Origin of the sequence: Pseudomonas sp. CJQ_9, from assembly GCF_043106615.1 — a bacterium.
In the GTDB taxonomy this organism is placed as follows: Bacteria; Pseudomonadota; Gammaproteobacteria; order Pseudomonadales; family Pseudomonadaceae; genus Aquipseudomonas; species Aquipseudomonas juntendi.
Map to the genome: position 1 here is coordinate 1 of NZ_JBICMS010000054.1, position 57117 is coordinate 57117.

Below are 57117 nucleotides of genomic sequence, written 5' to 3' on the forward strand. Positions count from 1 at the left end.
CTCATTTACTGTCAAGCGTTTATTTTGAAGTTTTTTGCGAGAAACTCGTTTAGCTTCAAACACTTGACTCGCTGCGATCTCTCGTAGCGGGAGGCGAATCATACAGCGTTTAGAAGCGCTGTCAACCATCATCTCAACCGCTTTCGATCATTTGATCGTAGCCCTTACAGCGCTTTCCGAATCGGTTAACTCATTGAATCTCAAGGAGTTTGTCGTTCCGTTGTCGCTGGAAGTGGGGCGCATTATAAGGGGATTCGAGAGGGCGTCAACCTTTAATTTCAAGAAACCCCTAAAAAGCAAAACGGGGAGGCCTTCCGCCCTCCCCGCTCCCCTCACCCCTTACAAACTTGGGAACGCAAACTGCGATGCTTCATGGCTGGCCCGCTGCGGCCACCGCTGGGTGATCGCCTTGCGTCGGGTATAGAAGCGCACCCCGTCCGGCCCGTACGCATGCAGGTCACCGAACAACGAACGTTTCCAGCCACCAAAGCTGTGATACGCCACCGGCACCGGCAGCGGCACGTTGACACCCACCATGCCCACTTCGATCTCGTCGCAGAACAAACGCGCGGCCTCACCGTCACGGGTAAAGATGCACGTGCCGTTGCCATATTCATGTTCGTTGATCAGTTGCATGGCCTGTTCAAGGCTGTTGACCCGCACGACGCACAGTACCGGCCCGAAAATCTCTTCTTTATAGATACGCATCTCTGGCGTGACCTTGTCGAACAAGGTACCGCCCACAAAGTAGCCATCTTCATTCCCGGCCACTCGGAAGCCACGGCCATCCACCACCAGCTCGGCACCCGCGGCAACGCCTTCATCGATGTAGCCCACCACCTTGTCACGCGCAGCGGCAGTGACCAGTGGCCCCATGTCCAGACCACACGAGGTGCCTGCACCAATCTTCAAGGCTTTGATCTGCGGTTGCAGCTTGGCGATCAGCGCATCAGCCACCTGGTCACCCACGCACACCGCCACCGAAATGGCCATGCAGCGTTCGCCACACGAACCGTAGGCCGCCCCCATCAAGGCGCTGACCGCGTTATCCAGGTCGGCGTCCGGCATCAGTACCGCGTGGTTCTTGGCACCGCCCAGGGCTTGCACGCGCTTGCCGCGCTTGGTGCCCTCGGCATAGATGTACTCGGCAATCGGCGTAGACCCAACAAAGCTGAGCGCTTTCACTTCCGGTGCTTCGATCAACGCATCCACCGCTTCCTTGTCACCGTGCACCACGTTGAGGATGCCCTTCGGCAGACCGGCCTCCAGTAGCAATTGGGCGATGAACAGGGTGGAGCTAGGGTCACGCTCGGACGGCTTGAGGATGAAGGCGTTACCACAGGCAATGGCCAGCGGGTACATCCACAGCGGCACCATGGCCGGGAAGTTGAACGGCGTGATACCGGCAACCACACCCAACGGCTGGAAATCAGACCAGGCATCGATGTTCGGGCCCACGTTGCGGCTGTACTCGCCTTTGAGCACCTCAGGCGCGGCGCAGGCGAACTCGACGTTCTCGATACCACGCTTCAGTTCGCCAGCGGCGTCTTCCAGCGTCTTGCCATGCTCTTCGCTGATCATTTGCGAAATGCGCGCTTCATTCTGCTCCAGCAGTTGCTTGAAGCGGAACATCACCTGAGCCCGCTTGGCCGGTGGCGTATTGCGCCAGGCCGGGAACGCCGCCTTGGCCGAGTCGATCGCTTCCTGCACGGTCGCGCGGCTGGCCAGCTCGACTTTGCGCACGGCCTGGCCGGTGGATGGGTTGAAGACATCGGCGGTGCGCTCACCCTTGGTAACCAGCTCGCCATGAATCAGGTGCTGAACAATGCTCATGCAAAACTCCAGATGAAGAAGGTAGAGGCCGGCGCGCGCTTGCGCACGCGCCGCGCAGCAAAATCAGAAAGATCAGTCGATCAGGTTCAGGGTTTCGCCGACAGCGTCGAACAGACGGTCCAGTTCATGCGGCTGGGTGTTGAAGGTTGGGCCGAACTGCAAGGTGTCGCCACCAAAGCGTACATAGAAGCCCGCGCGCCACAGTTTCATCGCCGCTTCGTAAGGGCGAACAATGGCATCACCGTCACGGGCGGCGATCTGGATCGCGCCAGCCAGGCCATAGTTACGGATATCGACGACGTTCTTGGTGCCCTTCACGCCATGCAGCAGCTTTTCGAAGTGCGGCGCCAGCTCGGCCGATGCCTGCACCAGGTTTTCCTTCTGCAGCAGGTCCAACGCAGCGATACCCGCGGCACAGGCCACCGGGTGGGCCGAGTAGGTATAACCGTGCGGGAACTCCACGGCGTACTCTGGCGTTGGCTGGTCCATGAAGGTTTGGTAGATCTCGCTGCTGGCAATCACCGCGCCCATTGGAATGGCGCCGTTGGTCACCTGCTTGGCGATGCACATCAGGTCCGGGGTTACGCCAAAGGCCTGCGAGCCGGTCATGGCGCCCATGCGGCCGAAGCCGGTAATCACTTCGTCGAAGATCAGCAGAATGTTGTGCTGGGTGCAGATTTCACGCAGGCGCTTGAGGTAGCCCTTCGGCGGCGGCAGCACACCGGCGGAACCGGCCATGGGCTCGACGATCACCGCAGCGATATTGGACGCGTCGTGCAGCTCGATCAGTTTGAGCATTTCTTCGGCAAGGGCGATGCCACCCTCTTCGGGCATGCCTTTGGAGAACGCGTTCACCGGCAATACGGTATGAGGCAGATGGTCGACATCCAGCAGTTGGCCGAACATCTTGCGGTTGCCATTCACCCCACCGAGGCTGGTGCCGGCGATGTTCACCCCGTGGTAGCCACGGGCACGGCCGATGATCTTGGTCTTGGTCGCCTGGCCTTTCAGGCGCCAGTAAGCCCGCACCATCTTCAGCGCCGTGTCGGCGCACTCGGAGCCCGAGTTGGTATAGAAGACGTGGTTCAGGTTACCTGGCACCAGGTCGGCGATCTTTTCCGCCAGCTGGAACGACAATGGGTGGCCGAACTGGAACGCCGGGGAGTAATCGAGCGTGCCCAACTGGCGGGTTACTGCGTCGGTGATTTCCTTGCGGGTGTGCCCGGCGCCGCAGGTCCAAAGGCCGGAAAGCGCGTCAAAGATCCTGCGCCCCTGGTCATCGACCAGGTGGTTGCCATCGGCCGCCACGATCAGGCGGGGGTCGCGCTGGAAGTTGCGGTTGGCCGTGTACGGCATCCAGTGGGCGTCAAGCTTGAGCTGGCTGGCGATACCCACGGGGGCGGTCTCAGGCATGTTCATCGGCGGTTCCTCGAAAGACGATCAGGCAACGATGGATGTGGTTGCAGCTAAGTTGGCACGCGGATAGAGTCTGAAAAAGCCTACATTTCTAATCTTCACACAGGCCGCTACTAAACTAATGAGCCGACGCCCCGATCCACTTGCGCAGGTCAGCGACTTCGACATCCGCCTGCTGAAGATCTACCGCAGCGTAGTCGAATGCGGTGGTTTTTCGGCCGCCGAGAACGTGCTGGGCATCGGCCGCTCGGCCATCAGCCAGCAAATGAACGACCTTGAGCAACGCCTGGGGCTGCGCTTGTGCCAGCGTGGCCGCGCCGGTTTCTCGCTGACCGAGGAAGGCCGCGAGGTCTACCATTCGGCCTTGCAACTGCTCAGCGCGCTGGAAAGTTTCCGTACCGAGGTCAACGGCCTGCACCAGCATCTGCGCGGCGAGCTGAACATCGGCCTGACCGATAACCTGGTCACCCTGCCGCACATGCGCATCACCCATGCCCTGGCCGAACTAAAAGACCGTGGCCCCGATGTGCGCATCCAGATCCGCATGATCGCGCCCAGCCAGGTCGAACACGGCGTGCTCGACGGCAGCCTGCATGTAGGCGTGGTGCCACAGACCAGCCCGCTTTCGGGCCTGGAATATCAACCGTTGTACAGCGAGCGTTCTTTGCTGTACTGCGCGGTCGGTCACCCACTGTTCTATGCCGACGACCAGCAGATCGACGACGAGCGCCTCAACAGCCAGGAAGCCATCACCCCCACATTCCGCCTGCCGGCCGAAATCCAGGCGCATTACCAGGCGCTGCACTGCACGGCCAGTGCTTCGGACCGTGAGGGCATGGCGTTTCTCATCCTTACCGGGCGCTACATTGGTTACCTGCCCGACCACTACGCCACGTTCTGGGTCCAGCAGGGCCGCTTGCGTGCACTCAAACCGCGCGAGCGCTTCTACGACCTGAGCCTGAGCTGGGTGACACGCAAAGGCCGGCGACCCAATTTGGTCCTGGAAAGCTTTCTCGACAGCCTGGCTGCGACACGCTGATGCCTGTCTCTGCCGCAAACGCTTGTCACCTTGGCACAGGCAGGTAATCTTGTCCGACAGCCGCAGCCACTGACCCGTACGGAATCGTCCATGACCCTAGAAGTCCCTGCGCATCGCCTATCCGCCTCGGGCAAGCCCGCGGGCCGCATCCGCCAGAAGAACGAACAGGCCATTATCCAGGCCGCCGAAGACGAGTTTGCCCGCCATGGCTTCAAGGGCACCAGCATGAACACCATTGCGCTGAAAGCAGGCTTGCCAAAGGCCAACCTGCATTATTACTTCACCAACAAGCTGGGCCTCTACATTGCCGTGCTCAGCAACATCATCGAGCTGTGGGACAGCACCTTCAATGCCCTGAGCGTCGAGGACGACCCCGGTGCAGCACTGAGCCAGTACATTCGCACCAAGATGGAGTTCTCGCGGCGCAACCCCCAGGCATCGCGTATTTTCGCCATGGAAGTGATCAGCGGCGGCACCTGCCTGACCGAGTACTTCAGTGCCGACTACCGCGAATGGTTCCGTGGCCGCGCCGCCGTGTTCGAGGCGTGGATGGATGCCGGCAAGATGGACCGGGTAGACCCTGTGCATCTGATATTCCTGCTATGGGGCAGCACCCAGCACTATGCCGATTTCGCCACCCAGATCTGCCAGGTTACCGGCCGTAGCCGCCTGACCAAGCAAGACATTGAAGAAGCAAGCAACAATCTTATCCACATCATTCTCAAGGGCTGCGGCATCAAGCCGGCTGCCTGACCGACATTTATGCCCTCTACCCTGCTCGACCTCTGCGAATACCGCGAGGAAATCCGTAAAAGCCGCTTCATCACCCTGGCCGGGCCGATCACCAGTGCCGCCGAAGCGATGAGTTTCATCGAACGCCATAGCGACCTGGCCGCCACCCATAACTGCTGGGCCTGGAAGCTCGGCGCGCAGTACCGCAGCAGCGACGACGGCGAGCCCGGTGGCACTGCCGGGCGGCCCATCCTGGCCGCGATCGAGGCGCAGGACTGCGATCAGGTCGTGGTACTGGTGATTCGCTGGTACGGCGGTATCCAGCTGGGTACGGGCGGCCTGGCCAGGGCCTACGGTGGGGGCGCCAACAAATGCCTGCAACAGGCCCCCAAGCGGCTGCTGGTGCAGCGCAGCGAGTTCGCCTGCAGTTGCAGCTTCAGCGAATTGGCACTGGTAAAACTGCGCCTGGCCGAGGTCGATGGGCTGGTGCTCGACGAGCAGTTCACAGCCAACGGCGTGGACCTGTTAATCGCTCTGGGTGATGTCCACCTCGCGGCGTTGCAGCAGCAACTGGCCGACATTAGCCGCGGGCGTATACTGCTGCAAACGCGCTGAAACTGCCCACAACTGCTGTGGGCCTGCCTGTGGATAAGCTTGGGGAATTATGCTGCAAGGCAGAACAGGCAAGGCTTGTAGCGCTTCGATCATTATTTGATCGGCACTGCCGGCAGGCTCAAGGCACTGAATAAATTCAGGTTATCCCCAGCGTCAAGCCTACCCCCTCTGCAGCGTCAGCCCGCGTTTCACACAATAACTGTGGAGCAGCCTGTGGATAACCCGTGCGCCAACGTGCAAAGCCCCCAGCGGCAAGGGGTTTACAGCCGCTGCACATTTTTTGACCATCCGATTCTGGCAGAGCCTCTAAACTGCCACCTCCATCCAGCAAAACCAACAAGGAGCGCCCCATGGCTGACGCAAAAAACGCACTTATCATCGGCGCCTCGCGCGGGCTCGGCCTGGGCTTGGTGCAACGCTTGCAGGAAGACGGCTGGACCGTCACCGCCACCGTCCGCAACCTTCAGCAGCCCGGAGCCCTGGCAGCTGTGCCTGGCGTGCACATCGAGCAACTGGAAATGAACGACACAGCCCAGCTCGATGGCCTGCAACAACGCCTGCAAGGCCAGGTATTCGACCTGGTGTTCGTCAACGCCGGGGTCATGGGCCCACTGCCGCAAGACCTGGAAAGCGTGCACAAAGACGCCATCGGCGACCTGTTCATGACCAATGCCGTGGCCCCGATTCGCGTCGCCCGCCGCCTGGTCGGCCAAGTTCGCAACGGCAGTGGCGTGCTGGCCTTCATGAGTTCGGTCCTGGGCAGCGTCACTGTCCCCGACGGCGGAGAACTCTGCTTGTACAAAGCCAGCAAGGCGGCGTTGAACTCGATGATCAACAGCTTCGTCGTCGAACAACAACGCCCCGACCTGTGCGTTCTGGCCATGCACCCTGGCTGGGTGAAGACTGACATGGGTGGCGAACACGCAGAGATCGACGTGCTCACCAGCACCCGCGGCATGCTTGAACAAATCAAGGCGCAAAGCGGTAGGGGCGGCCTGCGCTTCATCAACTACAAAGGCGAAACCCTGACCTGGTGATTCATCAGGTCGCAGCCCGGCCGGGCGCAATACCCGGCCAGCCCCTGTAGAATGCCGGCAACCGTACCTGATTGAGACATGCCCTTATGTATGACTGGTTGAACGCCCTGCCCAAGGCGGAACTGCACCTGCACCTTGAAGGCTCGCTGGAGCCTGAGCTGCTGTTCGCCCTGGCCGAGCGCAACAAGATCGCCCTGCCTTGGGCCGATGTGGAAACCCTGCGCGGGGCCTATGCCTTCAACAATCTCCAGGAGTTCCTGGATCTGTATTACCAGGGCGCCGATGTATTGCGCACCGAGCAGGACTTCTATGACCTGACCTGGGCCTACCTGCAGCGCTGCAAGGCGCAGAACGTGATCCATACCGAGCCGTTCTACGACCCGCAAACCCACACCGACCGGGGTATCCCCTTTGAAGTGGTGCTCAACGGGATCAACCAGGCGCTCAAGGATGGCCGCGAGCAGTTGGGCATCAGCAGTGGCCTTATCCTGAGCTTCCTGCGCCACCTGAGCGAAGAGGAGGCACAAAAGACCCTCGACCAGGCGCTGCCCTTCCGCGATGCGTTCATTGCCGTTGGCCTGGACAGCTCGGAAATGGGCCACCCGCCCAGCAAGTTCCAGCGCGTATTCGACCGCGCGCGTAGCGAGGGCCTGGTTGCCGTCGCCCACGCTGGCGAAGAAGGCCCGCCCGAGTACATCTGGGAGGCGCTGGACCTGCTGCAGGTCAAGCGAATCGACCACGGCGTACGCGCCATCGAAGATGAGCGGCTGATGCAGCGCATCATCGACGAACAGATCCCGCTGACCGTGTGCCCGCTTTCCAATACCAAGCTCTGCGTGTTCGACCACATGAGCCAGCACAACATCCTCGACATGCTCGAGCGTGGCGTGAAGGTCACCGTGAACTCGGACGACCCGGCGTATTTCGGCGGCTACGTCACGGAGAACTTCCACGCCCTGCACACTCACTTGGGCATGAGCGAAGACCAGGCCCGCCGCCTGGCCCAGAACAGCCTGGACGCCAGGCTCGTCTGACGCGCGGCTCAACCCACCTGCAAGGTGGCTACGCGGGCTATGCGATTGATCTGCTGGATGCCCAGCGCCGAGATATGCAATGCCCGCGTGTCCTCGGCCTCGCGCATCCAGCCAGATTGCAGGAACAGCCGGAACAAGGCCTGACCCAACACGCCCCCCAGGTGCGGCGCCTGGTCGTTCCACTCGGTGCAGCGGCAGATCACGCAGCCACGCTGGTGGTGCGGCGCCAAGGCATCGATGTACACCCCTACCAGGGCCAACTGCGCCCGCCCTTCATCACTGACCATCAACAGGCGGCCACTGCCTTCCAGCCAGCCCGCGACCACCATGCGGTGGTATAGCTCACTGGCCAGTTCGCCCCCCAGGTGATCCCCACAGCGACGCGCCCGGCGCAGCGACATGGGCAGCGGTGACACCGGCGCCTTGGCCCGCTCCCCCCTGGCGCTCTCAAGTTGCACGCTGGCCAGCGCCTCTACCGCCGCCCCGACCTGCGGGGTGGCCAGGCGAAAATAGCGTTTGCGGCCACGGGCCTCATGCCTCAGCAGCCCAGCCGATGACAGTAACGACAAGTGCGCGCAAGCCGACGACGAGGTCAGGCCGGTCATCATCGCAAGCTCGTTGGCCAGGCGCGGCGTGCCGTCGATCAATGCCCACAACATGGCACTGCGCTTGGGGTCGGCCATCAGGCTGGCGATCTGGCTGATACTGCTGACTGCGTTCATGTCCCTGTAACTCCCTGCAAGTTCACTGTGTGGATGCGATGGCCAACCCTGGCAGGGAAGCACCTCTCGCTGGCACTGGCCTGGATCGCCAGTATAAGCCGCAGAAATGCTCAATCTGGCAGCCCCACAACGCCCAGTCCCCGTCGAAAAGCCACTGGGTATACCTACCCATTGCAAGTCGGGAACAGGACCGATGCGACCGGCGAAAACCCTGCGCCTAGGCATTTCGGCCGGTTGCGGCAGGCGCTCGTAAACTCAGCAGGAAAAAAACCCTCGGCACGTTCGGACGCAGCCGACAGCCAGGTACTACAAGTAGCGCAAACTAAAGCGAACGTTTCCCCGGACTCGCAGGCATTGCGGCGCAACCGGCAAACACCCAATCAGGTGCCGCCAGTCAGGACACCGGCCCGGCGCATGGCAGACGAGAGCAGTAGCGCTAAACTGATGCCGCTCCCTTCTGGAGGTAAGCCGCGATGAAAATTGTCGTCAGCGCTTCGCGCCGAAACCCCGCCTGCCCCTGGCAGGTCCAGCTCGATCAGCATGTGGTCGGTTTTCGCAGCGAGGCCGAGGCAAGGGCCTTTGTCGCCACGCTGGAAACCCGCCTGCGCGCGCCGCACCCGCTCAAGCGCGAACCCTGGCCTGCAAACGGCGGGTCAGTAGCGCGGCACTGACTGCCAACACCCCGCAAAGGCAGATCACCAGCGCCATCGGCACGGCACTGCCATCGTGCAGCAGCCCAACCAGGGCCGCTGCGCCCGCCGCCACACTGAACTGGACACAGCCCATCAGCGCCGAGGCACTGCCGGCACGCGCGCCCTGGCCGCTCATGGCGCAAGCCGAGGCATTGGGGATGATGCAACCGAGGCTGGCAATGCAGATGAACAACGGCACCAGCAGCGGCCACAACGCGGTCGGCCGCCACGCCGCCACCGCGAGCAGCGCCAGCCCGGCCCCCAGGTACAACCACACGGCACGGGCCAGCAGGAAGGCCGGCCCACGCTTGGCCAGCAAGCGGGCGTTCACCTGCGCCACCAGGATAAAGCCCGCTGCGTTGGCACCAAACAGCCAACCATAGTGCTCGGCTGGCACGCCATACAGTTTGATGAACACGAAAGGTGAGCCGGCGATGTAGGCGAACATGCCGGCAATGGCGATACCGCCCGTCACCGCATGGCCGAGGAACACCCGGTCTGCCAGCAGGCGCAGGTACTGGCGCAAAGCGCCGGACAAGGGCTGGCGCGGCATGTGCTCAGGCATGCTCTCCGGCAACCCGAGGCTTACCGCCAACAGGCAAGCGGCACTGAACAGGCTCAGGGTAAGGAAAATCGATTGCCAACCGGCCACATTCACCAACACCCCACCCAGCATCGGCGCCAGGATCGGTGCCAGGCCCATGACCAGCATCAACTGCGAGAACACTTTGGCCGAGGCGACCGGGTCGCACTTGTCGCTGACGATGGCCCGCGACAGCACCATGCCCGCACAACCGCCAAGGGCCTGGACGAAGCGTGCCAGCACCAGGGTGTCGAGGTCGGGGGCATAGGCACAGGCCAGTGACGCCAGGGTGAATACGGTCACGCCGAACATCAGCGGCTTGCGCCGGCCAAAACGGTCAGCCACCGGCCCGTAAGCCAGCTGGCCGATGGACAGGCCAAGGAAATAGGCGGCCAATGTGGCCTGAACGTGTTTTTCGTCGGTGGCGAACGCCTGCGCCATGGCCGGGAAGGCAGGCAGGTAGAAGTCGATCGCCAAGGGCCCGAACGCACTGAGTGCGCCCAGGATGAGCACCATTCGCAGGTTCATCAGGAATCCATAGCAGGCTAAGCAAGTAGAGGATTCTACCTGCTGTCGCCCCTAGGAATGTGAAAACATTTGCAACAACACCAGGCCCTGTCACGATGGGCCGCACAGTCCGCGCCTCACCCCCCAGCCCGGGTCGACAGCTGTCACCCCACCTCAGCCTGATACCCCTCATCGCGGATGGCCGCCAGAATATGCTCCTGCAACACCGCACTCTGCACCCGCACCTGCTTGGCCGCCAGGTCGACTTCTACCTTGGCGGCCGCATCCAGCTGCTGCACTGCCCGCGTCACGGCCTTCACACAATGGCCACAGGTCATGCCTTGTACATTGAACACTTGCATAGGGTTGCCTCCTTCAGGTTTTCCACGAGTTTCAAGCTTGCCATCAGGGCAAGGTCAAGTGCCGTGTGGAACAGCTGGGGTGGAAATCCGCACGCGCGTCGGCCAAGCTGCGCCTTTGACGATCAGCCAAGCAGGAGATTTTTCATGTTCAGGGCAGCATTGGGCGTCGTCGGGTTGGTCAGCGCACTGGCTGTGGTGCCACCGGCCAGCGCAGAGGACAACTCGGCCTACAGCGTACTGATCATTTCCCGGGAGCGCCTGGAAGTGGCTACCAGCTGTGAAATCGGGGTGTACCTCAATGATCAGCTTTCCGGGCGGGTGTTTCAGGAGCAATCCACCTCGTTCAACCTGCCGCCTGGCCCGGTCGATGTGCGCCTGCGCCTGTTGCCTGGGCAAACCCCGGGTTGCGCGCCAGGCATCGAGGACCAACGCAGCACACGTTTGAACCTGCAGGCGGGCCAGATCAACAAATATCGCATCACCATGGGTCATTATGGGCTGGAATTGACGCGCGCCGACCTAGGCTATTGACCTTCCCCGCATGGCAAGGTTGATGCTGCAGCCCTGCCCAAGGAGGAGAGCCATGCCCGCATCCACCACCTATGACCTGCCGATCTCCGGCATGACCTGCGCCAGCTGTGCTGGCCGGGTCGAGCGCGCATTGCGCAAGGTCAGCGGCGCTGAACACGTCAGCGTCAACCTCACCACTGAAAAAGCCCGTGTCCAGGCCCCGGCCGACCGCCTGCCAGCCTTGGTCGATGCGGTACGCGAAGCCGGCTACGGCGTGCCCACGCGCACGCTGGAACTGCAGATCGGCGGCATGACCTGCGCCAGTTGCGTGGGCCGCGTGGAGCGGGCCCTTGGCAAAGTGCCCGGGGTGGAGCGGGTGAGTGTCAACCTGGCCAATGAACGTGCCCACCTTGAAGTGCTGGCCGCCCTCGACGACAACCTGCTGATCGAAACGGTACACAAGGCCGGCTACAGCGCCAGCGTGCCGCAAGCCGCCATAGACGAGCAGGCCACCGCCCAGCGCCGCCTGCGTAACGAACGCCTGGCAGTGGCTGCAGCATTGCTGCTGGCGCTGCCATTGGTGCTGCCCATGCTGGTGCAGCCATTCGGCCTGCACTGGATGCTGCCCGCCTGGGCGCAATTCCTGCTGGCCACCCCTGTGCAGTTCATTCTCGGCGCCCGCTTTTATATCGCCGCCTGGAAAGCCGTGCGTGCCGGCGCCGGCAACATGGACCTGCTGGTTGCCCTGGGGACCAGCGCCGGTTACGGCCTTAGCCTCTACGAATGGGCCCAGGCCCCCGCCGGCATGGCCCCGCACCTGTACTTCGAGGCCTCGGCGGTGGTGATCGCCCTGGTGCTGCTGGGCAAGTACCTGGAAAGCCGTGCCAAACGCCAGACTGCCAGCGCCATTCGCGCGCTCGAGGCACTGCGCCCGGAGCGCGCAGTGCGCGTGGTTGGCGACCGGGAAGAAGATGTGGCGATCGCCCAGCTGCGTCTGGGCGACCTGGTGCTGGTCAAGCCCGGCGAGCGCTTTCCGGTCGATGGCGTGGTCGAGGATGGCAGCAGCCATGCCGATGAAGCCCTGATCAGCGGCGAGAGCCTGCCAGTGCCCAAACAACCCGGCGACAGCGTCACCGGTGGCGCCATCAATGGCGAAGGCCGGCTGCTGGTACGCACCGAAGCCCTGGGCACCGAGACCGTGCTGGCGCGCATTATCCGCCTGGTGGAAGACGCGCAGGCCGCCAAGGCGCCGATCCAGAAGCTGGTCGACCGGGTCAGCCAGGTATTCGTCCCCGCCGTGCTGGTACTGGCGCTGCTGACCCTGCTCGGCTGGTGGCTGGCTGGCGCGGCGCTGGAAACCGCCCTGATCAATGCCGTGGCAGTGCTGGTCATCGCCTGCCCTTGCGCCCTTGGCCTGGCCACACCGGCAGCGATCATGGCCGGCACCGGCGTCGCCGCCCGCCACGGCATCCTCATCAAGGATGCCGAGGCGCTGGAGCGCGCGCATGCGGTGAACCGTGTGGTGTTCGACAAGACCGGTACCCTGACCTCGGGCAGCCCGCGGGTAGTCCACAGCCAGGCACTGGTCGGCGACAGCGCCAGCCTGCATCGCCTGGCCGGCGCCCTGCAACGGGGCAGTGAACACCCGTTGGCCAAGGCGGTGCTGCAGGCCTGCACCGAGCAAGGCCTGCAGGTACCCAGCGTCAGCGACAGCCAGTCGCTCACCGGGCGCGGCATTGCCGGGCGTGTCGAGGACCGTGAGCTGGCACTGGGCAACCGCCGCTTGCTTGATGAAAGCGGGCTGCAGCCCGGCGGCCTGGCCGACCAGGCACGCGCCTGGGAAGCCGAGGGGCGTACCCTGTCGTGGCTGATCGAACGCGGTCAGCAAGCACAGGTGCTGGGCCTGTTCGCCTTTGGTGACAGCCTCAAGCCCGGCGCCGCCGAGGCCATCGACACCCTGCATGCGCAGCACATCAGCAGCCATCTGCTGACTGGCGATAACCGGGGTAGCGCCAAGGTGGTCGCCGAAGCCTTGGGCATCGACGATGTGCACGCCGAAGTGCTGCCGGCCGACAAGGCCGCGACTGTGGCGGCCCTCAAGCAGGCTGGCGTGGTCGCCATGGTCGGCGACGGCATAAACGACGCGCCGGCGTTGGCCGCCGCCGACATCGGCATCGCCATGGGGGGGGGCACCGACGTGGCGATGCAGGCAGCCGGCATCACCTTGATGCGCGGCGACCCGCGCCTGGTGCCCGCTGCGCTGGAAATCAGCCGCAAGACCTACGCCAAGATCCGCCAGAACCTGTTCTGGGCATTCATCTACAACCTGATCGGTATCCCGCTGGCTGCACTGGGCTACCTCAACCCGGTACTGGCGGGCGCCGCCATGGCCTTGTCCAGCGTCAGCGTGGTCAGCAACGCGCTGTGGCTGAAGGCCTGGAAACCCGCCCGCGCCCCCCAGGAGGCAAAATGAACATTGGCCAGGCCGCCCGCCGTAGTGGGCTCAGCACCAAGATGATCCGTTATTACGAATCCATCGGCCTGCTCAAGCCGGCCACGCGCAGCGACAATGGCTACCGCCTGTACCGGGACGAGGACTTGCACAGCCTGGCGTTCATCAAGCGCTCACGCGACCTGGGGTTTTCCCTGGAAGAAGTGGGCAAGCTGCTGACGCTGTGGCAAGACCGCCAGCGGGCCAGCGCCGATGTGAAGGCATTGGCGATGCAGCATATCGATGAACTGAACCGGCGCATCGAGGAACTGGTCAGCCTGCGCAACACACTTGGCGAGCTGGCATCGCACTGCCAGGGGGATGACCGCCCGGACTGCCCGATCCTCAGCGACCTGGCCAATGGCACCGCTGGCAACTGCTGCCGCTGACGTTTGGTATGCCAAAAGCGTCCTTCCACGACCGAATAGTCACCAATCACGACTTTATCCAATAAATACGGGCGCTTCGGCTACATAAAACCCGGTTGCTGCCGATGCACTGGTTACCTGCCTCGTGTGTCGACTACAACAATTCCGGGAGCGTCGATGAGCATCAAACAGAAACTGACCTGGGCATTCGCGGTCATCGCCGGTTTGCCCATCGTGCTGGTGGCCACCCTGGTGGTCCTTAACCTGCGTGGCGAAGCCCGCGATGGATTCCTTGACGGCAGTAGCCGGGAAATCCGCCAGGTCAGCAACGCGATGAACATCTTCTTCCAGGGCATCAACCAGAACGTCGAGTACCTGGCCGCGCAACCGATGGTGGCCGCCACAGGCAGCAACCTGAACAAGTTCCTGAGTGCCAACCCGTCCTACGAGCTGGGCGATCAGGACAAGCAAGTGCTGGACTTCTTCACCCGCCTGGCAGATTCGCACCCCAACTATGCCTACGTGTCCTACGGCGTCAATGACGGCGGTTACGTCGGCTGGCCAGCAGGGCAGAAGTTCGTCAACTACGACCCACGCACACGGCCGTGGTACCAGTTGGCCATGGCCAACCCTGGCAAGACCGTGCGCACCGGCGCCTATTACTGGGCCGCCGATGACGCGGTGCTCATCAGTACCGTGCGCACGGTAGCCAACCAGTTGGGCAACCCCGGCGGTGTGGTCAACATCGACGTTTCGCTCAAAGGCCTGACCGAGATCGTCAAGCAGATCAAGCTGGGCGAGAGCGGCTACCTGATGCTGGTGGAAAGCAACGGCAACGTGATGGTCGACCCGCGCGACGCCGGCCACAACTTCAAGCAACTGGCCAGTTTTGGCGACGGCTATGCCGAGTTGGCCCAGGCCGGCAAGGGCCTGGCCGAAGTGGAGCTCAATGGTGTGCGCTACATGGCCAACGTCTACCCCGACGAGCGCCTGGGCTGGACCTTCATCGGCCTGATCGAGCAAGGCGAAGTGATGCAGACCACCACCCGCCTGACTTGGCTCATCGGTGTGGTCGCCTTGGTCCTGGCCACCCTGTTCGCCGTGGTCGGCGCCGCCTTCGCCAAACTGATCGTGCGCCCGATCAACAGCGTCACCAATGGGCTGGAAGACATTGCCCAGGGCGAGGGCGACCTGACCCGCAGCCTGGAAATTCGCGGCCGCGACGAAACCGCTCAGCTGGCCAACTGGTTCAACCAGTTCCTCGGTGCCATTCGTAGCCTGATCCAGCACATCGGTGCGGCAGCCAGCCAGATCCTCAGCACTTCGCACAGCTCGACCCAGGTTTCCAGCAACATGGCCGAAGCTGCAGGCCGCCAGCGCGAGGCCGTGGACATGGTGTCCACCGCCTTCCACGAAATGGTTGCCACCGCCAACGAAGTGGCGCGCTCGTGCAGCCAGGCGGCCCAGTCTGCGGACAGCGGCCAGCAACAGGCCCGTGAAGGTCAGCAGCAGATCGATGCGGCGGTAAACAGCGTCGACCGCCTGAGCCAGGAAATCGAGCAGTCGGCGCAGTCGATCCAGCAACTGGAGCGTGACAGCAACGCCATCCAGTCGATCCTCGGCACCATTCGCTCGATTGCCGAGCAGACCAACCTGCTGGCCCTGAACGCCGCCATCGAGGCCGCGCGGGCCGGCGAGCAAGGCCGTGGCTTTGCCGTGGTGGCCGATGAAGTGCGGGCGCTGGCCAAGCGCACGGCCGACTCCACTGCAGAAATCGATGGCTTGCTGGGCAACCTAGCCAGCCGCACCTCCGAGGTGGCTGCGCAGATGCATGCCAGCCTGGAAGTATCGCAGCAATCGGTCAGCCGTATCGGCCTGGCCCGCGACAGCTTCGGGCAGATCCGCGAGTCGGTAGACGTGATCCGTGACATGAACACGCAGATTGCAACCGCAGCCGAGGAACAGCACCAGGTAGCCGAAGATATCAACCGCCACATCAGCCAGATTCATGGGGATGCGCAGTTGGTGGCCGAGCTGGCCCAGGCAGCACGCCAGGATTCGGAAAGCCTGGCCGGGTTGTCCAATGAACTGGACGTACTGGTGCGCAGGTTCCGCACCTGATCAGGCGCCGGTGAATGCCGCTCCGTACCGGGGCGGCTTCAGCTACACATAGGCCAGCACCGGTAACCCCTGGTCAAAGCCTCAACTCCCCCGGCGTTGCCCCAAACAGCTGCTTGAACGCCGCAATGTACGCGGATGTGGAATCATACCCACAACCCAGCGCCGCCTCGGTCACGCTCTCCCCCGCCTCCAGCAACGCCAGCGACGACAGCAAGCGCATGCGCTGGCGCCAGTTGCGAAAGCTCAAGCCGGTTTCACGCTGGAACAGGCGCATCAGCGTTTTTTCGGAACACCCCAGTTGCCGCGCCCATTGCTGCAAGGTCTGCGCCTGGTCGGGTGCTGCAATCAAGCCATTGCACAGCGCCAGCAAACCCGGGTGGCGCGGCAACGGCAAGGAAAAGCCGACTTCCGGCAGGGTTCGTAACTGGTCGAGCAGCACCGCCACCAGCCGCGCCTGCGCACTGTCGCCCTCTGGGTAATCGGCTGGGTACAGGCAGAACTGCTTGATCAACTCACGCGCCAGCGGCGTCACCTCCAGTACCCGACACTGCGGGGCAGCCCAGGGGCAGGCGTCCCGGCGCACATACAGGCTGCGCATCTCGGCCTGCATCGAGGTCACCACCGCATGCTCGGCGTCAGCCGGGATCCACACCCCCCACTGCGGTGGCGCAAAGTAGCTCCCTGCGTCGGTATAAACACCGAGCACGCCGCTGATAGCGTAGGAAAACTGTACCCAGTCGTGCTGGTGGCGTGTGGTCCAGGAACCGGCGCCCAGGCTTTCGGCACGTGCGTACAGTGGCCTGGGCAAGTGCTTGAGTTCAGGAATGGGACGGGGCTGTCCGATGATCGGCATGGCGGCTTCTGTTAGTTCTGACCAGACAAGCCTAACAGTTACCGCCAACGCCTGCGGGATATCTGCCGCCTGCTGCGCGGGGATGCCTGCCAAACAGACGGCGGTTCTTCACCGCTCGACGATGACCGTGACCCCTTGCCCGCCCGCCGCACAAATGGAAATCAGGCCGCGCCCCTTCCCCGCCGTTGCCAGCAATTTTGCCAGGTTGGCCAGTATGCGCCCGCCGGTGGCGGCAAACGGGTGCCCGGCAGCCAGCGAACTGCCCTTGACGTTGAGCTTGCTGCGGTCGATAGCCCCCAACGGCGCATCCAGCCCCAGCCGCTCACGGCAGTAGCCCGCGTCTTCCCAGGCCTTGAGCGTACACAGCACCTGGGCAGCAAAGGCTTCGTGGATTTCGTAGTAGTCAAAGTCCTGCAACGTCAGGCCATTGCGTGCCAGCAAGCGTGGCACTGCATAGACCGGCGCCATCAGCAGCCCCTCGCGGCCAGTGACGAAGTCCACCGCTGCGGTTTCACCATCGACCAAGTGCGCCAGCACCGGTAACCCCTGTTGCGCGGCCCACTCTTCACTGGCCAGCAGCACCAGCGACGCACCATCGGTCAAGGGCGTGGAATTGCCTGCTGTCAACGTACCCTGGCCACTGCGGTCGAAGGCCGGCTTGAGCTTGGCCAACTGCTCCAATGTCAGGTCTGCGCGCAGGTTGTTGTCGCGCATCAGCGACAGGAACGGTGTCAGCAGGTCATCGTGCCAACCTTCGGCATAGGCCGCCGCCAGCCGCTGGTGGCTGAGCAACGCCAACTCGTCCTGGGCGGCACGGTCAATCTTCCAGGCCTGGGCCATACGTTCGCAATGCTCGCCCATCGACAACCCGGTGCGCGGCTCGCCGTTGCGTGGCAACTCAGGGCGCAGATGGTGCGGGCGCAACTGCAGAAAAGGCTTGAGCCGTTCGCCCAGGTTTTTGCCACGGTTGGCTTGCAGCAGGATATGACGCAGGCCTTCGTTGACCGCAATCGGCGCATCCGACGTGGTGTCCACGCCACCGGCAATGCCGCTGTCGATCTGCCCCAGCGCAATCTTGTTGGCCACCAGCAGCGCGGCCTCCAGGCCGGTGCCGCAAGCTTGCTGCAGGTCGTAGGCAGGGGTTTGCGGCGAAAGCCGCGAACCCAGCACACATTCGCGGGTCAGGTTCATGTCGCGGGACTGCTTGAGCACCGCGCCAGCGACCACCTCACCCAAGCGCAGCCCATGCAGGCGATAGCGCTCGATCAGCCCTTCGAGGGCCGCGGTCAGCATCGCCTGGTTGCTGGCGGTGGCGTAGGCCCCATTTGAGCGGGCAAAGGGAATTCGGTTGCCGCCCAAGATCGCGACCCGGCGAAGTGAACGCATATGCCTGTTCCTCCTGAAACAAATTGAACCGTACTGCCTGGGTGTTCTTACCCTGGTCGAACGACCATGCCACAAACTTGGTCCACACTTTCAAGCTTGCCTTTGCGGAGACCTACTCATGAGCGATCGCTACCTCGGTTTTGCCAACTCCAAACTTGGCCGCCGCCTGGTGGATGCCCTGGGCCTGCCACGCCCTGCACCACTGGAGCGCTGGCAGGCTGGCCGCTTGCGCCCGGTGGAGGGGACGTTGGTACTGGGTGGCGGCTCCCTGGCAGGCCAGGTCGAAGCCTTCGCCGCACGCCTTACCGATAACATATACCGTTTCAATGCCGACCACCTGCAGGGCGAGCCTTGGGTCGCTGGCCTGGGGCCGAAAATCCAAGCCGTGGTGTTCGACGCCAGTCACTTGTCCGACAGCGATGAGCTGAAGCAGTTGCGCGAATTTTTCCAGCCGCTGCTGCGCAGCCTGGGCCCGTGCGCCCACGTCGTGCTGCTGGGCCGGCCACCGGAAAGCCTCGACAACCCGCTGGCCAGTATCGCCCAGCGCGCCCTGGAGGGCTTCAGCCGCTCGCTGGCCAAGGAGCTGCGCAATGGCGCAACCGCTCAGTTGCTGTACGCCGGCCCCGGCGCTGAAGACCAACTGGAAGGTGCCCTGCGCTTCTTCCTCTCGCCCAAGAGCGCGTTCATCTCCGGCCAGGTGCTGCGCCTTGAAGCTTGCGCCAGCCAGGTCGAGGACTGGACCCGCCCATTGGCTGGCCGCCGTGCACTGGTTACCGGCGCCGCGCGCGGTATCGGCGCGGCCATTGCGCAAACCTTGGCACGTGACGGTGCCGACGTTCTGCTGCTGGATGTGCCACAGGCCAGCCGGGAACTCGATGCACTCGCTGCTCGGCTTGGCGGCAAGGCCCTGGCGCTGGACATCTGCGCCAGCGATGCCGCCGCACAACTGCTGGCTGCCCTGCCCGACTCAATAGACATCGTTGTGCACAATGCTGGCATCACGCGCGACAAGACCTTGGCCAACATGACCCCGGACTACTGGGATGCTGTGCTCGCGGTCAACCTGAAGGCACCACAGGTGCTGACCCAGGCGCTGTTTGACAGTGGCGCCTTGGGTGAACACGCGCGCATAACCTTGCTGGCCTCGGTCAGCGGCATTGCCGGCAACCGCGGCCAGGCCAACTATGCCGCCAGCAAGGCCGGGCTGATCGGCCTGGCTCAGGCCTGGGCGCCGAGGCTCGCCGAGCGGGGCGCGAGCATCAACGCCGTGGCCCCCGGCTTCATCGAAACCCACATGACCGCCACCATGCCCATGGGCCTGCGCGAAGCCGGGCGACGCTTGAGTTCGCTGGCTCAGGGCGGTCGCCCACAGGACGTGGCCGAGGTCATTGCCTGGCTCAGCCAGCCGGGCTCGGGGGCGGTCAACGGCCAGGTGCTGCGTGTTTGCGGCCAGGCACTGATGGGGGCCTGACCATGAGCCGACAATGGCACGACCTGCATAGCCCGGCTGCCCGCCCCAGCCTGTACCTGCGTGCCGCCAGCAAGCGCACGATCAGCGGTGAGCACCTGCCCGACGATGGCCTGCGCTGCTTCCTTCAGGTTGAGCCGGCCAACCTGGACGCCTACCGGCGGCTTTGCCACTTCCCCGACGATGGCCGCCTGCCGGCCACTTATCCACACGTCATGGCTTTTGCGCTGCAATTGCAGCTGATGACCGCCCGTGACTTTCCCTTCCCGCTGCTGGGGCTGGTGCACCTGCAAAATCGCATCGAAGTGCTGCGGCCACTGGGCGCTATCGAAGGGCTGCGCTTTGCGGTGTATGCGCACAACCTGCAGGCGCATGACAAAGGTGGCACCTTCGACCTGGTGACCGAAGCCGAGGATGGCATCGGCCTGCTGTGGCGTGAAACCAGCCGTATGCTGGTACGCGGGCTGAAGCTGGATGGCCAGGCCGACGCGCGTGCCGACGACGAACCGCCTCGCTTGCCCGAGGCCACCCGCTGGTATGCCGACAGTAACATCGGCCGGCGTTATGCCAAGGTGTGCGGGGACTACAACCCTATCCACCTGAGTGCGGTGAGTGCACGGTTGTTCGGCTTTCCCACGGCCATTGCCCATGGCATGTGGACAAAGGCCATGGCACTGGCCGCATTGCACGGGCACCTGCCGCACAGCGGCTATGCCTTCGAGGTGGCTTTCCGCAAGCCGGTCAGGTTGCCCTCCGAGGTGGTGCTCAGTGCCAGTGAGGCGGGGCCTGAGGGGGTGCTGCGGCTGGATGGGCATGGGGGCATGCTGCATCTGCTCGGCCGCTGGGATCAGCTCTAGGGCTCATTGCCGGCCCCTGGGGCCGCAACGCGCGCCCCCTTGCTTTGCATCGGACCAGGGCAGAAGCTATGCAGCATTTGGAGACCCCCGATGAACCTGCAAGAGCTTACCCAACGCCTGCACCAGATCCGTGACAACAACGACTGGCGTGGCTTTCATAGCCCGAAGAACCTGGCCATGGCGGCCAGCGTCGAAATGGCCGAGCTGGTCGAGATTTTTCAGTGGCTGAGCGAAGACGAATCGCGCCAGCTGCCTGCCGACAAATTGGCCCACGCCGGGCAGGAAGTCGGTGACGTGGTGCTCTACCTGTTGCTGTTGTGCAGTGAGCTGGGCCTGGACATGGACCAAGTGGTGCGGGCCAAGCTGGCCGACAGCGAGAGGCGTTTCGCTCGATGAACGACCGTCATTTCGATGAACTGGCCACCCGCTTCGCGGAAAAGATCTACGGCGGCGCCAAGGGCGCGATCCGCCTAGCCGTTTTGCAGGCCGACGTGGCCGAGGCGCTGCCCGATCGCCCGTTGCGTGTTCTGGATATCGGCGCCGGCCTGGGTCACATGGCCTTGTGGCTGGCCGAACGTGGCCACCAGGTGACCCTGGCAGAACCAGCTGCGCCCATGCTCGACGGCGCCCGGGCCCGTTTTGCCGAAGCCGGCCAGACGGCCACCTTCGTCCAGGCCCCCTGGCAAGACCTGCTCGGCCAATTGAACGAGCCCTACGACCTGGTGCTGTGCCACGCCGTGCTGGAATGGCTGGCCGAACCCGAGAGCATCCTGCCCGTGCTGCACCAGCTCACCGCCACGGGTGGCTGGTTGTCGCTGGCGTTCTACAACCGCGACGCCCTGGTCTACCGCAACTTGCTCAAAGGCCATTTCCGCAAGCTGCGCAGCAACCGCCTGGAAGGTGAAAAGCAGAGCCTGACCCCTCAGAAACCGCTTGATCCACGCGAGCTCAAGGCGCACCTTGAACCCTTGTGGCAGGTGCAAAGTGAAAGCGGTGTGCGGGTGTTCCACGACTACATGCCCAAGGAGTTCCAGGCCAAGGCTGAACTGCTCGACCTGCTGGAAATGGAGCTGGCCTACCGCCGCCACCCTGGGTTCGCCGGGCTCGGGCGCTACCTGCACTGGGTCTGCCGCCCTCGCTGAGCGGCCTGCCGGGAGGAATACATGCCATACCGTCTGTTGTACCTGGCCCTGCTGCCGCTGGCCCTGGCTGGCTGCCAGAGCCCCAATCCGTATGTTGCCAGCAGCCGGCCGTTGCCCCCGGCGCCGGCCCAGGCGGCCGCTACCTTCGATGCCAGTGCCTACCCGGCACCGGTACGGGACTACGGGCGCTACCGCAGCTGGAGCTGGCGTAACGGCCGGTTGCCCAGTGGCTCGGCGGGGGCCGACCCAGCGCCCCTGGCCGATGCCGTTGGTGGTGCCCTCGACCAGCATGGCCTGCGCCCGGCGCGGGGCGGCCCCGGCGACTTGCTGGTAAGCGCCGACATGCGCCTTGAGAGGCGCTTGCGGCAAGTGCGCGATTACGACACCTATGACCCTTACCCCTACGGCAGCGTAGGCTATGGCGGTTACCGCCATGGCTACGGTGGCTATGCCAGCGTGCCAGTGGTGCGTACCTACGAGGTGCAGGTGATGGTGGTGCGCATCGACCTGTACGACGCGCGTACCGGCCAACCGGTATGGAGCGCCAGCGCCGAAAGCGGCAGCGACAAGGACTCGTCACGCGAACGCGAAAACGCCGTGCGCGATGCTGTGCACAAGGCGCTCAGCGGCTATCCTCCCAGTTAATAGCCAACGGAGAAACATCATGTTGCGCCGTCTCGTTCTACTGTCATTCGCGCTGGTATTGGCAGCCTGCTCAAGCAATAACGTTCAGCAGGATTTCGATGCCAGCCGCGACTTTGCCGCCTACCGCAGCTGGGCATGGCAGGAGCCAGGTTTGCAGTACCGCCCGGATGACCCTCGCATCAAGAGCGACCTGACCGAACAGCGCATCCGTACGGCAGTGGCCGAGCAGCTCGACCAGCGCGGCCTGCGCCCGGTGCAGGGCGGCGCGCGGCCAGACCTGACCGTACGCACGTACCTGATCGTCGAGCAGCGCCAGCAACAGATCACCACCAATTACGGCGGGGGTTGGGGTGGTTATTGGGGCGGGTACTGGGGTGGCCCCATGTACAACGAAACCCGCAGCGTCGATTACAAGGTGGCCACCATTCAGGTCGATCTTTTCGATGGCCGTGACGGCAAGCTGGTCTGGCGCGGCAGTGCCGAGCAGATCATGAACAACTACCCCCCGGGCCCTGAAGAGCGGAACAGCGCCATTCAAAACACCGTGGCCAAGGTGCTGGGCCATTACCCGCCGGGTAGCCGGAAATAACCTTCAAAAGCAGCCGGGGGCTCAAGCGCAGCCCCCGATGACAGCTACGACAAAATCCGTTCCGACCACGCCTTTTTCGGTTGCAAGGCCTACTTCTGCGCACGTTCCGGTCTATCTTCAGTCAAGGAAACCTGACTGACCGGGTAGAAGTGTTCAACTTTTAGGAAGGGCGACCTGCCAATGCAAAGCATCGTTCTGCTGCTGTGGCTTGCCTTGTGCTCCGAACAGGATGTGCGTCAACGCCAGATCTCCAACCTGCTCACCCTGGGTGTGGCCAGCTGTGCCCTGCTCTGGCTGTTCGCCACTGGCCATAGCTGGATGGGCGCCGATGCCAGCGATGCCGGATGGGCGCTGGCCATCGTCATGCTGTTGACCCTGCCAGGCTATATGTACGGCCACTTCGGCGCCGATGATGTCAAGCTGATGGGCGCCCTGGCCCTGGCCAGCGGCACGCAATACGTGCTTGGCACGTTCATTGGCGCTGGGGTCAGCGTGCTGATCTGGCTGCTTGCCCGTCGGCGTTTATGGCTGCTGCTCAACCCCAAGCTCAAGAAGCGCCTGCAAGCCCTGACCGAGGAGATGGGCGACAAGCAGGCGTTCGTCCCCTATGTGCTCGCCGGCTTTCTCCTGACAGCCGTATGGATCCAATAGCGATGCCTGCGGTCGGACAATGTGTACAGGGTTTGTACAGAATCGCCGTGTGCGACTACCTTGTACATTGCCAGAGCGTCTGGCCCGGGAGCAGGGCCGTATAGGAACAGGGAGTTGATCGTGTCCAAACCAGTAAGTGAAGTGAAGGTATTGGTGGTCGACGACCAAGCGGTCATTGTCGAGCAGCTGTGTGAATACCTTGAAACCGTGGGCTATGCCTGCGTACCCGCCTATTCCACCGACGAAGCCATCGAGCGTTACACGGCGGACCCCGCAGTCGGCCTTATCATCTGCGACCTGGACATGCCCGAGCGGGACGGCATTGAATTGGTGCGCGCCTTGAAGGAGATCGACGGCAGCCAACGCATGTTCGAGGCCATCATGCTGACCGGCCGGGGGGAAAAACAGGACGTGATCCGCGCGCTGCGCGCAGGTTTTGCCGACTATTACCAGAAACCCATGGACCTTGAGGAACTGCTCGAAGGCGTGCGCCGGCAGGAGCAGGCTTTGCTCGAGCGCCAGCGCAACTTCCGCAACCTGGGCGGCTTGAACCAGCGTTTGCAAGACTTGGCCGAGTCTGTGGACGAGCTGTATCAGGAGCTGGAGAAAGCCCGCGGCCAAGGCGCCCACCGGCGTGCCACGGATGGTGAAGAGAGCGAGAGCGAGCTACCCGCAGCGTTCGAGAAACTGTCGCCCCGCCAGTTGGAGGTCGCGCGGCTGGTGAGCAAGGGCAAGACCAATTACCAGATTGCCTGTGAACTGGGGATCACCGAGAACACCGTCAAACTGTACGTGTCCCAGGTGCTGCGGTTGACGCATATGCATAACCGTACCCAATTGGCGCTGGCGCTGACGCCCAGCTCATCGCCAGTGCATCAACGCTTCACTACCCACTGACCGGCGGTCTGCTGTATCCGGGGCGTATTACCGCCCCACATTGCCGTCGGGCACCTACTCACTGACCTGAAACACCACCCGGGCGGTCTCACCGCTTTCATCAAGGGCGCTGAGTTCGGCCTGGCCAACCTGGGGCAAACGCAGCAGCAGGCTGTCCTGCCCTAGGGTCTCCCCCAGCGGCTGGCCATTGAGGAACCACCAACGCCGGCCGCCGCCACCCAGGGCCGAAACATGCAACTGCAAAGGCTCGCTGCTGGTGGCCGGCCGGCGCAGATTGTCGCCCGGGCGCACCCCCACGATCGACAGCGGTGGTGCGCTGGCCGGTACCTGTGGCGGGCAGTTTGGGTCGATGGCCGGCAACCGTGCGGCACGCCGCTCCATCCGCGGTAGCCAAGGCTCCAGCGGTGCCGGCCACAGGGCAATATCGCGGGCCGTGGCGCCTGGGCAACTCCCATCCACACGCAAGCCATGCGGGTTGACCCACACCGTCTCGCGCAAGCCCAGGCCCAGCGGCTGGTCGGCGGCCTGCAAGGTTGGCGGCGTGGTGCCGTCCAAGGTCCAGGCAAACCGCTGGCGCCGGCAGTTACTGTCCTGCCTGGCCATGGGCTGGCCAAGCGGCCAACAGATCGCGGCCACGCCGACACTGGCGGGCACCGGCAAGACTGGCACGCTGATACCCCGCTGGCTGTCGCGATTGCTCAACAGGTCGTGCACCTGCAACATCAGGGGGGCGGCCGACGCCAGGCCGAACTGCCCCGCTACCGGCGTACCGTCTGGGCGACCGATCCACACACCAATCAGGTAGCGCGGGCCCACGCCAATCGACCAGGCATCCCGAAAGCCATAGCTGGTGCCGGTCTTCCAGGCCAGTTGCGGGCGCTGCACCAGTTCGGCATGCGGGTCGCGGTCGGGGCGTGCCTGGCCGCTGAGAATACGCCGCACGATCCACGCTGCACCCGGCGACAACAGACGCCGCTCGACCAGCGGGTCCTGCGGCTGCAGGCGGACCTGCGCGGTGTTGCCGCCCCGGGCAAACGCGGCATAGCCGCCCACCAGGTCTTCCAGGCGGCTACCGGCGCCGCCCAGGACCAGCGACAGGTTGGGCTCTGCCAAAGGCGGCAGTGCCAGTGGCATACCCGCCATCCGCAGTTGCGCGGCAAAACGCTTGGGGCCGTAGGCTTCCAGCAGCTGCACGGCCGGCAGGTTCAGCGACAGCGCCAACGCCGAGCTGGCCGACACCGGTCCGCTGAAACCCATGGAGAAATTGCCCGGCCGGTAGTCGCCGTAGCGTCGCGGTACATCCTGCAGCAGCGATTCGGAATGGATCAGGCCGTCGTCCAATGCCATACCGTACAGGAAAGGCTTGAGCGTAGAGCCGGGCGAGCGCAGCGAACGCACCATGTCGACATGGCCAAAGCGGCGCTCGTCGGCCAGGTCGATCGACCCCAGGTAGGCACGCACGGCCATGGTCTGTGCTTCGACCACCAGAATGGCGGCAGAGGTGCGCTCTGGCAGGCGTGCGCGCCAGCCCAGTAGCAAGTCTTCGAGGCGCCGTTGCAAGGCTGCATCGAGCGTGGTGCGGATCAGCGGTGGGCTACTGGCGCTGTTCAAGCGCCGCGCCAGCAATGGCGCCAGCGCTGGCTCCTGCCGTGGGGCCAGCACCAGCGGTTCTTCGGCCGCTTCACGAATTTGCCGTGCCGGCCACACCTGATACTCCGCCAGGCGCTGCAGTACCTTGTCGCGTGCGCGCTGTGCCCGCTCGGGGTGGCGGTCGGGGCGCAGGCGGCTGGGTGCCTGCGGCAACACCGCCAGCAACGCGGCTTCGGCCGGGGTCAGGTGCCGCGGCGACTTGCCCAGGTAGGCCCAACTGGCTGCGGCCACCCCCTGCAAGGTACCGCCGAACGGCGCGCGGTTCAGGTAGATTTGCAGGATCTCGCGCTTGGACAGGTGCCATTCCAGTTGCAACGTGCGCCACAGCTGCCGCAATTTGCCAGCCAGGGTGCGGTCGTGCGGGTCGAGCAGGCGGGCCACCTGCATCGACAGCGTGCTGCCGCCCGACACCACTCGCCCACCGCGCAGGTTCAGCCAGGCAGCACGGGCCAGCGCCAGCGGGTTGACCCCGGGGTGGTGATAGAACCAGCGGTCTTCGTAGGTCAACAACGCCTGCAGATACAGCGGTGAAACCTCATCAGGGCTGACCGGGTAACGCCACACGCCATCAGTATCGGCAAACCGCCATAACGGTGTGCCATCTTCGGCCAGCACTACCCGCGCCAGGTCGTCACCCGGCATGGGCAGGGGCCAGATGCGGTCTGCCAGCCACAACAGGCCAGCCAGCAACAGCAGGCCGATCAGCACGGCGTGCAACAACCTGCCCGCACGGCTGCGTGGCCGCGCTAAGCTTGGCATCGGGAACCGACCTGGCCAGGTGATGGCCAAAGGCTTTGGGACGGCAAACTCGCCGACTCGTTTATCAGGAAGCAACTATGCATGTAGAAGGTTTTTTCGAGTGGCTGGGCCAGGCACTGGGATCGTTGATTCGCTTCATCGTCGACGCATTGAGCGGGCTGTTCAACCTGTTGGCCAATGCCGGTGGCAATTTCATCGACGGCCTGGCGCGCACCTTGGGCATGGACACCTCGCTGGTCAGCATCCTGGCCCTGATCATCGGCCTGATGCTGCTGTACTCGGCCATCCGCGCATTCATGCGTGCGTCGATCATCCTTGGGATCATCTGGTTGGTGCTGGGGTTGTGGGTAATGAGCTGGGTGATCCACTGAGCCATCCCGGGGGCCGCCCGGGAGGTCGCACGGCTGCCCGCCGGCAAGCCGGCTGCCACGGTGAGCGCAGCGGCATTGAAGCCAAGTGCAGCACCTGGCTTGCCAGCATGAGGTCGGTAACAGCAGCACAAGCCTAGCGGGCTTTTACCGTCATCTCGCCTTGCCCATCACCCACCGCCTGCAGGTTCGGCCGATACATCGACTCAACCTGCGGCGGCGGTACGCGGTAGGTGCCCGGGGTCACCGCCCGCGCCAGGTACAACAGGTGCGTGGTGCCATAACCGTCGAGCTTGAGCGCCGCCACATAGCGGTCGTCACGGTACTCCTGATGCACCACGCTGGCGTTCTGCATCGATTCGCGCCATTCCTTCACCGCACTGCTGGCGTTGTCCAGGCTGGCGGCACTTTGCGCCAGGTTCTGGTTCTCCAGCTCCAGGCCAGCCGGCAGCAGGTCCACTACCAGCGCATCGGGCACGCGGTCCTGGGCCTTGAGCGCCAGGTGCACCAGGACCAGATCGCCACTGCGCAGGTTGTGCAGGTCCAGGGGTTGGCCATTCATGCCCAGGTATTCGCGGCGGATCTGCATGCCGTTACCGCCGGCGGCAGGTGCCTGGCGTGGGTAGCCAGACAATGTCAGTTGCTGGTACAGCGTCGCGCTGCCTTCATTCTGCACGCTCAGCGGCGAGGCCAGCAGCGGGCCCTCCAGCTTCATGCCAGACTCGGCGTTGTTCAATTCGCGCACTTCGCCGGCACTGTCCAGGCGCGCCTGCCACTGACCCTCGGGCTTGCCCAGCAGGCCACGGCCGGCGAGGAACAAGGCATTTCGCTCCTGGGTCGACAGCCAGCGGTTGGCCGCCAGCTCATCCGACAGGGCAAACAGACGCTGGTCGACCTGGTTGGTGGCCAGGTTGCTTTCCTGCAGCAGCGCCAGGATCAGCGCCTGATCACGCAGCGGGCTGCCATAGTCAGCCATCCACCCCTTGCTGCGGCTGATGCCAAGCCCGGCTTGCAGGGCTTGCTGGGCACGCGGTTTGTCGCCCATCTTGTCCAGCGCCACCGCCAGTTGCACCAGCGGCAGGCCAGAGCGGGCATCGGCCCGGCGCTCGAACAAACCGCGTAACGCGCCCAGCGGCGCTTGCTGGCTGCGCGAGAGCACCAATGCGGCATAGGCCTGCACGGCGAAGCGGGTATGTTCGGCGTTTTCGCTGTAGTCGACCTCGATCAGGTTGCGCTCCTGCAGGTAGCGCAGCAGGCGCTCGCTGGCCTTCTTCAGCGCTTCGGCCGGTACCCCATAACCTTGGTCGCGGGCCCGCAGGAGGAAGTCGGTGACATAGGCGGTCAGCCAGTATTCCTCCTCACTGTCCGAACTCCACAGGCCAAAGCTGCCGTTGTAGCGCTGCATGCCCAGCAGGTGCTCGATCCCCATTTCGATCTTGCGCTTGCGCACATCTGTCGGCTCACCCTTGATGCCCAGGCGCTTGAGGCTTTGGGCATCGGCATACAACGACGGGTAAAGGCCGCTGGTGGTCTGCTCCAGGCAACCGTACGGGTACGCCTCCAGCGCGCGGATCTGCTCGGCCAGGTTGAGCGGTGGCCGGCTCGACAAGGCCAGGCTGGCCTCCAGGCCCGCCGGTTCAAAGGCGGCCAGGTCTGCTTCGGGCAGCGTCCATGGCTGGTCCTTCAAGGCCACGCGGTAGTGCTTGAGCATCGCCGGGTAGGCAGGGCGCACGCCCAGCGCCCACTCGCGCTCGAAGGCGGTGCTTGGCTCGTTGGGCAGTTGCAACCCGGTGACACGCACCCGGACCTTGCCCTGCCCCAGGCCGCCCTGGGCCTGCACTGGAATCAGCAGCGTCGAGCGCTGGCCTTCGGCCAGGGCCACGGTGTGCAAGGCATTGGCGGTAAGGCTCAGTTGCCCTTCGCTGCTGACTTCGACCTGCAACTGCTGGGCCCGGCCCGATAGGTTGGCCACATCCAGGGCCAGGTTGGTGCGGTCGCCGCCAGCGAGGAAACGCGGTGCCGACAGCTCGGCGATCAGCGGCGCAGCGACTACCGTCTTGCCTTCGGCCATGCCGAAGTGGTCGTCGGTCCAGGCTTGGGCCATCAGGCGCAGTTCACCATTGAAGTCGGGGATATCGACCGTTACCTGGCCCTGGCCGTTGTCATCCAGGGTAACCGGCACGCTTTGCTGGGCGACGATGGTCACCGTGGTGTTGGGGCGCTTGCCCCCCTTGGCCATGGCCGCGTCACCGCCGAATGCCAGGCTGGCCAGGCGGCCTTGCCCGGCCTCGATCAACTGGCCGTAGATGTCCAGTTGGTCGGCACCGTAGGCCTTGCGCCCGAACAGGCTAGCGAACGGGTCAGGGGTCTTGAAGTCGGTGATATTGAGGATACCTACGTCCACTGCCGACACCAGCACATGCACTTGCCGCGGCACACTACCGTCGGCGTTGGCGGCCTTGACGTTCACCGTCAGCGGCTGTTTGGGGCGCATTTTCTCGGGGGCTTGCAGGCTCACCGCCAGCTTGCGGCCGGCGCGGTCCAGCGGCAGGTGCAGCACACCGACCGAACGCTTGGGCGTGGCATTGGCCTTGCGCTCACCAGGGCGGATTACCAGCGCACTGATGTACAGGTCGTGGCGGGCCCAGGCCTTGTCCAGCTGCACGTCGAACGTCTTGCCCTCGGCGGGCACGTCGATTTCCTGCCACCACAGCGGGCCGTCACTGGACTCGATCATCAGGTAACCGCTGCCCGCAGCCGGCGGGGTCACGGTGACTTTGGCCGTGGCGCCATCAGCATAGGCCGGCTTGTCCAGCGCCAGCTTGACCTGGTCGGGGCGCACGGCACCGCCTTCGGCGTTGTCCTGGGCACGGTAACCGGCCCAGAAGCGCTCGCTGGATACCAAGCCGGTCTGCGGGTCTTCCACCTCGACCCGGTAAGGGCCCCATTCCACCTGAAAGCTCAGCTTGGCCGTGGAGCCGGCCTTGACGCTGACCGTCTCTTCGCTCTGGGTCAGGAACTTCTCGTTGTAGGCATAGCTCCAGCCATCGCTTTGCGAGTAGTTCCAGTAGTAATCACGGCGCTCACGCACCAGGCGCACCTTGAGGTCGTTGGCCGCCAGCTTGTTGCCGTCGTGGTCGGCCACCAGTACCTCGAACTCCACCGGCCCGTCGCTATCGGTTTCCTCACCGTCAAACAGGCCGCGCAAGCCTGGCAGGCGCTCGCCCGGCCAGATCGGCTGTTCCAGGCGCCGGGTGATCGGCCGGCCGCCGGACTCCTGCAAGCTGGCCTGCACGGTCAGTTGCAACGGCGAGCGGGCTTCGGCCCAGCGGCTTTCGATATCGACCACGGCCTTGCCCGCCTGGTCGAGGGTGACTTCATCCAGCTCCAGGTCCTGGTTCAGTTCGGTTTCGGTGACCGAGCCGAACTGGTAACCCGGCAACGCTGACACCGCCTCGCGCAAGGGGCGCACGTAGGCTTGGCCACTCAGGCGGTTGCCGGCCGCCGGAGCGCCGTACAGGTAACGGCCAGTGACCTGGATACGCGCGTTTTCATCCGGTGACAGTGGCTCGCTGCTGCCCTTGAGCTCCAGCGCAAGGCGCTCGGGCAGGAAATCTTCAACCAGGAATTCGTAGACCTGCTGGCGCCCACCGCCGAGGTCGAGCAGCAGTTGCCAGCGACCGGTAGGGGCCTCGCTGGCCAGCTGCAACTGGTACTGGAACAGGCCATTGGCATCGGCCTCCCAGACGAACTTGCGGCTGACCTGTTCATCCGGGCGGCGCACTTCCACGTTCACCGGTTGGGCCTTGACGGGCTTGCCGTCCTGGTCACGCAGCAGGCCGTTGAGCAGCACCGTTTCGCCTGGGCGATACAGGTCGCGCGGGCCGAAGATGAACAACTGCAAGGGGTTGGCCTGGGGCCCGGTGATGTCGAACTCGGCGAGGTCCAGCGCGGCAGTGTTCAAGCGCAGCAGCGTGGTGTGCACACCCTGGGTGGCGATGAGGGTGTCGGCCTTGGGCGTGATCGGCAACTGGGCGTGGCCCTTGCCATCGGTGGCGGCCTGGGCCAGCAGCTTGCCCTTGTCGTCATGGATTTCCAGGTTGACGCCGCTCATGGCCTTGCCGCCTTCCAACGCCTGGGCAAATACGTCCAGGCGGTCACGGTAGCGGTGCGCGGAAACACCAATGTCGCTAAGGGTGAACAGGGTGGCCGGCTGCGAGTAATCGTAGGTGCCGGAGGCACGCATCACCGCCAGGTACACGCCAGGCGCCTGCAGCGGCTTGATACCAGCGATGGGCAGCAGCACGGTCTCGCGCGTGTTGCGTGCCGGGTTCAGGTCGAAGCGGCCACTGTAGACCAGTTCGGCCATGTCCAGGGTTTCCTTGGACTGGTAGTAGTACAGGCTGCTGTTGCGCCCCCAGCTGGCCAGGAAGTTGGAGAGCATCTCCGGCTTGACCCGGAAGAACTCGACATCGACTTTGTCGACGTTCAGGGCGATGACCGGCAGGCCCTCTGCCAGGCGTGTGGGCAGCAGCGAACCGCGGCTGGCGAAGCCGATTGTCGGCTGCATGTCGCGGGTTTCCAGGCGGGTCACCGACTCACTGGCCAGTTGCTCGCCGTTCACCGCCAGCAGGCCTTTGTCCACGGTCAGCACCAGCTTGCGCTGGGGTTCGAGGTGGCGCAGGCGCAGCTCCATCTGGTTGTCGGAGAGCTCCCAGGCGCCATCGAGCTTGCCTTTGACGGTATCGACCAGGTGCACTTTGGTGGCGAAGTCCTGCTTGGCATCCAGCGGGGCAGAGAAGCTGATCGACAGCGTCGCGGCGCCGTCGAGCTGCACTTCGGAAACGTCGAGCACAGTCAGCTCGCGGCCCGCATAGCGCTTGGCGAGCACGGCAGGGTCTTCGCGTTTGGCAGCGGGGGCCTCGGCGGGCGCGGTGGCTGCCGGCTTCTCGGCCGGCGCCGGTTTGTCCGGCGTGGAAGAGTCACAGGCACTGAGCAAGGCCAGCGCGCAGGCCAGCAACAATCCTTTGTTGAACATGGAGTAGGAACTCTTTGGCAGCGGGTACTTAAGGGCCGCAATTATAGCTGGCCGGAATCATGTTCGCGCGGTTTGCTTGCCTGGCCGTTACACTGTGCCCATTCAGAATAGCCCACAAAGGCCTGCGTATGCCGATCAATGTGGGAGCGGCCTTGTGTCGCGATTGGGCTGCGCAGCAGCCCCAGACTCCCAAGGACCGCGATGACTGCACTGACCGCCGACTGGCGCCACCGCCCCACCCACCTCAAGGTTTGGGCGCTGGCCGCGCCGATGATCCTGTCCAACATCTCCGTGCCCTTGGTAGCCCTGGTCGACAGCACCGTCATCGGCCACCTGCCCCACGCCCATCAGTTGGGCGCAGTGGCCGTGGGCGCCACGTTGTTCACGTTCATGGTCGGCCTCATGGGCTTCCTGCGCATGGGGTCCACCGGTTTCGCCGCCCAGGCCGCCGGGCGAAGCGACGGCGCGGCGTTGCGCCAGGTACTGGTCCAAGGGCTGCTGCTGGCGGTCGGCTTCGCCCTGTTGATTGGCCTGCTGGCCATTCCCTTCAGCCAGTTGGCACTGCATGCGATGCAACCCAGCGACGCGCTGCAGCAAGCCACCGAAGACTTCTTCCACACCCGCCTGCTCGGGCTGCCTGCGGCGCTGGCCAGCTATGCCTTGGTCGGCTGGTTCCTTGGCACGCAGAACGCCCGCGCGCCGCTGGCGATCCTGCTGACGACCAACCTCCTGAACATCGCGCTGAACCTGTGGTTCGTACTGGGCCTGGACTGGGGTGTGCTGGGTTCAGCCCGGGCCTCGGTGGTTGCCGAGTGGAGTGCCGCCCTGCTCGGCCTGGCGCTGACCCGCCCGGCGCTGCGCGCCTACCCAGGGCAGGTCGCATGGGCGGCATTGAAGCATTGGCAGGCCTGGCGACCGCTACTGGCCGTGAACCGCGACATTTTCCTGCGCAGCCTGGCGCTGCAGTTGGTGTTCCTGCTGATCACCCTGCAAGGCGCACGCCTGGGCGAGGCGACCGTAGCGGCCAACGCATTGCTGCTCAATGGCCTGCTGCTGACCGCCTATGCGCTGGATGGGCTGGCGCATGCGGTGGAGGCACTGTGCGGCCACGCCATCGGTGCCGGTGATCGCCTCACCTTGCGCCGCTCGCTGGTGGTGGCCTGTGGTTGGTCACTGATCACCAGTCTCGGGTTTGCCGGGATGTTCCTGCTGGGTGGGCACCTGTTCATCGATCTGCAGACCGACATCGACAGCGTCCGCGCAGCGGCTTACCCGTACTTGCCTTACCTGGCGTTGCTGCCATTGATTGCGGTGTGGAGTTATTTGCTGGACGGTTTGTTCATCGGCGCCACCCGCGCGCGGGAGATGCGCAATGCGATGCTGGTTTCGGTGCTGATTGCGCTGCCGGTGGCGGTGGCCATGAGCGGGTTTGGCAACCATGGCTTGTGGTTGGCGTTTCTCGGGTTCATGGGGTTGCGGGCGGTGACGTTGGGGTGGGTGGGGTGGCGGTTGCAGCAGCGGGGGCTGTGGGTTGGCTGAGCGGGGATAGCCCATCGACCGGATAACGCGGCTCCAACTGTCATAGTCAGTAATGATCCACCTGCGCCGATCCTTGTCCCGCCTCCTATCCTGCGAACGGGATGTTCAAAGGAAATCGACATGGATCGTCGCGGCAATCACCGTTTGCGCCAAGGGCGCTTCTCAGAGCCGGGCAGACTGTATCTGCTCACAACCATTACTCGCCAGCGGTACCCCTTGTTCCGCAACCTCTGGTTTGCGCGCGCAGTGATCCGGCAGTTGCAACTCAGCGATCAGCAAGGCGACTGCCGGACTCTGGCCTGGGTATTGATGCCGGACCATTTGCATTGGCTGATCGAGCTTGGGCCAACCCATCTGAGCAAGCTCATGTGCACCTTCAAGTCGCGGAGCAGTTGTGCCCTCTACCGTGCCGGTGCTGCGCGCCAGCACATATGGCAGCCAGGCTTCTACGACCGCGCGCTGCGCAAAGACGAAGATGTGAGAGTTGCCGCACGCTATATCATCGCCAACCCCATTCGCGCCGGTCTGGTGCGCAAGGCGGGTGAATATCCACATTGGGATTGTGTGTGGCTGTGACAGCGCCGGTGAGGGCTTCGCCCTCATTTCGCGACACAAGGCCGCTCCTACAGGGATGAGCTGTAGGAGCGGCCTGTCGCGATGGGCCGCAAAGCGGCCCCGGCATTTACGACGACAGGTACGACGACCGGGTCAAACCAAGCCGCAAGGCATCCAGATACTGCGTGCGCTCACGGGCCGTGATCTTGGCGCTGGCAACCTTGTCGCGGTAGTGGGTCATCAACTCTTCGGGCGACAGGTGCACGTAGCGCAGCATGTCCTCGATGGTGTCGTGGGTCTCGATGCCGGCGTGGTACACGCTGCCATCGGCGTTCTGGTAGATGTTCACCGAGTCGGTGTCACCAAACAGGTTGTGCATGTCACCCAGAATTTCCTGGTACGCACCGACCAGGAACACGCCCAACAGATAATCCTCGCCCTCCTGCACCGCATGCACCGGCATGCTGGTCTCGATGCTCTGCTCGTCGACGTACTGGTTGATCTTGCCGTCGGAGTCGCAGGTCAGGTCCTGCAATACCGCACGCCGCAGGGGTTCTTCGTCCAGGCGGTGCAGCGGGATGATCGGCAGTACCTGGCCAATGGCCCAGGTGTCCGGCAGGCTCTGGAACACCGAGAAGTTGCAGATGTACTTGTCGGCCAGCTTGTCGTTCAGTTCGTCCAGTACCTGACGGTGCGAACGCTGGCGCGCCTTCAACGAGTTGTGCAGGCGGCGGCAGACCGCAAAGTAGCACTGCTCGGCCAGGGCCTTCTCGCTCAGGGTGAGCTTGCCATCGGCATACTGCGCAGCCACGTCACCCATGTAGTGGGTGGCACGCCAGTAGGTTTCGGTCACCATCTCGATGTCGGTCGGGCCAAGCAGGTCGACCAGCCACTGCACGGTCTCGGGCAAGGCTTCCTTGTTCTCGATGGTCGGAACCTGGTCGTTGTGCTTCTCGACGTCGGTCACCTGGATCACCAGCATGGCGTGGTGCGCGGTCAGCGAACGGCCGCTCTCGGAGAAGATATGCGGGTGCGGCAGGCCCTGCGCATCGCAGAACTCCTTGAGCATGCCCACCACCACGCCAGCGTAGTCGTCCATGTCGTAGTTGATCGAACTGGCATTGCGCGAGTGGGTACCGTCGTAATCCACACCCAGGCCGCCCCCAACATCGATGTGGTCGACCGGCAGGCCCAGCGCACGCAACTCACCGTAGTAACGGATGGCTTCCTTGAAGCCGTGCTGGTAGTCGGCCAGGTTGGCGATCTGCGAACCCATGTGGAAGTGCAGCAGGCGGATGCCCTGGTCCAACCCGGCATCGCGGAAACGCTGGACAACAGACAGCAGCTGCGCGGCCGACAACCCGAACTTGGACTTTTCCCCCCCGGTGTCGGCCCACTTGCTCGAAGCCAGCGACGACAGGCGTACGCGCAGGCCAACCTGGGGTTTGACCTTGAGCTCGGCGGCCTCTTCGATCACCAGGGCCACTTCCGACTCTTTCTCGATGACGATGAACACATTGTGGCCGAGCTTCTGGCCCATCAGCGCCAGGCGGATGAATTCACGGTCCTTGTAGCCGTTGCAGACAATGGTGCCGCCTTTGGGCGCCAGCGCCAGCACCGCCAGCAGTTCGGGCTTGGAGCCGGCCTCCAGGCCGATCGACACGTTCTGCGTGGCGATGATGTTCTCCACCACCGCTTCCTGCTGGTTGACCTTGATCGGGTACAGCGCGGTGTACTGGCTCTGGTACTCCAGGCGCGCGATATTGGCGTCGAAAGCGCCGGTCAGCTGGCGAACGCGGTCCTGCAGAATGTCGGGGAAGCGCACCAGCAAGGGCAACGACAAGCCGCTCTGGCGCAGTTCGTCGACCTGTTCGAACAGGTCGATCGGCGCGCTGTTCGGGCCGTTGGGGCGCACTTCGACGCGCCCGGCCTCATTGATGGCGAAATAACCAGCGCCCCAATGGCGGATGCCATAAACACTGCGGCTGTCGGCCACGGTCCATTGGCTACCATCGTCTTTGCGTGTGCGTCGTACGGACATTCAAGTCCCCTATAGATAAGTCGAAGACACTGCCCTGCATGCTGGCGGGCGCAGTGTAAAAGCCGAAAATGACGATTCGTCCGTGCCCCAGGGTAGACCCTGGCCACGGCAACGAGTTTAGAAAGCACTGGGCAAAAATGCGCGCCGGCTCAGCCGCCGGACTTTTTCGCCTTGAAGCCCTGCTTGATCAGCTCGGCGATCAGCAGCTCGACATGGTCGCCCTGGATTTCGATGACCCCATCCTTCAACGCGCCACCGGTACCGCAACGGCGCTTCAGGGTGGTGGCCAGCTCCTTGAGCTGATCGGGCGGCAACGGCACACCGGTGACGGTGGTCACGGTCTTGCCGCCGCGGCCTTTGCTTTCACGGCGCACACGGGCAATGCCATCGCCTTCGGGGATGACCTGCTGCTTGCAGGTACAGGCATCCACCGGTTGGCCACAGTCGGGGCAATGCCGACCGGCGTCGGTGGAGTAAACGAGACCGCCAAGGGCGGCGAAGGAAGAAGCTTTCTTGGCCACTTTTGTTCCTCGGTGCAGAGGACAAAAACTGGTCGTACCTTGGGGATGAGGCCGACCGCGAAGCCCCACTCTGGCAGGGGCGGCGCTACTGCTGCAAGACATGCGGCAGCCCGAAAAGGGCGCGCAGTGTAACGAGAAATGCGGCGATTGCTAAGTACAGGATTGCGGCATTTTGCGAATGTTTTGCGACTACCCGGGAACTGGGGCTGCTTTGCAGCCCTGTCGCGACGCAAGGCCGTTCCCACAAGGTCCTGCATACGCCGATCGATGTAGGAGCGGCCTTGCGTCGCGAAAGGACCGCAAAGCGGTCCCCACGTCATCCCAGGCTGGCTTTATAGCGCTGCAACGCCGCCAGCGAATCCGGGCAATACGGCTTCATCAGGCTTTCTTCCTCAGCCTGCGCCAGGCCAATGAACCGCGCCTCGATCACCTCTTCCGGCTGCAACCGCAGCGGCGCATCCGACACCGCCGAATACACCGCACACCACAAACGGTTATCGGGCTGGTCAAAGTAGAACCGCTCATGAAAGCGCAGTGCCGCGCCTTCAATGCCCAGCTCCTCGGCCAGTTCACGCGCCGCCGACTCGGCATACCCTTCGCCGGCCGTGACCATGCCACCCGCTGCCACATCCCAGTACCCTGGGTACAGCGCCTTGCTCAAGGTACGCCGGTGTACACACAACTCACCAGCACTGTTGAACAACAGGATGAACGTGCAGCGGCCAATCAGGCCGCGCTCACGCAGCTCGGCGCGGGGCAAGGCGCCCAGCACTTGGTCGGCTTCGTCGACCCAGGTGACCAGCTCACGGTCGGAAGCCGCCCGGTGGGCGGCCTCGTTGGCGCTGATGGCCATGCTCAACCCTGCGACAGCAACTGGCGCAGGTCGATGACCGCAGCGTTGGCCCGGGAAATGTAGTTGGCCATGACCAGCGAGTGGTTGGCCCACATGCCGAAACCGCTGCCGTTGAGCACCATCGGGCTCCACAGCGGCTCTTGCGAGGCTTCCAGCTCACGAATGATCTGCCGCACGCTGACCGTGGCATTCTTTTTCGCCAGTACATCGGCAAAGTCAACCTCGATGGCACGCAGCAAGTGCGACAGCGCCCAGGCCTGGCCACGGGCCTCGTAGAACACGTTGTCGATCTGCAGCCATGGGGTTTCCACCAGCTCTTCGTCCACTTGTGGCGCCTGGCCGGCAACCACCGACTCGGTCTTCAGCGTGGTGTTGAGCTTGACCCGGCCAACGCTGGCCGACAGGCGCTGCGACAGCGAACCCAGGCGGGTGGCGACATCACCCAGCCAGTTGTTCAGGTTGTCGGCACGGGTATAGAAGATCGCGCCCTTGTCGCCAGCAGCCAGACGGGTCTGGTAGCGCGACAGCGACTTGATGCCCTCTTCGAACTCCGACTCGCTCGAGGGCAGGATCCAGCTCTTGTTGTCGAAGTTGAAGCGCGGCTCGGCCTTGGCCAGGTCGGCGTCTTCGGTAGATTGCGACTGCGAACGGGCGAAGTCCTTGCGCAAGGCGCGGGACAGGTCGCGCACCTGGACCAGCACGCCGTACTCCCAGCTCGGCATGTTGTCCATCCACAGCCCTGGCGGGAAGCGGTCGTTGGAAATGTAACCGCCCGGCTTGTTCAGCAGGGTGCCGGCCACGGTCTTGAGGGTTTCAACGGTGGTGTAGCCAATCACCATCTGCTGGCCATTGTGCTCGGCTGCAGCCTGGGCATTCTGCTGCACCGGGAACAGCGCAGGTTCCTGGCTCCAGTACCAGCCCAGGCCGATGCACACCAGCAGATACAACCCGATCAGGGTTCCCAGGGCGCGGCTCCAAAGGCCGCCAAGGTAGCTACGGGCGGCAGCGCCGCGGCCGTCGACACGCTCACGGGGCTCGGGTTTGGCCTCGCGGTTTTTCCAATCCAGCATGGCTTTGTCCTTAATCAGTCACGACGGTTCAGGGGCTTTGACCACAGGCCTGCGCCAGGGTGCCACGGCAAGCCCGCGTGGCAGCACTATAAAGCAGACACCGCCTTACGCATAAGCGACCAATCGGTCGGTAACTGAATATTCGTTCAGAACGCAATGTTGATGCAGGGCACTCATGCGAGGGAAAAGAACTGCTAGCATAGAGCCATCATTGCCCCTGCATATCCCAACCTACAAGTAGCCAGGTCATGAGCCAAGCCGTCGAGCCAAGCCCGCTGTGCCCCGACCCGCAACTGTCGCGTAGCGGCCTGCGCAAGGACGACTCCCTTGACGAGGTACTGGTGCCCCTGCGCAAGCCGGTGTACATCCTGCTGCAGGACCACGAGCGGGCCCAGCGCCTGGCCCAGCAACTGGAATTCTTCGGGCTGCTGGTGCAGGCGTTGCCCAACGCTGCCGCGTTTCTGGCTTCGGTCGGCGAATACCCGCCTGCGGCCATCATCATGGATGTCGACTTCACCGGCAGCGGCCAGGGCCTGCTGCTGGCCGCCCAGGTACAACATGGCCTGGCGCAGAGCATTCCGCTGCTGTTCTTCAGCCACCACGAAGCTGACACACCGACGCGCCTGGCTGCCGTGCGCGCCGGTGGGCAGGACTTTCTGACCGGCAGCCTGGAGGCATCCAGCCTGCTGGAAAAGGTCGAATTGCTGACCAACGCCGGCCCGCACGAACCATTGCGAGTGCTGATCATCGACGACTCACGCACCCAGGCGCTGCACACCGAACGGGTGCTGGCCAGCGCCGGCATGCTGACCCGCAGCCTGACCGACCCGATCCGCACCATGGCCGAGCTGGCCGACTTTCAGCCCGACCTGATCATTCTCGACCTGTACATGCCGGCTTGCACCGGCCCGGAACTGGCCAAGGTGATCCGCCACAGTGACCGCTATGTGAGCGTGCCGATCATCTACCTGTCCGCCGAAGACGACCTGGACAAGCAACTGGATGCCATGAGCGAAGGCGGCGATGACTTCCTGACCAAGCCGTTTCGCTCGCGCCACCTGATCACCACCGTGCGCAACCGTGCGGCCCGCGCGCGGCACCTGAAGGCACGCATGGTGCGTGACAGCCTGACCGGGCTGTACAACCACACCCATATCCTGCAATTGCTTGAGGACTGCAGCTTCCGCGCCCGCCGTGAGCAGCAGCCGTTGAGTTTCGCCATGCTCGACATCGACCACTTCAAGAAGATCAACGACCGCCACGGCCACCCCATGGGGGACCGGGTAATCAAGAGCCTGGCGCTGTTCCTCAAGCAGCGCCTGCGCAAGACCGACTTCATTGGCCGTTACGGGGGCGAGGAATTCGCCATCGTCATGCCCAATACCGCGCTGGAGGCGGCCTACAAAGTGCTAGACGAGATTCGTCGGCGCTTTGCCGAGATCATCTACCCGGCGCAGCCGCAGGATCTGCAGTGCACCTTCAGTGCCGGGGTGGTGCAGATGGATGAGGGGCTGGACGCGTTGACCATGGCCAGCGCGGCGGATGAGGCGCTGTACCGTGCCAAGCATGCCGGGCGTAACTGTGTAGTACGGGTAGAGCGCTGAAACCGCCCTGCCCGCGAAGTATCAATAGCGCCATCAGATATAGGCACTCTGCCACTTTTTTCTGACGCCAAGCCTTCGGCGTCATCATCCGGTCACACAATCGCCATAACTTCAGCCGCCTACCCCCACTCCCCTCCGCAGGAAGTTCGCGGCTATGCGCCTGAAGTGGCTGACCAATTTCAATACGCTGTTGCTGGTGACTGTGTGTTTCACCCTGGCCGCTACCCTGTGGTGGTCGCAACGGGCGCTGGAACGGCCCTATCAGCTGATGGAGCGCTACCTGGGCCTGTCCCAGCAGTTTCAGCAGCAGGTGGCGGACAATGTCCACGCCTACCTGGGCAGCGGGGATGCCCTGCGCCATGCCGCCGCCACGCAGGCCATCCAGCAACTGCAGGGCGCCCTGGCCGACTGGCCCGCCGAACTGGCGGCCAACCTGCGCCCCAGCCTGGCCAGCCTGCAGGCCTTCACCGGCAACGAACTGCTGGCGGCCGGCAAGCTGGCTGGCGACCCGCAAGCGCTGCTATTGCAGGCCGAACGGGAATTGGGGGCCAATTTCGAGCAACTGGCCGGCTACGCCCGCGACAGTGGCACTGCCGAGGCCAACCGCTATTTGCTCCCGCTGCTCGACGCCAGCGTGCACCTGGGCCGGCTGGCACTGGCCCGCGACAAGCTGGTCAGCAGCGGCCGCCCGGAGCTTGCTGACGAAGTGGAGCGTGAGTTGCAACTGATCCGCAGCCAGGCACAGGCTATCGATGCCCTGCCCTTGCTCGGTGTCACCCGCGCTGCTGCCTCTGGTGCCGACGACTTCGCCGCCATGATGGGCCTGCAAACCCAGGCCAGCGCCCGGCAGGAAGACATCGCCGTGGGCCTGAAGCGTGAGCTGCAAAACCTGCTGGGCCGCTACCCGGCCGAATTGCAGCGCACGCGCGGACAGATCGAGCGCCGTGCCGCCCTGGCTGCCAGCACCGGCCAGCGCCTGGAAGCCGTACAGCAGGCCATCGCCGCGCTGGAACCGCAAGTGCGCGCCCAACATGGCCAAATTGCCGGCGAGGTGCGCATCATCCAGGGTTTGATGATCGCCCTGATCCTGTTCATCGCCCTGTTGATCGATACCCTGCAGCGGCGCCTGGCGCGCACCCTGACCGGCCTGGCCCCGGCGCTATCGTGCTGGGCCGAGGGCGACTTCGCCCAGGTGATCGCCCTGGGCAAGACCAACCGCGAACTGCATGACATTCAGGCATCGCTCAACCGCCTGCGCCAGTACCTGGTCGAACTGGTGGGCACCATTCGCCACAACGCCGAACAAGTCGCCGGCAGCAGCCATGCCCTGGCCGGCATGAGCGCCGCGCTGCACGATGGCGCCCACCGCCAGGCCGGCGATACCGGGCAGATCCGCGACGCCTTGGGCGAGCTGGAAGCCACCATTCAGCAAGTGGCCGGTGACGCCAGCGCTGCCGCCCATGCCAGCCGCGATGCCGGGCGTGCGGTGGAACAGGGCCAGGCGGTGATTGGCCAGAGCCTGTCGGGCTTGCGGGAACTGGTCGATGAGGTACAGGGCAATGCGCGCATGATCGAGCAACTGGCCGAAGAATCGGCCACCATCGGCGGCGTGCTGACGGTGATACGCTCGATTGCGGAACAGACCAACCTGCTGGCGCTGAACGCCGCCATCGAAGCGGCCCGGGCTGGCGAGATGGGCCGCGGCTTTGCCGTAGTGGCTGACGAGGTGCGTTCGCTGGCGCAGCGCACCACCGGGGCTACTGGCGAAATCCAGGCACTGATCGACCGCTTGCAGCAGGCGGCGCGGGAGTCGGTGGCCGGCATGCGCACCCAGCTCGAACACGCCGAAACCACCGCCAACCAGGCCCAGGCCGCCGATGGCGCGCTGGATGAGATCGTCAGCGCGATCCGCACGATCGCCGATACGGCGGTACGCATTGCCGACGTCACCGCGCAACAGACTGGCGCGGTGAGTGAGATTCGTGATCATAGCGAGCGGATTCACGCGCTGGGTGAAGACAACCTACAGCGCATTGGCGAAGGGCGTGAGCAGGGTGAGCAACTGCTGAGCCTCGGCGGGGAGCTGAGCAAGGCGGTGCGGGCCTTCAGGGTCTGAGGTTGCCTTTGCTGGCCTCTTCGCGGCTTAAGCCGCTCCTACAGGGATATCACAGGCTTTGAAAACCGTGCGGTCCCTGTAGGAGCGGCTTCAGCCGCGAAGAGGCCGGCACAGGCAATACACAAGTGGCGCCAGGTGTCGCCGTCCCTTTCAACCTGCGCCAAGTCCGTTATCATGCGGGCACGTTCCACCTCGCGAGTTCGCCATGCGCCGCCTGTTTTTCCTGCTGTTCCTGCTGCTGGCCAGTCCTGCCTTCGCCACCGGCCTGCTCGACAACCGCCCCAGCGCCACCCTCGGCGCCGCTTCGCTGGCCAACAACGCCGACTTCCTGCCAGTGCACGAGGCGTTCAAGCTCGACCTGATCCAGGCCGATGCGCACACCATCAAGCTGCGCTTCATCGCCACCGACGGCTACTACCTCTACCGCCACCGCTTCCAGTTCCACACCGAACCCGCCGACATCGCCTTGGGCACCCCGAACATCCCCAAGGGAGAGGCCAAGCACGATGAGTTCTTCGGCGACGTGGAGGTGTACCACGGCGTGCTCGACATCGAACTGCCGCGCAACGATCCGCGTGCCTTTACCCTGCTGGTGGGCTATCAGGGCTGTGCTGACAAGGGCCTGTGCTACCCGCCGGAAACCGCCCGGCTGAGCATCGATGGCGAAGCCGGCACAACACCCCCTGGCGCAATCGAGCAGGCCTGGAGCTGGAAATCGCTGCTGCTGTTCTTCCTCGCCGGGGTCGGCCTGACCTTCACCCCCTGTGTGCTGCCGATGCTGCCGATTCTCTCCGGCGTGGTACTGCGCGGGCAGGTCGGTGGGCCACGCGGGCTGGCGCTGTCGCTGGCGTACGTACTGCCAATGGCCGCCAGCTTCGCCGCACTCGGCGCGCTGATGGGCTTGTTCGGCGCCGGCCTGAACCTGCAGGCACGCCTGCAATCGGCTTGGGTACTGGTGCCCTTCGCGCTGTTTTTCGTGGTGTTCGCCCTGGCCATGTTCGGCCTGTTCGAACTGAAGCTGCCGCAAGCCCTGAATAACCGCCTGAACAACGTCGCCAACCACACCAAGGGCGGTTCGCTACTGGGCGCTGCAGTACTCGGCGTGCTCTCCAGCCTGCTGGTTTCGCCCTGTGTGTCGGCGCCCCTGGCAGGCGCGCTGCTGTACATCAGCGCCAGCGGCGATGCCTTGGGCGGGGCGCTTAAACTGTTCGCCCTGGGCCTGGGCATGGGCGCGCCACTGTTGCTGGTGGCCACCGGTGGCGCAGCCTGGCTGCCGAAAAGCGGCCCTTGGCTGAACACCGTGAAAAACGCAATTGGCGTACTGCTGCTGGGGCTGGCCATCGGCCTGCTCAGCCGGGTGCTGCCAGGCCCGGTAACCCTGTTGCTGGTCGGCCTGCTTGCCGCGGGCGTGGCACTGTTCCTCGGCGCCTTGGAGTTCGTGGTCAAGACTGCGCGTCAGCGCCTGGCGCAACTGCTCGGCCTGGCCTTGCTGGTATACGCGCTGGCTTGCTGGTATGGCGCCCTCAGTGGCCAGGGCGACCCGCTGCGGCCACTGCCCGTGCCCAGCCAGGCGGCCAGCGCTGGCACTACCGCGGCCACAGCCCAGGCCTGGCAAACCATCACCACCCCGCAAGCCCTGGATGCCGCGCTGGCACAGGCCAAGGCAGCCGGCCAACCCGTGTTGCTGGACTGGTACGCCGACTGGTGCATCAGTTGCAAGGTCATCGAACACGAGGTGCTCAACGCCGCCCAGGTGCAGCCGCAACTGGCGGCGTTCAAGCTGCTGCGGTTCGACATCACCGCGAGCAACGCCGAGCAACGCTCGCTCCTTGACCGGTACCAACTGTTCGGCCCGCCTGCGCTGTTGTTCTTTGCCGCGAACGGCAGCGAAATTACCGCCGATCGGGTGATTGGCGAGACTAATGCCGGGGAATTCGCGCAGATTCTCACGCGCGTGCGCGGCAAACTCGGTCTATAACTTCCCGCGGGCCGGGAAAAATCCTCGATTAGGTGACCAGATTTAAATATTTGGTCACATACTTCGCGCGAACCTCGGACATCGTGCTGGCTATTGCCGGGAACTGGACACTTGCCGTCGCTTTACGGCACACTCGCCGCGCTGTGTCGAATTGCCCTACAAATCCAAGGAATCCACAGATGGCAACGCTACTGGTGCTTCACGGCCCCAACCTCAACCTGCTCGGTACGCGCGAGCCTGGCCACTACGGCGCCGTGACCCTGGCCCAGATCAACCAGGACCTGGAGCAACGTGCCCGCGCCGCAGGCCACCATCTGCAGTACTTGCAGAGCAATGCCGAATACGAATTGATCGACCGCATTCACGCGGCACGCAACGAGGGTGTGGACTTCATCCTGATCAATCCGGCTGCTTTCACCCACACGAGCGTCGCATTACGTGACGCATTGCTTGCGGTGAGCATCCCATTCATCGAAGTGCACCTGTCCAACGTGCACAAACGCGAACCGTTCCGTCACCACTCCTACTTCTCCGATGTGGCCGTAGGGGTGATCTGCGGCCTGGGCGCCAGCGGTTATCGCCTGGCCCTGGAGTCTGCACTGGAACAACTGGCTGCCAACGCACAGCCCAAATGATGAAAACCCCGGCCTCGATGGGCCGGGGTTCCAGAGAAACGTTCTAGATACGTTTTTGTATTTCGCCCCCTGACCGAACCTTTGGGAGTTGATGATTAATGGATATCCGTAAAGTCAAGAAACTGATCGAGCTGCTGGAAGAGTCTGGCATCGACGAGCTGGAGATCAAGGAAGGCGAAGAGTCGGTTCGTATCAGCCGTCACAGCAAGACCCCAGCTGCCCAGCAGTTCTACGCACCGGCCCCGATGGCTGCCGCCCCGGCCGCTGCTGCCCCGGTCGCCGCTGCTGCGCCAGCCGCCGAAGCTGCTGCTGCCCCGGCGCTGAAAGGCACCGTGATCCGTTCGCCAATGGTAGGTACCTTCTACCGCAAACCTTCGCCGACCTCGCCGAACTTCGCTGAAGTTGGCCAGAGCGTGAAGAAGGGCGACACCCTGTGCATCGTCGAAGCCATGAAGATGATGAACCACATCGAAGCCGATGTTGGCGGTGTCATCGACGCCATCCTGGTAGAAGACGGCCAGCCGGTTGAGTTCGACCAGCCGCTGTTCACCATCGTTTGAATCGCGGAGAGCCAACGATGTCTGGGAAGCTCGAAAAAGTCCTGATCGCCAACCGCGGGGAAATTGCCCTGCGGATCCTGCGTGCCTGCAAAGAGCTGGGCATCAAGACCGTCGCCGTGCACTCCACTGCCGACCGTGAACTGATGCACCTGGGCCTGGCAGACGAGTCGGTCTGCATCGGCCCTGCATCGTCGAAGGATTCCTACCTGCATATCCCGGCGATCATCGCTGCCGCCGAAGTGACTGGCGCCACCGCGATTCACCCGGGTTACGGCTTCCTGGCGGAAAACGCCGATTTCGCCGAGCAGGTGGAAAAATCCGGTTTCGCCTTCATTGGCCCGAAAGCCGACACCATTCGCCTGATGGGCGACAAGGTTTCGGCCAAGGACGCGATGATCAAGTCGGGCGTACCGACCGTACCGGGCTCCGATGGCCCGCTGCCGGAAGACGAAGAAGTCGCCTTGGCAATCGCCCGTGACGTCGGCTACCCGGTGATCATCAAGGCCGCCGGTGGCGGTGGTGGTCGCGGTATGCGCGTGGTGCACAAGGAAGAGGACCTGATCGCCTCGGCCAAGCTCACCCGCACCGAAGCCGGTGCTGCCTTCGGCAACCCGATGGTCTACCTGGAAAAGTTCCTGACCAACCCACGCCACGTGGAAGTTCAGGTGCTGTCCGACGGCCAGGGTAACGCCATTCACCTGGGTGACCGTGACTGCTCGCTGCAGCGTCGCCACCAGAAGGTCCTGGAAGAAGCACCAGCCCCGGGTATCGATGAAAAGGCCCGCCAGGAAGTGTTCAAGCGCTGCGTCGATGCGTGCATCGAGATCGGCTACCGCGGTGCTGGTACGTTCGAATTCCTGTACGAGAACGGCCGCTTCTACTTCATCGAGATGAACACCCGGGTGCAGGTTGAACACCCTGTGTCGGAGATGGTCACCGGTATCGACATCGTCAAGGAGATGCTGAGCATCGCCGCAGGCAACAAGCTGTCGTTCCGCCAGGAAGACGTTGTCATCCGTGGCCACTCGCTGGAGTGCCGGATCAACGCCGAGGACCCGAAGAAGTTCATCCCGAGCCCAGGCAAGGTCAAGCACTTCCACGCCCCGGGTGGCAACGGCGTGCGCGTGGATTCGCACCTGTACAGCGGTTATTCGGTACCTCCGAACTACGACTCGCTGATCGGCAAGCTGATCACCTACGGCAAAGACCGCGACGAAGCCATGGCGCGCATGCGCAATGCCCTGGACGAGATCGTCGTCGACGGCATCAAGACCAACATCCCGCTGCACCGCGACCTGGTGCGTGATGAAGGTTTCTGCAAAGGCGGCGTCAACATTCACTACCTCGAGCACAAACTGGCCAACCAGGAGTGATCGTGTAGTGTGATGGACCAGAACCCCGGACTTGTGCCGGGGTTTTTTATTGCCTGCCAGAACAGGGGGCCGCGTCGCGATTGGGCTGCAAAGCAGCCCCCAATGCCCTACCCCTTCATCCGCGGCATCTCGATACGGTGCTCATGCACACGCCGATAAAGCGTTGCGCGCGAAATGCCCAACGCCCGCGCCGCATCGGCCGGCTTCCAGCGATGGCGAATCAGCGCATCCAGCAACAGTTGCCGCGCCGGGCACGACACCCCGCTTGCGACCGAGCCTACCGCCCCACCCCGCACCTCCTGCGGTAAATCCTGCACCCGCACCTGCCCGCCCTCGCAGACCGCACAGGCATAGCGCAACACCTGCCGCAGCTGGCGCAAATTGCCCGGCCAGCGATAAACCAGCAGCGCCTGCAAGGCATCGTCCGCCAGTACAACTTCTACGCCACAGGCCGCGGCCTCTTCGGCCAGCAACTGGTGAATCAGCCCCAACCGGTCCTCCCGCTCACGCAGCGGCGGCAACTCGAAGCGGGCATTGGCCAGGCGGAAGTACAAGTCTTCGCGAAAACGCCCGTCTTCTACCATTGCCGCCAGATCACGGTGGGTGGCACAGATCACCTGAATATCCACCCGCTCCCGCCGCGCCGCGCCCAGCGGCGCCACTTCGCCCTCGGCCAGCACCCGTAGCAACCGGGTTTGCAGGTTCAGCGGCATATCACCGATCTCGTCGAGGAACAACGTACCGCCGTGGGCCTGCTGCAACAGCCCTTGCATGCCTTTGCTGGAAGCACCGGTGAAAGCCCCCGCCACATAACCGAACAACTCGCTCTCGATCAGGCTCTCGGGGATGGCTGCACAGTTCAGGGTCACGAAGGGGCCGTCACGGCGCTGGCTCTGCTGGTGCAACTGACGGGCGAACACCTCCTTGCCGGCCCCGGTTTCACCCAGCACCAGCACGGCCAGGTTGCAGTCCTTGACGCGGGTAGCCAAGCGCAGGTGCTGTTCAATGCGGCTGTCCTGGGCCTGCTGCAGCGGTTGCCCCCGCTGGCGTTGCCGAGGCGCGCTGACCCGGCCGTACAAACCACCCAGGCCAGGCAGGCGCTGGGCCGACGACGCGCTGACCCGGCGTAGCTGGTCCATGTCGAACAGCTCGCCAATGTGCGCCGGCAAACGGCCCAGGCGTTCGACCAGGCGCTGTCGGGCCAGGCTGTTGATGGCCTGCAGGCGACCATCGGCATCCCAGGCCAGCAGGTAATCAGGCTGGCTTTCCACATAGCCCGGCGTGCCATGGGCGCGCATCACCCAGTGGCCCTGGGCAGTGTGCATGAAAAAGGCGTTTTCGATGTCGCGAGCGGTTTGCTCGACCAGCTGACGGATCAGGTGCTGGCTGCGGCGGTCGTCCGGTGACTGCAAGGCAGACACGTCCACCACCCCCAGCAACTCGCCCAACGGGTCGAACACCGGTGCCGCCGTGCAGGTCAGGCCGATGAACGCCGCCCGGAAGTGGTCGCGCTTGTGCACCGTGACCGGGGCCTTGCTGGTGAGCACCGCCGCCACACCGCAGGTGCCCTCCTCGCCCTCCGACCAGCAAGTGCCCAGGTACAGGCCGGCTTTGCGACAGTCGTTGCGAATGGCCGATTCGACCCGGTAGTCGATGGTGCGCCCCTGGGCGTCGGTCAGCAGCACGCAATAGTCGGCGCCCCGCACGCGCTCGTGCAGGCGGGCCACGGCGTCGCTGGCGATGCGCAGAAATAGCTGCGCGCGTTCACGGCACTCATTGAGCAGGCTTTGGGAAAGGATGCGCGGGCCCTGCTGGGAGGCGGGGTCCAGGCGGTACAGCTCCATTGAACGGCGCCATGAATCGAGGATCAGCGGCGGTACCGGCGCCTGCGGCAGGCGGTCGGCATTCTTCAGCACCCTGCTGACGCAATCGACATGGGCTCGGGAGTTCGCGGCAAGCATTCGGGCCCTCCGGTTCTCGTTGCTGTTTTTATCGTTGTTCGGCCATTAAGCGCTTGCGCGCCCGCCCCGACAAGCACTGTGTGGTTACCGGCTGGCTTGAGACGCAGCGTCTCAGCGTCTCGCTCAACGCAGCTGCGCACTGGCACCGGGCGTCTCGCCGCGCCCGCCCTGCAGCCGCCACCAAGGCAGGCCAAAGCGCTCTGCAACGGCCACTTCGGCGCCCTTGGGCAAAGCTGGCACCGCGCTTGCTCCTGTCTTGGCAAACAAGAATACGAGGTGCGCCATGCCGCTACCCGCCCCGCTTGTCGGGATCATTGCCAACCCTGCCTCCGGCCGTGACCTGCGCCGCCTGACGGCCAGCGCCGGGCTCTATTCGAGCACCGACAAGGCTTCGGCAATCCAGCGCCTGCTGGCGGCCTTCGGCGCCACCGGCATCGGCCAGGTGCTGCTGCCCAGCGACATGACCGGCATCGCCGCCGCCGTGCTCAAGGCCAGCCACGGCCCGGCTGCGCTCGACCAGCACTGGCCAGCTATCGAAATACTCGACCTGCCGTTGTCGCAGACCGTAGCCGACACCCGCCTGGCCACCCGACGCATGGTCGAGCGCGGCGTGGCGCTGATCGCCGTGCTGGGGGGCGATGGCACCCACAAGGCCGTCGCCGCCGAGGCGCAAGACGTGCCACTGCTGACCCTCTCCACCGGCACCAACAATGCCTTCCCCGAACTGCGCGAGGCCACCAGCGCCGGCGTTGCAGGCGGCCTGCTGGCCACCGGCCGGGTACCGGCCAGCATTGGCCTGCGCCGCAACAAGCGCCTGTTGGTGACAGTACCGCAGCAACAACTGGCCGAATGGGCCCTGGTGGAAGTGGCGGTGTCACCGCAGCGTTTCATCGGCGCCCGCGCGCTCAGCCGCAGCGAAGACCTTGCCGAAGTTTTCGCCTGCTTCGCCGAACCGCATGCCATCGGCCTGTCGGCACTGTGTGGCCTGTGGTGCCCGGTGTCGCGCCAGGCCCCGCACGGCGCCTGGGTTCGCCTCGCATCCAGCGCTGAACAGGCACTGCTCGCGCCGCTGGCCCCCGGCCTGCTGCAAGCCTGTGGCATCACCGCCAGCGGCACGCTGCTGCCCGATGTTGCCCACCGCCTGAGCCTGGCCAGCGGCACCCTAGCCCTGGACGGCGAGCGCGAAATCGAATTCGCCGAACACGACACCCCCACCATCACCCTCGACCACCGCGGCCCGCTCAGTGTGGACGTCGAGGCCGTGCTGGCGCATGCCGCCCGTCACCACCTGCTGGCCGTGCCTCGCGGCCATCGGCTGCACCCTGCAAACCCGTGTTGAGACAACCCCGGAGAACAACAACATGTCCAATCAACTCAGTACCGAACAACTGCTGCATGCCTATGAAGTGATGCGCACCATCCGCGCGTTTGAAGAACGCCTGCACGTGGAATTCGCCACTGGCGAAATCCCCGGTTTCGTGCACCTCTACGCCGGCGAAGAGGCCTCGGCTGCCGGGGTCATGGCCCACCTGCGCGACAGCGACTGCATCGCCTCGACCCATCGCGGCCATGGCCATTGCATCGCCAAGGGCGTGGATGTGTACGGCATGATGGCCGAAATCTACGGCAAGAAGACCGGCGTATGCGGTGGCAAGGGCGGCTCGATGCACATTGCCGACCTGGAGAAAGGCATGCTCGGGGCCAACGGTATCGTCGGTGCCGGCGCCCCCCTGGTGGCCGGCGCGGCACTGGCGGCCAAGCTCAAGGGGCGCGACGACGTGGCGGTGGCGTTCTTCGGCGACGGGGCCTCCAACGAAGGCGCGGTATTCGAAGCCATGAACATGGCGTCGATCATGAACCTGCCGTGCATCTTCGTCGCCGAGAACAATGGCTACGCCGAAGCCACCGCCTCCAACTGGTCGGTGGCCTGCGACCACATCGCCGACCGCGCGGCCGGCTTCGGCATGCCCGGGGTGACCATCGACGGCTTCGATTTCTTTGCCGTGTACGAGGCCGCCGGTGCGGCCATCGAACGCGCCCGTTCCGGGCAAGGCCCATCGCTGGTCGAGGTCAAGCTCAGCCGCTACTACGGCCATTTCGAGGGCGACGCGCAAACCTACCGCGCGGCGGATGAAGTCAAGAACCTGCGCGAATCGCGCGACTGCCTGATGCAGTTCCGCAACAAGACCACCCGCGCCGGCCTGCTCACGGCCCAACAGCTGGACGCTATCGACGCACGCGTCGAGGACCTGATCGAAGACGCTGTGCGCCGCGCCAAGTCCGACCCCAAGCCACTGCCCGCCGACCTGCTCAGCGATGTCTACGTCGCCTACCCCTGAGCCGCGCATTACAAGAACAACAGGAGAACCACCATGGCAAGAAAGATCAGCTACCAGCAGGCCATCAACGAAGCACTGGCCCAGGAAATGCGCCGCGACGACAGTGTGTTCATCATTGGCGAGGACGTTGCCGGCGGTGCCGGGGCGCCCGGTGAGGAAGACGCCTGGGGTGGCGTGCTGGGCGTGACCAAGGGCCTGTATCACCAGTTCCCGGGCCGAGTACTGGACGCTCCCCTGTCGGAAATCGGCTACGTCGGCGCAGCGGTCGGTGCCGCCACCCAGGGCCTGCGCCCGGTGTGCGAGCTGATGTTCGTGGACTTCGCCGGCTGCTGCCTGGACCAGATACTCAACCAGGCTGCCAAGTTTCGCTATATGTTCGGCGGCAAGGCAGTCACCCCGCTGGTGATGCGCACCATGTACGGCGCAGGCCTGCGTGCAGCGGCCCAGCATTCGCAAATGCTCACCTCGCTGTGGACGCACATTCCAGGCCTGAAGGTGGTGTGCCCCTCCTCGCCATACGACGCCAAGGGGCTACTGATTCAGGCGATCCGTGACAACGACCCGGTGATCTTTTGCGAGCACAAGCTGCTCTACAGCATGCAGGGCGAAGTGCCGGAAGAGGTGTACACGGTACCCTTCGGCGAAGCCAACTTCCTGCGTGATGGCGACGACGTGACCCTGGTCACCTACGGGCGCATGGTGCATGTAGCCTTGGAGGCCGCCAACAACCTGGCCCGCCAGGGCATCGACTGCGAAGTACTGGACCTGCGCACCACCAGCCCGCTGGACGAAGACAGCATTCTGGAAAGCGTGGAAAAAACCGGCCGCCTGGTAGTCATCGACGAAGCCAACCCGCGCTGCTCGATGGCCACCGATATCAGTGCCCTGGTGGCGCAGAAGGCTTTCGCTGCGCTCAAGGGCCCGATCGAGATGGTCACCGCACCGCACACCCCGGTGCCGTTCTCCGACGCCCTGGAAGATCTGTACATCCCTGACGCGGCGAAGATCGAGGCCGCCGTGCGCAAAGTGATCGAAGCTGCAAGGAGTGCCGCATGAGCCAGATCCATACCCTGACCATGCCCAAGTGGGGCCTGTCGATGACCGAGGGCCGGGTAGACACCTGGCTCAAGCAGGAAGGCGACCCGATCACCAAGGGCGACGAGGTGCTGGACGTCGAGACCGACAAGATCAGCAGCAGTGTCGAGGCCCCGTTCAGCGGCGTGCTGCGCCGCCAGGTGGCCAAGCCGGATGAAACCCTGCCGGTGGGCGCACTGCTGGCCGTGGTCGTGGAAGGCGAAGCCGAAGAGGCCGAGATCGATGCCGTGGTGCAGCGCTTCCAGGCCGAGTTCGTCGCCGAAGGCGGCGCCGACCAGGCCCAGTGCCCGGCCCCGCAAAAGGCTGAAGTGGGCGGCCGCCTGCTGCGCTGGTTCGAGCTGGGTGAAGGCGGCACGCCGTTGGTGCTGGTGCACGGCTTTGGCGGCGACCTCAACAACTGGCTGTTCAACCACCCGGCGCTGGCGGCCGAGCGGCGGGTGATCGCCCTTGATCTGCCGGGACATGGCGAGTCCGCCAAGGCCCTGCAGCGCGGCGATCTGGATGAACTGAGCGAGAGCGTGCTGGCCCTGCTTGACCACCTGGGCATTGCCAAGGCGCACCTGGCCGGGCACTCGATGGGTGGTGCAGTCAGCCTGAACGTGGCGCGCCTGGCACCGCAGCGGGTGGCCAGCCTGAGCCTGGTGGCCAGTGCCGGCCTGGGCGAAGCGATCAACGGGCAGTACCTGCAAGGTTTCGTCAGCGCAGCCAACCGCAATGCCCTGAAGCCACAGATGGTGCAGCTGTTCGCCGACCCGGCGCTGGTCACCCGGCAGATGCTGGAAGACATGCTCAGGTTCAAGCGCCTGGAAGGCGTTGACCAGGCCCTGCAGCAATTGGCTGCGGCACTGGCCGACGGCGACCGCCAACGCCACGACCTGCGTGGCGTGCTGGGGCAGCACCCGGCACTGGTGGTGTGGGGCGGCAAGGACGCAATCATCCCGGCCAGCCATGCCGAAGGGTTGGAGGCTGAGACACTGATGCTTCCAGAGGCCGGCCATATGGTGCAGATGGAGGCAGCCGACCAGGTCAACCAGCAATTGCTCGCATTCCTGCGCAAGCACTGAACCCACTCCGTGAGCCTGGAGAACAACCATGAATGACTTGAGCCACACCCACATGCGCGCTGCCGTATGGCATGGCCGCAACGACATTCGCGTAGAACAGGTCCCCCTGCCAGCCGACCCGGCGCCAGGCTGGGTGCAGATCAAGGTGGACTGGTGCGGCATCTGCGGCTCCGACCTGCATGAATACGTCGCCGGCCCGGTATTCATCCCGGTCGAGGCGCCGCACCCGCTGACCGGCATCCAGGGCCAGTGCATCCTCGGCCACGAATTCTGTGGTCAGATCGCCAAACTGGGTGAAGGCGTCGAAGGCTTTGCCGTCGGCGACCCGGTGGCTGCAGACGCCTGCCAGCATTGCGGCACCTGCTACTACTGTACCCATGGCCTGTACAACATCTGTGAACGCCTGGCCTTCACCGGCCTGATGAATAACGGCGCCTTCGCCGAGTGGGTCAATGTGCCGGCAAACCTGCTGTACCGCTTGCCGCAGGGCTTTCCGGCAGAGGCTGGCGCGCTGATCGAGCCGCTGGCGGTGGGCATGCATGCGGTGAAGAAGGCCGGCAGCTTGCTGGGCCAGACCGTGGTGGTGGTGGGCGCCGGCACCATCGGCCTGTGCACCATCATGTGCGCCAAGGCAGCCGGTGCGGCGCAGGTAATTGCGCTGGAAATGTCATCTGCGCGCAAGGCCAAGGCCAGGGAAGTCGGCGCCAGCGTGGTGCTCGACCCGAGCCAGTGCGATGCCCTGGCAGAGATTCGCGCGCTTACCGGCGGCCTGGGGGCGGATGTGAGCTTCGAGTGCATCGGCAACAAGCACACGGCCAAGCTGGCCATCGACACCATCCGCAAGGCTGGCAAGTGCGTGCTGGTAGGCATTTTTGAAGAGCCCAGCGAATTCAACTTCTTCGAACTGGTATCCACCGAGAAGCAGGTGCTGGGGGCCTTGGCGTACAACGGCGAATTTGCCGATGTCATTGCCTTCATTGCAGACGGGCGGCTGGACATTCGCCCGCTGGTAACCGGGCGGATCGGGCTGGAGCAGATTGTCGAGCTAGGGTTTGAGGAACTGGTGAACAACAAGGAGGAAAACGTGAAGATCATCGTGTCGCCAGGCGGGCATTGATTGCACCTCAACCTGTGGCACCGGCTTCGCCGGTGTTCGCGGGCACGCCCGCTCCCACAGGGGTTGCGCCAGCTTTTAAGACAGGTATAGGCCCACAAGCGGCACAAATCCTGTAGGAGCGGCCTTGTGTCGCGATGGGGCGCGAAGCGGCCCCGGCGATATCTGCGGCGAAGCTGAAATCGTGGGGCCGCTGCGCGGCCCATCGCGACACAAGGCCGCTCCTACGGGGATGTGCGTCAGCGCAGGCGCTCGCTGTTTCAGGATCCCATTCTGCGTCATAATCGGCAGACCTATTGCCCGGTTCTCGCCATGCGTCCACTGCTCCCCATTACCCTGGTCCTGCTGCTCGCCGCCTGTGGCGATGGCGAATCGTTGCTGCCGCCGGATGCCCGCCTGCCCGACGGTGGGCGCTACCGGGGCCAGGTGGTCGATGGCCTGCTGCAGGGTGAAGGGCGGATCGACTATCCCAACGGCAGCTGGTATGCCGGCACCTTCAAGGACGGCCAGTGGCATGGCCAGGGCGAATGGCACGGCCAGAACGGCGAGGTGTACCGCGGCCAGTTCGCCGCGGGGCTGTTCGAGGGGCTGGGCGACCTGACCACACCGGGCAGCCACTATGCCGGCACGTTCAAGCACGGCCGCCGTGATGGCGAAGGCACCCTCAAGCAAGCCGACCAAACCTACCGCGGCCAATTCAAGGACGACCTGTACGACGGCGCCGGCGAGCTGGTGCTGGCCGACGGCAGCCGTTACCAGGGCCTGTTCGCCAAGGGCAAGCCCAACGGCGCGGGGGTGCGCAGCGACGCCAGCGGTAACCGGTTCAGCGGCCATTTCAGCAATGGCCAACTGCAAGGCAGCGGCACCTACGACAGCGTCGATGGCGAGCAGTACATCGGCGAGTTCAAGGATAACCGTATTGAAGGTCGTGGCCGCTACGAGAGTGCCGATGGCGATGTATGGATCGGCCAATTCAAGGACGGCTCGCTGATCGGCGAAGGTGAATTGTTGGGCAGCGACGGCAGCCATTACAAAGGCACGTTCGCCGACTGGCGGCTGTCTGGCCAAGGCAGCTTGCAACTGGCCGACGGTAGCCAGTACGTAGGCGGTTTCCTCAACGATGCCTACCACGGCAAGGGGCGCCTGATCCTGCCCAACGGCAAGGTCGAAAGCGGCGTGTGGGCCAACGGTGTGCGCGTGCGCGACCAGCATGGCACGCTGCTGCCCGACCCGCTTGACCTGGCCCTGCTGAACCAAGGCCGGCTACTGCAACAGGCGCTGGCCGCAGTGCCGCGCTCGGCCCCGCCGATTCAGCTGTACAGCCTGGTGGTGGGCGGTGACGGCCAACAGAGTGTGTTCCTGCGTGAAGCCGACTACGTCAGCACCATGCTCAAGGTACGCTTTGGCGCCCGCGGCCAAGTGACCCTGGTCAACCACCGCGACCACCTGGCCAGCCGCCCCATGGCAACCCGCGAGAACCTCACCCGCGCGGCCCGCACCCTGGCCGAGCGCAGCGGCCCGGAAGACCTGGTGTTCATCTACCTCACCAGCCACGGCAGCGCAGACCACCAGTTGGTGCTCGACCAACCCCGCCTGCAACTGGCCGACTTGTCCGCCGACGAATTGGCGACGGCCCTTGCGCCACTGAAGGATCGCGACAAGGTCATTGTCATCTCGGCCTGCTATTCAGGGGGGTATATCGCCCCGCTGAAAGATGAGCGTACCCTGATCATGACTGCCGCCCGCGCCGACCGAGTCTCCTTCGGTTGCTCGGAGGAAGCCGACTTCACCTACTTTGGCGACGCCCTGTTCGCCCAGGCCCTGAACCAGACCGACGACCTGAAACAGGCGTTTGAACTGGCACGCGGCAGTGTTGCCGAAAGGGAACAAAGGGAAGGTTTCGAAGCCTCTGAGCCTCAGTTGTGGGCGCCGCCGGCGGTGCTTGAGCATTGGCAGCAGCTGCGCCGGCAACAGGCCGAAGAAGCATTGCGCAACACGACCCAGGCCAAGGTGGGCGCACAGGCAAAAACACCTGGCAACCACTAGACTTGGGTGTAACAAGGGAGAGACATCATGTACTTGACGCCTCAACATGTCCTGCTTGCCGGTGCCACCGGCCTCACCGGTGAACACCTGCTCGACCGCCTGCTCAACGAGCCCACCATCACCCGCGTGCTGGCCCCCACCCGCCGGCCGCTGGCCGAACATCCGCACCTGGAAAACCCGGTGGGTGACCCGGCAGTGTTCCTGCCGCAGCTGGCCGGCAGGGTCGACGTTGCCTATTGCTGCCTGGGCACTACCCTCAAACAGGCCGGCTCCGAGTCGGCGTTCCGC

48 protein-coding genes and 1 pseudogene (1 of these 49 only partly in view) are annotated in these 57117 nt (G+C 64.2%); 35 read left to right on the forward strand and 14 right to left on the reverse strand.

Features of this window, described 5'->3' with window-relative positions; genetic code table 11:
• Positions 1–339: 339 nt before the first annotated feature.
• Complete coding sequence (locus tag ACF8SD_RS09215; protein ID WP_173887506.1) at positions 340–1833, reverse strand: CoA-acylating methylmalonate-semialdehyde dehydrogenase; 1494 nt, start codon at positions 1831–1833, stop codon at positions 340–342.
• Between the two features lie 72 nt (positions 1834–1905).
• Positions 1906–3252 (reverse strand): aspartate aminotransferase family protein, encoded by a 1347-nt coding sequence (locus tag ACF8SD_RS09220; protein ID WP_009685804.1) that lies wholly within the window; start codon positions 3250–3252, stop codon positions 1906–1908.
• A gap of 118 nt (positions 3253–3370) precedes the next feature.
• On the opposite strand from ACF8SD_RS09220, the gene ACF8SD_RS09225 reads away from it, so the two are divergent.
• From ACF8SD_RS09225 to ACF8SD_RS09245, 5 genes are all read left to right on the forward strand, one after another.
• On the forward strand, positions 3371–4288 hold the full coding sequence (locus ACF8SD_RS09225; protein ID WP_009685803.1) for a LysR family transcriptional regulator: 918 nt from the start codon (positions 3371–3373) through the stop codon (positions 4286–4288).
• Positions 4289–4378: 90 nt separating this feature from the next.
• Positions 4379–5041: a TetR/AcrR family transcriptional regulator gene (locus ACF8SD_RS09230; RefSeq protein ID WP_392484287.1), complete on the forward strand. Its 663-nt coding sequence runs from the start codon at positions 4379–4381 to the stop codon at positions 5039–5041.
• A gap of 9 nt (positions 5042–5050) precedes the next feature.
• On the forward strand, positions 5051–5635 hold the full coding sequence (locus ACF8SD_RS09235) for a YigZ family protein (protein WP_173887505.1): 585 nt from the start codon (positions 5051–5053) through the stop codon (positions 5633–5635).
• Positions 5636–5985: 350 nt separating this feature from the next.
• A complete protein-coding gene (locus ACF8SD_RS09240) occupies positions 5986–6672 on the forward strand; it encodes an SDR family oxidoreductase (protein ID WP_392484288.1) in 687 nt (228 codons plus the stop codon).
• 86 nt (positions 6673–6758) lie between these two features.
• On the forward strand, positions 6759–7706 hold the full coding sequence (locus ACF8SD_RS09245; RefSeq protein WP_173887503.1) for an adenosine deaminase: 948 nt from the start codon (positions 6759–6761) through the stop codon (positions 7704–7706).
• Positions 7707–7714: 8 nt separating this feature from the next.
• Here the strand turns inward: ACF8SD_RS09245 and ACF8SD_RS09250 are convergent, their stop codons facing one another.
• Positions 7715–8428: a helix-turn-helix transcriptional regulator gene (locus ACF8SD_RS09250; RefSeq protein ID WP_173887502.1), complete on the reverse strand. Its 714-nt coding sequence runs from the start codon at positions 8426–8428 to the stop codon at positions 7715–7717.
• Between the two features lie 473 nt (positions 8429–8901).
• Between ACF8SD_RS09250 and ACF8SD_RS09255 the strand changes: the two genes are divergently transcribed.
• Entirely contained in the window at positions 8902–9099 is a 198-nt protein-coding gene (locus ACF8SD_RS09255) for a hypothetical protein (protein WP_280072239.1), read from the forward strand.
• Here the strand turns inward: ACF8SD_RS09255 and ACF8SD_RS09260 are convergent.
• Both ACF8SD_RS09260 and ACF8SD_RS09265 read right to left on the reverse strand, forming a co-directional pair.
• On the reverse strand, positions 9050–10231 hold the full coding sequence (locus tag ACF8SD_RS09260; protein WP_392484289.1) for a multidrug effflux MFS transporter: 1182 nt from the start codon (positions 10229–10231) through the stop codon (positions 9050–9052). The genes ACF8SD_RS09255 and ACF8SD_RS09260 overlap by 50 nt on opposite strands.
• Before the next feature lie 143 nt (positions 10232–10374).
• Positions 10375–10572 carry a heavy-metal-associated domain-containing protein gene (locus ACF8SD_RS09265; protein WP_392484290.1) on the reverse strand — a complete coding sequence of 66 codons (198 nt, stop codon included), beginning with the start codon at positions 10570–10572 and terminating at the stop codon, positions 10375–10377.
• 144 nt (positions 10573–10716) lie between these two features.
• Here ACF8SD_RS09265 and ACF8SD_RS09270 point away from each other — a divergent pair, with 144 nt between their 5' ends.
• From ACF8SD_RS09270 to ACF8SD_RS09290, 5 genes and pseudogenes are all read left to right on the forward strand, one after another.
• The gene (locus ACF8SD_RS09270) at positions 10717–11103 is read left to right on the forward strand and encodes a hypothetical protein (RefSeq protein ID WP_392484291.1); all 387 of its coding nucleotides are present in this window, start codon (positions 10717–10719) and stop codon (positions 11101–11103) included.
• A gap of 52 nt (positions 11104–11155) precedes the next feature.
• Positions 11156–13555, forward strand: a complete 2400-nt coding sequence (locus ACF8SD_RS09275; protein WP_392484292.1) for a heavy metal translocating P-type ATPase — start codon at positions 11156–11158, stop codon at positions 13553–13555.
• Entirely contained in the window at positions 13552–13962 is a 411-nt protein-coding gene (gene cueR / locus ACF8SD_RS09280; protein WP_392484293.1) for a Cu(I)-responsive transcriptional regulator, read from the forward strand. Before ACF8SD_RS09275 ends, cueR begins: the two co-directional genes overlap by 4 nt.
• 312 nt (positions 13963–14274) lie before the next feature.
• A pseudogene (locus ACF8SD_RS09285) lies at positions 14275–15204 on the forward strand (cache domain-containing protein); the annotation flags it as partial.
• A 129-nt stretch (positions 15205–15333) separates the two neighbouring features.
• Positions 15334–16062, forward strand: coding sequence for a methyl-accepting chemotaxis protein (locus tag ACF8SD_RS09290; protein WP_392484334.1), 729 nt, complete (start codon positions 15334–15336; stop codon positions 16060–16062).
• A 73-nt stretch (positions 16063–16135) separates the two neighbouring features.
• Here the strand turns inward: ACF8SD_RS09290 and ACF8SD_RS09295 are convergent, their stop codons facing one another.
• Both ACF8SD_RS09295 and ACF8SD_RS09300 read right to left on the reverse strand, forming a co-directional pair.
• On the reverse strand, positions 16136–16915 hold the full coding sequence (locus ACF8SD_RS09295; RefSeq protein WP_173887495.1) for a helix-turn-helix transcriptional regulator: 780 nt from the start codon (positions 16913–16915) through the stop codon (positions 16136–16138).
• A gap of 108 nt (positions 16916–17023) precedes the next feature.
• The gene (locus ACF8SD_RS09300; protein WP_173887494.1) at positions 17024–18301 is read right to left on the reverse strand and encodes an acetyl-CoA C-acetyltransferase; all 1278 of its coding nucleotides are present in this window, start codon (positions 18299–18301) and stop codon (positions 17024–17026) included.
• 118 nt (positions 18302–18419) lie between these two features.
• Between ACF8SD_RS09300 and ACF8SD_RS09305 the strand changes: the two genes are divergently transcribed.
• The 8 genes from ACF8SD_RS09305 to ACF8SD_RS09340 all read left to right on the forward strand — a co-directional run bounded on the left by ACF8SD_RS09305 (position 18420) and on the right by ACF8SD_RS09340 (position 24550).
• Positions 18420–19772, forward strand: coding sequence for a 3-oxoacyl-ACP reductase (locus tag ACF8SD_RS09305; RefSeq protein WP_392484294.1), 1353 nt, complete (start codon positions 18420–18422; stop codon positions 19770–19772).
• A gap of 2 nt (positions 19773–19774) precedes the next feature.
• Positions 19775–20626 carry a MaoC family dehydratase gene (locus ACF8SD_RS09310; protein ID WP_392484295.1) on the forward strand — a complete coding sequence of 284 codons (852 nt, stop codon included), beginning with the start codon at positions 19775–19777 and terminating at the stop codon, positions 20624–20626.
• 90 nt (positions 20627–20716) lie between these two features.
• Positions 20717–21022: a MazG-like family protein gene (locus ACF8SD_RS09315; protein ID WP_009685784.1), complete on the forward strand. Its 306-nt coding sequence runs from the start codon at positions 20717–20719 to the stop codon at positions 21020–21022.
• Positions 21019–21768 carry a methyltransferase domain-containing protein gene (locus ACF8SD_RS09320; protein WP_392484296.1) on the forward strand — a complete coding sequence of 250 codons (750 nt, stop codon included), beginning with the start codon at positions 21019–21021 and terminating at the stop codon, positions 21766–21768. Before ACF8SD_RS09315 ends, ACF8SD_RS09320 begins: the two co-directional genes overlap by 4 nt.
• A gap of 21 nt (positions 21769–21789) precedes the next feature.
• Positions 21790–22413 carry a DUF4136 domain-containing protein gene (locus ACF8SD_RS09325; RefSeq protein WP_173887491.1) on the forward strand — a complete coding sequence of 208 codons (624 nt, stop codon included), beginning with the start codon at positions 21790–21792 and terminating at the stop codon, positions 22411–22413.
• Positions 22414–22432: 19 nt separating this feature from the next.
• Complete coding sequence (locus tag ACF8SD_RS09330) at positions 22433–23002, forward strand: DUF4136 domain-containing protein (protein ID WP_173887490.1); 570 nt, start codon at positions 22433–22435, stop codon at positions 23000–23002.
• A 180-nt stretch (positions 23003–23182) separates the two neighbouring features.
• Positions 23183–23653: a prepilin peptidase gene (locus tag ACF8SD_RS09335; RefSeq protein WP_173887489.1), complete on the forward strand. Its 471-nt coding sequence runs from the start codon at positions 23183–23185 to the stop codon at positions 23651–23653.
• 114 nt (positions 23654–23767) lie between these two features.
• Entirely contained in the window at positions 23768–24550 is a 783-nt protein-coding gene (locus tag ACF8SD_RS09340) for a response regulator transcription factor (RefSeq protein ID WP_392484297.1), read from the forward strand.
• A 54-nt stretch (positions 24551–24604) separates the two neighbouring features.
• Here ACF8SD_RS09340 and pbpC read toward each other — a convergent pair whose 3' ends face one another.
• Positions 24605–26959 carry a peptidoglycan glycosyltransferase PbpC gene (pbpC, locus tag ACF8SD_RS09345; protein ID WP_392484298.1) on the reverse strand — a complete coding sequence of 785 codons (2355 nt, stop codon included), beginning with the start codon at positions 26957–26959 and terminating at the stop codon, positions 24605–24607.
• 77 nt (positions 26960–27036) lie between these two features.
• Here pbpC and ACF8SD_RS09350 point away from each other — a divergent pair, with 77 nt between their 5' ends.
• On the forward strand, positions 27037–27330 hold the full coding sequence (locus ACF8SD_RS09350) for a hypothetical protein (protein WP_009685776.1): 294 nt from the start codon (positions 27037–27039) through the stop codon (positions 27328–27330).
• 133 nt (positions 27331–27463) lie between these two features.
• Here the strand turns inward: ACF8SD_RS09350 and ACF8SD_RS09355 are convergent, their stop codons facing one another.
• A complete protein-coding gene (locus ACF8SD_RS09355; RefSeq protein WP_392484299.1) occupies positions 27464–32365 on the reverse strand; it encodes an alpha-2-macroglobulin in 4902 nt (1633 codons plus the stop codon).
• A 201-nt stretch (positions 32366–32566) separates the two neighbouring features.
• Here ACF8SD_RS09355 and ACF8SD_RS09360 point away from each other — a divergent pair, with 201 nt between their 5' ends.
• A complete protein-coding gene (locus ACF8SD_RS09360; RefSeq protein ID WP_392484300.1) occupies positions 32567–33904 on the forward strand; it encodes an MATE family efflux transporter in 1338 nt (445 codons plus the stop codon).
• Positions 33905–34024: 120 nt separating this feature from the next.
• Positions 34025–34480 (forward strand): transposase, encoded by a 456-nt coding sequence (locus tag ACF8SD_RS09365; protein WP_173887484.1) that lies wholly within the window; start codon positions 34025–34027, stop codon positions 34478–34480.
• A 106-nt stretch (positions 34481–34586) separates the two neighbouring features.
• Here the strand turns inward: ACF8SD_RS09365 and speA are convergent, their stop codons facing one another.
• The 4 genes from speA to ACF8SD_RS09385 form a co-directional block, all read right to left on the reverse strand.
• A complete protein-coding gene (gene speA, locus ACF8SD_RS09370) occupies positions 34587–36500 on the reverse strand; it encodes an arginine decarboxylase (protein ID WP_029885908.1) in 1914 nt (637 codons plus the stop codon).
• Between the two features lie 149 nt (positions 36501–36649).
• Entirely contained in the window at positions 36650–37021 is a 372-nt protein-coding gene (locus tag ACF8SD_RS09375; RefSeq protein ID WP_009685768.1) for a translation initiation factor Sui1, read from the reverse strand.
• A 316-nt stretch (positions 37022–37337) separates the two neighbouring features.
• Entirely contained in the window at positions 37338–37874 is a 537-nt protein-coding gene (locus tag ACF8SD_RS09380) for an NUDIX hydrolase (protein ID WP_009685767.1), read from the reverse strand.
• Between the two features lie 2 nt (positions 37875–37876).
• The gene (locus tag ACF8SD_RS09385) at positions 37877–38944 is read right to left on the reverse strand and encodes a DUF2333 family protein (RefSeq protein ID WP_274411485.1); all 1068 of its coding nucleotides are present in this window, start codon (positions 38942–38944) and stop codon (positions 37877–37879) included.
• Positions 38945–39192: 248 nt separating this feature from the next.
• Here ACF8SD_RS09385 and ACF8SD_RS09390 point away from each other — a divergent pair, with 248 nt between their 5' ends.
• From ACF8SD_RS09390 to accC, 6 genes are all read left to right on the forward strand, one after another.
• Entirely contained in the window at positions 39193–40548 is a 1356-nt protein-coding gene (locus tag ACF8SD_RS09390; protein WP_392484301.1) for a diguanylate cyclase, read from the forward strand.
• A gap of 1336 nt (positions 40549–41884) precedes the next feature.
• The gene (locus tag ACF8SD_RS09395) at positions 41885–42664 is read left to right on the forward strand and encodes a methyl-accepting chemotaxis protein (protein WP_371105751.1); all 780 of its coding nucleotides are present in this window, start codon (positions 41885–41887) and stop codon (positions 42662–42664) included.
• Between the two features lie 205 nt (positions 42665–42869).
• Positions 42870–44642 carry a protein-disulfide reductase DsbD gene (locus ACF8SD_RS09400; RefSeq protein WP_392484302.1) on the forward strand — a complete coding sequence of 591 codons (1773 nt, stop codon included), beginning with the start codon at positions 42870–42872 and terminating at the stop codon, positions 44640–44642.
• A 179-nt stretch (positions 44643–44821) separates the two neighbouring features.
• On the forward strand, positions 44822–45277 hold the full coding sequence (aroQ, locus tag ACF8SD_RS09405) for a type II 3-dehydroquinate dehydratase (RefSeq protein ID WP_003255330.1): 456 nt from the start codon (positions 44822–44824) through the stop codon (positions 45275–45277).
• A gap of 98 nt (positions 45278–45375) precedes the next feature.
• Positions 45376–45837, forward strand: coding sequence for an acetyl-CoA carboxylase biotin carboxyl carrier protein (gene accB, locus ACF8SD_RS09410; protein WP_173887478.1), 462 nt, complete (start codon positions 45376–45378; stop codon positions 45835–45837).
• A 17-nt stretch (positions 45838–45854) separates the two neighbouring features.
• Entirely contained in the window at positions 45855–47210 is a 1356-nt protein-coding gene (accC, locus tag ACF8SD_RS09415) for an acetyl-CoA carboxylase biotin carboxylase subunit (RefSeq protein WP_009685761.1), read from the forward strand.
• 107 nt (positions 47211–47317) lie between these two features.
• On the opposite strand, the gene ACF8SD_RS09420 is transcribed toward accC, so the two are convergent.
• Entirely contained in the window at positions 47318–49171 is a 1854-nt protein-coding gene (locus ACF8SD_RS09420; protein WP_392484303.1) for a sigma-54-dependent Fis family transcriptional regulator, read from the reverse strand.
• A gap of 283 nt (positions 49172–49454) precedes the next feature.
• Between ACF8SD_RS09420 and ACF8SD_RS09425 the strand changes: the two genes are divergently transcribed.
• The 7 genes from ACF8SD_RS09425 to ACF8SD_RS09455 form a co-directional block, all read left to right on the forward strand.
• Entirely contained in the window at positions 49455–50510 is a 1056-nt protein-coding gene (locus ACF8SD_RS09425; protein WP_173887476.1) for an ATP-NAD kinase family protein, read from the forward strand.
• Positions 50511–50532: 22 nt separating this feature from the next.
• The gene (locus tag ACF8SD_RS09430) at positions 50533–51510 is read left to right on the forward strand and encodes a thiamine pyrophosphate-dependent dehydrogenase E1 component subunit alpha (RefSeq protein WP_029886938.1); all 978 of its coding nucleotides are present in this window, start codon (positions 50533–50535) and stop codon (positions 51508–51510) included.
• 33 nt (positions 51511–51543) lie between these two features.
• Positions 51544–52566, forward strand: a complete 1023-nt coding sequence (locus ACF8SD_RS09435) for an alpha-ketoacid dehydrogenase subunit beta (RefSeq protein ID WP_009685756.1) — start codon at positions 51544–51546, stop codon at positions 52564–52566.
• Positions 52563–53669: an acetoin dehydrogenase dihydrolipoyllysine-residue acetyltransferase subunit gene (locus tag ACF8SD_RS09440; protein WP_392484304.1), complete on the forward strand. Its 1107-nt coding sequence runs from the start codon at positions 52563–52565 to the stop codon at positions 53667–53669. The genes ACF8SD_RS09435 and ACF8SD_RS09440 overlap by 4 nt, the downstream gene beginning before the upstream one ends.
• Before the next feature lie 52 nt (positions 53670–53721).
• Complete coding sequence (locus tag ACF8SD_RS09445) at positions 53722–54786, forward strand: 2,3-butanediol dehydrogenase (protein WP_223809663.1); 1065 nt, start codon at positions 53722–53724, stop codon at positions 54784–54786.
• Between the two features lie 309 nt (positions 54787–55095).
• A complete protein-coding gene (locus ACF8SD_RS09450) occupies positions 55096–56829 on the forward strand; it encodes a C13 family peptidase (protein WP_173887474.1) in 1734 nt (577 codons plus the stop codon).
• Between the two features lie 27 nt (positions 56830–56856).
• Positions 56857–57117 carry the 5' portion of an oxidoreductase gene (locus ACF8SD_RS09455; protein ID WP_009685749.1) on the forward strand. Its footprint extends 384 nt past the window's final position, so only the first 261 of its 645 coding nucleotides appear in the window; the start codon lies at positions 56857–56859; the stop codon falls past the right edge of the window.

Excerpts from the sequence above, each read along its gene's own strand:
- ACF8SD_RS09215 (WP_173887506.1), bottom strand. The coding sequence starts at position 1,833 with ATGAGCATTGTTCAGCACCTGATTCATGGCGAGCTGGTTACCAAGGGT.
- ACF8SD_RS09220 (WP_009685804.1), bottom strand. The coding sequence starts at position 3,252 with ATGAACATGCCTGAGACCGCCCCCGTGGGTATCGCCAGCCAGCTCAAG.
- ACF8SD_RS09225 (WP_009685803.1), top strand. The coding sequence starts at position 3,371 with ATGAGCCGACGCCCCGATCCACTTGCGCAGGTCAGCGACTTCGACATC.
- ACF8SD_RS09230 (WP_392484287.1), top strand. The coding sequence starts at position 4,379 with ATGACCCTAGAAGTCCCTGCGCATCGCCTATCCGCCTCGGGCAAGCCC.
- ACF8SD_RS09235 (WP_173887505.1), top strand. The coding sequence starts at position 5,051 with ATGCCCTCTACCCTGCTCGACCTCTGCGAATACCGCGAGGAAATCCGT.
- ACF8SD_RS09240 (WP_392484288.1), top strand. The coding sequence starts at position 5,986 with ATGGCTGACGCAAAAAACGCACTTATCATCGGCGCCTCGCGCGGGCTC.
- ACF8SD_RS09245 (WP_173887503.1), top strand. The coding sequence starts at position 6,759 with ATGTATGACTGGTTGAACGCCCTGCCCAAGGCGGAACTGCACCTGCAC.
- ACF8SD_RS09250 (WP_173887502.1), bottom strand. The coding sequence starts at position 8,428 with ATGAACGCAGTCAGCAGTATCAGCCAGATCGCCAGCCTGATGGCCGAC.
- ACF8SD_RS09255 (WP_280072239.1), top strand. The coding sequence starts at position 8,902 with ATGAAAATTGTCGTCAGCGCTTCGCGCCGAAACCCCGCCTGCCCCTGG.
- ACF8SD_RS09260 (WP_392484289.1), bottom strand. The coding sequence starts at position 10,231 with ATGAACCTGCGAATGGTGCTCATCCTGGGCGCACTCAGTGCGTTCGGG.
- ACF8SD_RS09265 (WP_392484290.1), bottom strand. The coding sequence starts at position 10,572 with ATGCAAGTGTTCAATGTACAAGGCATGACCTGTGGCCATTGTGTGAAG.
- ACF8SD_RS09270 (WP_392484291.1), top strand. The coding sequence starts at position 10,717 with ATGTTCAGGGCAGCATTGGGCGTCGTCGGGTTGGTCAGCGCACTGGCT.
- ACF8SD_RS09275 (WP_392484292.1), top strand. The coding sequence starts at position 11,156 with ATGCCCGCATCCACCACCTATGACCTGCCGATCTCCGGCATGACCTGC.
- cueR (WP_392484293.1), top strand. The coding sequence starts at position 13,552 with ATGAACATTGGCCAGGCCGCCCGCCGTAGTGGGCTCAGCACCAAGATG.
- ACF8SD_RS09290 (WP_392484334.1), top strand. The coding sequence starts at position 15,334 with ATGGTGTCCACCGCCTTCCACGAAATGGTTGCCACCGCCAACGAAGTG.
- ACF8SD_RS09295 (WP_173887495.1), bottom strand. The coding sequence starts at position 16,915 with ATGCCGATCATCGGACAGCCCCGTCCCATTCCTGAACTCAAGCACTTG.
- ACF8SD_RS09300 (WP_173887494.1), bottom strand. The coding sequence starts at position 18,301 with ATGCGTTCACTTCGCCGGGTCGCGATCTTGGGCGGCAACCGAATTCCC.
- ACF8SD_RS09305 (WP_392484294.1), top strand. The coding sequence starts at position 18,420 with ATGAGCGATCGCTACCTCGGTTTTGCCAACTCCAAACTTGGCCGCCGC.
- ACF8SD_RS09310 (WP_392484295.1), top strand. The coding sequence starts at position 19,775 with ATGAGCCGACAATGGCACGACCTGCATAGCCCGGCTGCCCGCCCCAGC.
- ACF8SD_RS09315 (WP_009685784.1), top strand. The coding sequence starts at position 20,717 with ATGAACCTGCAAGAGCTTACCCAACGCCTGCACCAGATCCGTGACAAC.
- ACF8SD_RS09320 (WP_392484296.1), top strand. The coding sequence starts at position 21,019 with ATGAACGACCGTCATTTCGATGAACTGGCCACCCGCTTCGCGGAAAAG.
- ACF8SD_RS09325 (WP_173887491.1), top strand. The coding sequence starts at position 21,790 with ATGCCATACCGTCTGTTGTACCTGGCCCTGCTGCCGCTGGCCCTGGCT.
- ACF8SD_RS09330 (WP_173887490.1), top strand. The coding sequence starts at position 22,433 with ATGTTGCGCCGTCTCGTTCTACTGTCATTCGCGCTGGTATTGGCAGCC.
- ACF8SD_RS09335 (WP_173887489.1), top strand. The coding sequence starts at position 23,183 with ATGCAAAGCATCGTTCTGCTGCTGTGGCTTGCCTTGTGCTCCGAACAG.
- pbpC (WP_392484298.1), bottom strand. The coding sequence starts at position 26,959 with ATGCCAAGCTTAGCGCGGCCACGCAGCCGTGCGGGCAGGTTGTTGCAC.
- ACF8SD_RS09350 (WP_009685776.1), top strand. The coding sequence starts at position 27,037 with ATGCATGTAGAAGGTTTTTTCGAGTGGCTGGGCCAGGCACTGGGATCG.
- ACF8SD_RS09355 (WP_392484299.1), bottom strand. The coding sequence starts at position 32,365 with ATGTTCAACAAAGGATTGTTGCTGGCCTGCGCGCTGGCCTTGCTCAGT.
- ACF8SD_RS09360 (WP_392484300.1), top strand. The coding sequence starts at position 32,567 with ATGACTGCACTGACCGCCGACTGGCGCCACCGCCCCACCCACCTCAAG.
- ACF8SD_RS09365 (WP_173887484.1), top strand. The coding sequence starts at position 34,025 with ATGGATCGTCGCGGCAATCACCGTTTGCGCCAAGGGCGCTTCTCAGAG.
- speA (WP_029885908.1), bottom strand. The coding sequence starts at position 36,500 with ATGTCCGTACGACGCACACGCAAAGACGATGGTAGCCAATGGACCGTG.
- ACF8SD_RS09380 (WP_009685767.1), bottom strand. The coding sequence starts at position 37,874 with ATGGCCATCAGCGCCAACGAGGCCGCCCACCGGGCGGCTTCCGACCGT.
- ACF8SD_RS09385 (WP_274411485.1), bottom strand. The coding sequence starts at position 38,944 with ATGCTGGATTGGAAAAACCGCGAGGCCAAACCCGAGCCCCGTGAGCGT.
- ACF8SD_RS09390 (WP_392484301.1), top strand. The coding sequence starts at position 39,193 with ATGAGCCAAGCCGTCGAGCCAAGCCCGCTGTGCCCCGACCCGCAACTG.
- ACF8SD_RS09395 (WP_371105751.1), top strand. The coding sequence starts at position 41,885 with ATGAGCGCCGCGCTGCACGATGGCGCCCACCGCCAGGCCGGCGATACC.
- ACF8SD_RS09400 (WP_392484302.1), top strand. The coding sequence starts at position 42,870 with ATGCGCCGCCTGTTTTTCCTGCTGTTCCTGCTGCTGGCCAGTCCTGCC.
- aroQ (WP_003255330.1), top strand. The coding sequence starts at position 44,822 with ATGGCAACGCTACTGGTGCTTCACGGCCCCAACCTCAACCTGCTCGGT.
- accB (WP_173887478.1), top strand. The coding sequence starts at position 45,376 with ATGGATATCCGTAAAGTCAAGAAACTGATCGAGCTGCTGGAAGAGTCT.
- accC (WP_009685761.1), top strand. The coding sequence starts at position 45,855 with ATGTCTGGGAAGCTCGAAAAAGTCCTGATCGCCAACCGCGGGGAAATT.
- ACF8SD_RS09420 (WP_392484303.1), bottom strand. The coding sequence starts at position 49,171 with ATGCTTGCCGCGAACTCCCGAGCCCATGTCGATTGCGTCAGCAGGGTG.
- ACF8SD_RS09425 (WP_173887476.1), top strand. The coding sequence starts at position 49,455 with ATGCCGCTACCCGCCCCGCTTGTCGGGATCATTGCCAACCCTGCCTCC.
- ACF8SD_RS09430 (WP_029886938.1), top strand. The coding sequence starts at position 50,533 with ATGTCCAATCAACTCAGTACCGAACAACTGCTGCATGCCTATGAAGTG.
- ACF8SD_RS09435 (WP_009685756.1), top strand. The coding sequence starts at position 51,544 with ATGGCAAGAAAGATCAGCTACCAGCAGGCCATCAACGAAGCACTGGCC.
- ACF8SD_RS09440 (WP_392484304.1), top strand. The coding sequence starts at position 52,563 with ATGAGCCAGATCCATACCCTGACCATGCCCAAGTGGGGCCTGTCGATG.
- ACF8SD_RS09445 (WP_223809663.1), top strand. The coding sequence starts at position 53,722 with ATGCGCGCTGCCGTATGGCATGGCCGCAACGACATTCGCGTAGAACAG.
- ACF8SD_RS09450 (WP_173887474.1), top strand. The coding sequence starts at position 55,096 with ATGCGTCCACTGCTCCCCATTACCCTGGTCCTGCTGCTCGCCGCCTGT.